Raw genomic sequence first — 57,671 nt, 5'->3', positions numbered from 1 at the left:
TTTCTATTTCTTTCAACTCTGCCGCTTTACCGGCTTCTGCCTTTGCCTCTTCAAGCAGCGCAGTTAATTTTTCTTCCATTTCCATCGTCATGCTCCTTTGCATTAAATATGAAACACTCACTTTTTCTTTTTAGACAAAATAAAAAACCCCATCCCAATAGAGGGACGAGGTCAACACGCGGTACCACCCTTGTTCAAAAGTTTCCTTTTGCACTTATTGCATAACGGCGCATACCGAGATCAAAGTCGATCTACATACATCTTTGCTCAAATGCTCCAAGCAGAGACATGATGAAAGTGAACTTCCGCAAATGATCCAGTCGATGCTTTCAGCCGGGGCACCGTTCTCTAAGCTTGTCTCATCCACGTACTCTTTTTCATCTCTTGTTTTAGTCTATTTCACAGATCCACTGATCTGCCCATTCCTGAATTTCAGTCATGACATTTTTAAGGGATTTTCCTTTTTCAGTTAAACAATAGCCTGATTTCATCTCACAGGAATCGTCCAAGTCTCTTGTTACAATATCTTCTTTTTCAAGCTCTTTCAAGCGTTCAACTAACACGCGGTCGCTGACGCCGGATATTGACTGAGATAAATCTTTAAAACGACGAGGTCCATCCAACAATACATCAATAATCAATCCTGTCCACTTTTTACCTAAGATGGCAAAAGTCTGTTCAAACTTCGGACAGATGACTTTATCTTGAACTGTATTTGCTGTAGCCATTTCTATCATATGCTGTCACCTCTACTTTCACACTAAACAGTATACCATTAACAGACTTAAATTGGTACGTCACATTTCGATTTTTCAAAATTTAGATTTTCGTTCACAATTATAAAAATTCGATCAGCATTGTGGCAATAGTAAAGTAAATCATTAATCCTAATGAGTCGTTGATTGTTGTGATGAATGGACCTGACGCTACAGCAGGATCTATCTTAAACTTAGTGATGATCGATGGTATAACTGTCCCGATGACTGTAGAGATACTAATCGTTATAAACATGGATACGCTGATAATTATTGCCAGGACTACGTTTCCATATATAACACTGATCATACCTACAAGCACAATACTTGCAACAATTCCCATGATCATTCCGGCACCAAGTTCATTTTTGACTGTCTGTAAAAAACCATCTTTATCTTTTTCATCATCGATGGTCAAGTTACGAACTGCAACCGCCAACGACTGGGTCCCTACATTACCGGCAGTGTCCATAATCATAGGTATAAACGCTGCAAGCAGTACTACAGATTCCAGAGTTTCTTCAAACACCCCAATGAGGCTCCCAGTAATCGTACCTAAAAATAGCAATATGATTATCCAAGGTATACGGGATTTCGCTGTTCTAAAAGCGGAAGTTTTCATATCATCATCTCCACGCTTGATAGCTGAGAACTCGTTAAAATCTTCTGTTACCTCTTCTTCCAGAATATCCATAACATCATCGACAGTTACGATCCCCAGGATTGTGCCATCGTGGCCTAAAACCGGCAAGGCCAACAAATCATAATCTTGAATAACACGAGCGACTTTTTCCTGGTCTTCATCAACGTTTACGGAAACAACCTGGTTGAACATAATATCTTCTACCACCTCTGATTCCGGCGACAGCAGTAAATCTCTAAGAGATAATACTCCAACCAATCTCCCTTTATCATCTATAACATACAGATAGTAAATTGTTTCAGCTTCTCGGCCTATCATTCTGAGCTGCTTGACCACTTCAGACGTCGTATCTTTAAAATTGATTTTAATAAATTCCTTGGTCATGATAGAGCCTGCAGTTTCAGGTTCATAGGCCATGATTTCCTGAACGCGCTGGCTCTCTTCTTCGTCCATCATATCCAGTAATGTCTGGTTGTCTGTTTCATCGCTTTCTGTCAAGAAACGCGCCACGTCATCCGCAGCCATCGTATTAAAGACCTCCGCCATATAGGCATCAGGCAAGTATTGGACTGCAGCTTCCTGATCCTCCGTCTCCATCCACTCAAAAATCTCCGCAAACTCTTCAGGTGTCAAGAATTCAGATATCTTACGTTTTTTATCGGGATAAAGCAGATGAAACACTTCATGCTGATCCCGGTCATGCAGTCTCAGGAAAAGTTCTCTGAAAGCCTGTTTATCGTTTTCTTTGGCTGCAGCAAAAATCTGTTCGTATGTTTTCTGTTTGTTACTTTTTACTAGTTTCATAGTCAAAACACCCTTCTTTTCTGGTTTGGCGATGGAGCATGTTTAATCATCGACTGGCTTGCTGATACAATATTAGACAAGGGAACCGGGTCCATCGGCCTCACCTCCGTTTTCTGAGTATTTTGAAACAAGAAGTTCTATTAAAAATCACCATTGTCTATTGTTTATAATAAAAAAATGGTTAAAAAAACACGCTTTATAAGAGCGTGTCAAGAACATGAACGTGATATCATCTTCCAAAACACCTCTGTCGTTGAGCTTCAGCTTCATATGGCATAGAGATCGATTTCTCAGCTACGTTAAGAATCCCCTTCATCCGAAAATTCCTGCTGACCCGTTGGCGTCTTTAGACATTTCCGGGCAGTAGCGTGTCTCCATATGGTAGCCTCACCTAACAAGGTTACAGTTATCTTTCGTTCTAATCATAACGAATCTGACTTACTCAATCAAGCAATAATTATCATATAATCTGTATTCGGCAGGAGGCAAGTGATAATCACAATATGAAGCGTTATCTTTGTGGCATAATCTTAGATTACTTATACTTAATGAGTAAGAACCTACGTATAAGAAAGATTATTCAAGGAGGGATACAATGAAAAAAGGAAAACTGATTCTTTTGTTTATGGCAGCAGCAACACTTGGTGCCTGCACGACAGAGGAGGATCCCGGTGAAACAGAGGCACTGGATCCGATCGAGGAAGAAGCCGCCATAGAAGAGGAACCCAACGAAGGAATGGTTACAGAAGAAGAATTGGCTCCAGTCAGTGAAAGTGAAATGGATGAGGCAGAATTGATCGACAATATTGATCAATATGAAGAATTCGAAGAACAGGATGTTTTTGATCCTACTGGTTACGATGCATATTTAATTACCGATAACGGCAGTACGCGAGTCATCTTGTTTACTGACGGGGACGAACAGGTTTTTAAATCCATTTTCATTGAAGAAGATAATCGTCTGAAGATCATAGACCTTCAGAATAACGAATTGCTGCTTAATTCTCCGCTGTAATCCGTCTACATTAAGGAAGGATGTAATTGATGAACAAAGAAAATAACCTTAAATCACAAAAACCAAAAAAGCATTACTTAATGGATGATGACCGCCAGAAGCTGGATCCGGTCCCTGAAGTGGAAAGCGATACGTACAAGCCTGCAGACAAAATGAAAGGTTTCAATACCATCGTGACTGGTGCAGACAGCGGTATCGGCCGTGCGGTGGCCATCGCTTTTGCCAAGGAAGGTGCTAATGTCGCCTTAGTTGATTTAGAGGATAATGACGATCTTAAATCAGCCAAGACACGCATAGAAGAATTAGGCGTGAAGTGCCTGACTTTTGCTGGCGATGTGGGTGACGAGGATTTCGTTAAAGAAACAGTCAAAACTGTTGCTGATGAATGGCAAACGATACATGTTCTCGTCAATAATGCTGCCGAACAGCACAAACAGGAGAGCCTCATGGACATCAGTGCAGAGCAACTGGACCGCACATTCCGTACAAACATTTATTCGACCATCTTCTGGTCCCGGGAAGTGTTCCCCTATTTAGCTGAAAATGGAGCGGTGATCAATTCCTCTTCTGTCACGGCGTATCAAGGATCTCCTGGATTAATGGACTATGCATCGACAAAAGGTGCGATCATTGCATTCACCCGTTCGCTTGCACAAAACAAGGAGTTCATTGAGAAGAAAGTCCGCGTGAATGCTGTAGCGCCAGGACCTATCTGGACACCGCTCATCCCGGCTACTTTGGGCAGTTCTTATGAAGAACATGCTGGTGTGCCTATGGGTCGCCCCGGTGAACCTTATGAACTGGCACCTGCGTATGTCTATCTCGCAACAAGTGATTCAAGTTATGTCAGTGGTCAGACGATACACGTCAATGGTGGGACCGTCGTCAATGGCTGATTTTTATCTATCATGTATAAAGAAACCCGATGGATCTCCTGATCCATCGGGTTTTCTCGTTATTTGAATGATCATACTGATTAAATCGAATGATCATTCAAATAACTTTCCTGATAAGTCATCGTTCAGCTGAATACTGACTTCATTCTCGTCCGACGATCCCGGCAGCAGTACATTTAACAATAAAATGTGTGCGGATCAAAGTCAGTATCGTCTTCCGCGTTTTTCCATGCTAAAGAAAGATCAACAGTGCCACGAACACACCTGTGAGGACATAAATATGAGTATCTCTTACGCATTCTGATACCAATGACCAAGTCAACAGGCTGTTATCAGTGAGCTTGCCATTTTGTTGTTGAAATGACAGGCTCGCTCGTTATTCACATCAGACCTTGTCATTTTATTCAAAAAATGACAAGGTCATTCATTTTTTATTTTTGAGTGTGTCACTTTATCTCTAAAGTGACAGGCTCTGGTTCCTGTTAAGTCTGACCTTGTCATTTTAAACCAGAAATGACAAAGTCAGAATCATCTATAATTTGAGTGTGTCACTTCACTTATATAATGACACACTCAGTTCCTTGTGTATCTCGAGTCTGTCATCTTGTTCCTGCAGAGTCACAAGTATCCACCTTTCCCCCCAAAATCTCGTCCGTTCTTTACTAGACGGCCAATAAAGTAAAAAATACAAAAAAGCTGTTTCCATTTATGTTCAAACTATCTAAACATAAATAGAAACAGCTTCTAAATCAGAACTTCATACTAATAGGTATCTAAGACTAAGCATGGACCACTCTTAGTTTCAAGCTCCATTCCGAAAGTTTCTGCTTGACTTTAGATCTGACAGGTGTTGAGACTTCATTGATGGCGCAGTATTTATCCACACATGTCACAACAAAACTTTCTTTATACCGAGGGATTCCCACGCCAGTCGTTGTTAAAAACATATGCTTCAGTATAATATCTTTTTCAAGTTCACTTAATTCAGTCAGGCGTTGAGCATTTTTAACTGCGATTTTTGGGTGAACACAGTTGTGAGAACCTTCATTCATTAATGCGATCTCTTCTCTGCCTTCGTGAAAGAAATCATGCAGCAAGCCTGCTCTGGCAACTGCTCTCACATTAAGGTTCAGGCGTTTAGCGATCTTATAACTTACATAGGATACAAATAATGAATGGATCAGGCGTGTTGTATAGTGGTGATGTGTAATATCATCTAATTTAAGTAAATCTTCATCTTCAAGTAAATCTTCGACTAATGTCATATAATCTGTATCATTTTCCCAAATCGAACGAACAAATTCCATCAAATGTCTCCTTTTCAAACGAGTCAGTGATTGTCTGCAGTCGTGCATTATGCGACTGTCCATAAATTATCTTACTCCTTTAAGTGAAAAAAGAAAAGGAAACAATCTAATTTAGAAACGTTTTCATGACGTTTGTGACAAAATTGTCAAAAAACGCTGATCACTGATAAAGACTGAACATCAATATGCTTGCAGCGATGGCGACGTTCAACGATTCTGCCTGGCCTTTGATTGGAATATACAGATTTTCTGAGGTCTGTTCCAGAATCTTTGGATTCACCCCATTCCCTTCATTCCCTACGATCAACGCAAACCTATCTTGCGGTTCTATCGAACGGAAAGATACCGCTCTTTCATCTAAAGCTGTTCCATAGACAGGAATACCTCTGTCTTTAAACATTCCGATCCAAGTTTCGATATCGTCATGAATGATAGTCAAATGAAAGTGGCTGCCTTGGGCTGACCGCAGTGCTTTCGGATTGAACAAGTCAACAGAGCCTTTTCCTATAATGACACCTTCAAACCCAGCAGCATCAGCGGTGCGTATCAAGGTACCAAGATTACCCGGGTCCTGGACTTCATCCAGAATCAGCACAGGCTTATTTCCTCTGATATCTTCAGGAGATTCCTGACTTTTAACGACGGCCAGGATCCCCTGTTCGGTCACAGCATCGCTCAGCATACTGGTAATTTCTTCCGTTACTTCCACAGCATCTATCTCACTTTTTTCATATAGATAAGCATAATCCATAACTTTATCTTCTCTGATGACCAGTACATCGATCTCAGTATCCGATTTTATTGCTTCTTCTACTAAATGAAGGCCTTCTACGAGGTATCTGTTCTGTTTCTTTCTGCCTTTACGTGTCAGCAGTTTTCTCCATTCTTTTACTTGCTTGTTCTGTGTCGATTCGATTCTTTCCATAATAGTCATTCCTCCAGCTCTTATCTTCATAATTCAGTATACACGACATGAAAAAAGAGAGAAAGCTCTTCAGCCTTCTCTCTTTGCGGTTTAGTACTCTTGATTATCTGATGTAGTTCATAGCATTAACTGGTGTACCGTTTTTATAAACGATGAAGTGCAAGTGAACGCCTGTTGAACGTCCTGTCGTACCCATGATTCCCAGTTGCTGTCCTTGAGAAACTCTCTGTCCCGGCGCAACACTTAAGTTAGGCTGCATGTGAGCATATAAGGTTTCATAGCCATCACCATGATCTATGATCACACGGTAACCGTATGTTCCAGAATATGATGCTGATTTGACTGTACCTGCACGAGTGGCTCTGATCGGTCCTCCACCGGCAATATCTGTTCCATTGTGGAATGAACGTCTGCCTGTTACAGGATGTACACGGTAGCCAAAGGGTGACGTGTATCGGCCATTTGCTGGACGTAACCAGCCGCTGTTAGTTTGAGCACTGCTTGACGAAGCGTTGTTTGAGCTGTTTGAGCTGCTTGAGCTGTTTGAGCTGTTTGAAGATGTTGAAGCCTGTTCCTTTTTGCTGGCTTTTGCTGCTGCTTCGGCTTCTGCTTTGGCTCTTGCTGCCGCTTCTGCTTTAGCTTTCGCTTCGGCTTCTCTCTGTGCTTTTTCCTGAGCGATACGGATTGCTTCTTGTCTGGCACGTTCTTCTTCAATGATACGCTGTTTCTCAGCTTTCATCTCTTCATTTAAAGTACTTGTACGTTCTGCAATGATCGCTTGTTCATTAACGAAAGATTTTCTTTCTTCATCAGTCATTTCATATTTTTCAGCGATCTGAACGATTTTGTCATCTAATTCCAGACGTTGATTCACTAAATTATTACGGCTGACTTCCAGTTGAGCTTTTACTTTTTCCATCTCTTCCTGTTCAGCTTTAACTTGTTTTTCGTTTTCTTCTAAAGCATTCTGGTCAGCGATCTGCTCTTCCATAATTTCCTGGTTTGCAGTAACAAGTTTGTTGACGACATTGATGCGTCCAACTAAATCAGACAAACTTTCAGCAGACATCAGCAAGTCGACGATGTCTGAAGCGCTGGCGTTAGTCTGTACAGAACGTGCTTGTGATTCCAGTTGTTCATTACGGTCATCGATCTGCTGCTGCAGTTGAGCGATTTCGTCCTGCAGACGTTCGATTTCTTCTTTGATGCGTTGGATTTCTTTTTCCTGTTCGTTGATTTCCAAAACCAAAGCGTCGATATCTGCTTGAAGCGCCGTTACTTCTTTTTCAAGTTGAGCTTTTTCATTTTCAAGTGCTTCCATTTTTTCTTCACGACTCTGAATTTCGCCGCTCACTTTTTGTGCTTCTTTTTCCAGCTGCTGTTCCTGCTGCTGAAGTTCATTTAATTTTTGAGAAGCATCGACTTCCATCGGACGCAAGAATGGTGCTGCAAGTAATACTGAAGCCATTGCTGTAACGATACGTTTCTTATTCAATCTGAAAAACTCCTAATCCACAATTTATTGATCGACCCTTACCGGTGATCTTTCTATTTTTATACGTTTAAATGTTGGTTTATACCTTTAATGTATGCTCATTTGTTTCAAGCACTAAAAACATCATAGCATAGGAAGGGACAGTCTAAGATTTAAATCCAATGACAAAATCTATGCCCTTTTGTTACATAACTGTATTATTTGAAGAAACCATGGCAAAACGTAACCTTTACAAACGTTGGTATAAAGGTTTTTTCAATTAAATCCGTCCTGCTTCAGCCTCTAATTCTGACAAAAAATGGTGAACAAAAGGTGACAAATCTCATTTTAATTTGACACTTTTTTTCTATCCAGTATAAATTGTATCCGATTTCAGTCGCATTCCAACCTCGATCACTAACTCAAAACTGTATTAAAATCAGATTTTAAACGTTTCTGAGCAGCATATTTCTATTTATCTCGGATCACTTGTCACTTTAGGCTTAACGTTTACCTTTGAATTTGCTATTCTATAGTAAGTATAGAAAGGAAGACACGTATGGTCACATTTAATGCCATTGCCACACACAGCACACTGATTGATGAAAACGAGTTTTTTGCACAGTACTATGATCCGGATGCCTTATTCAGATATGATTCAAATTTCTTTCAGCTGAAATATTCCCCGACGAAAGAAGAGTTCGAACTGATCGAATCGATGCAAATAGTTTTCTCAAAAGGGAACGGGCTGAGTCATGTCAAATTCTACTGGCCTGAAAATCAGGGCATCATGCCGGATACTTTAGACTACTTAAATGGTGAAGAGTATGGACTGGAAAAGCTGGAACTCTATTCACTTGACCCGGCACATTATGTATTTAAAGCGGAAGTTCCGGATATCAACGTATCCGTCGTTCAAGCTGACCAGCTGGATGCATTCAAGCAACTGAATTATATAGAAGATAAAACGGTATCTGACTCTTTTGCCGAATCTAAACAACCGTATTACGACCGCCTCTTCAAAGATGAAGCAGTCACCTTTCTGCTCGCATACTTCCAGGGAGAGCCGGCCGGTTCCTGCATTATGATCGATAGCGATGAGGGGCTGGAACTGGATGACTTGTTCACACTGGAAAAGCACCGGCTAAAAGGCATTGCCTCGGCATTACAGTCATTCATTATAAAAGAAGCACTGGCCAGGCAGACCCTTGTCTTCCTCGTGGCTGATGCGGAAGATTCTCCTAAAGATATGTATAAAAAAGCGGGATTCCACTATGAAGGTTTTCGTATCGGTGCACAAAAAGTTATCAAAGGAGAAGGTTAAATGAGCGAAGAGATAAGACGGTTAACAAAAGAAGATATTTCTTATTATAAAAAGATGCAGACAGGCTTGGACGATGACTATATGCTGTGGGCCTTTCACCGTATTATCGGAGGGCCTAATCATCTTTTTGGTTTGTTTGTATCTGATGAACTCGTTGCCTTATCGGGTTTCACAATATTCAAGGATCACTATGCCATGCTTGGACGTTTACGGACTGACCAGCGGCATAGAAAAAACGGCTACGGGACCCAAATAGTCAGGTACAGTTTGGAACAGGCCCTTTCACATCCGGATGTAAAATGGATCGGTGCCAATACCGAACAGTACAATAAAGCCTCTCAGGCGGTCCTGAAAAAAGTCGGTCTTCCACCAGTGACACTGCTTTATGCCGCTCAAACAGACTCTCTCGACAGTCTGATCATAGACGAATCAACACGGTGGAAAGAAGTCACTGAAAAAGCCAAAAAGACTGACTGGATCAGACGAACGTATCTGGATCCGTCTTTTAATAAAAAAGTCTTTCCGCTTGAAGCCTATTACCCCTTCCCTGTCAGTGAAGAACTTTTCGAAGGTTCACTTGACGACTGGCACTTTTACGAGAATGCAGACAAATCTCGCTACATCATCTTATGGGAAGAATTTAAAGGCACGAATTATTTACATGTCGTTTATCCGTGGTCAGACTTTATGGAACAGTCCGGTTTGTTCAGAACCATTCAGGAAAAGCTGAAGATGGCCCAACAGAAAGATCGTGAGACAGTGATCTGGTGGGATCTATCTGAAGCCGAAGCTGCCCTTCTTCCGACAGATCATCCTTTCGATCTGCCTTCCCCCTGGATCCTGCATGGCTTATCGAAAGAGGCACTTTTATCTGATGACATTTCTGAATCATTCGAACGGGCCAATACACTTATCCAGAATGTTGAGAAAGAGCTGCAGGATCTGGAGAAAATCCTTGAAAAAGAGACAGAAACGCTCGAGGCTCTTGAAGATCAGCTTAATGAGCACACATCTAAAGAGTAGAACATACAAAAAGATAACCACCTGGCATATGCTAAATGCTATATGCTCAGCGGTTATCTTTTTTTGTCTTATCTTATAACGCTTTGTCGTCCACAGCTTCCAGGGCATCATCGATCGTTTTCACGACTCGCTCCAGCGAACCTTCTTCAAAAGGTGAACGCAGATTAGCTGTATCTACTGTTTCGAGGAAGCTTTTTGTGCCGCCTGCTTCACAGATGGCCATGTAGTCTCCCCAGGCTTTGTCATCCTCATCCACGATAGCACGTTTCCAGAACTGCAGGGCACAGACCTGAGCCAGCGTGTAATCGATATAGTAGAACGGCGAAGCAAAAATATGGCCCTGTCTGAACCAGTACGTCCCCTTATCCAAAAAGTCACTCTCAGAGTAATCGCGCTGCGGCAGGTACTGTTTCTCCAGCTTTCTCCAGCAGACTTTGCGCTCTTCTGGTGACCACTCAGGATTTTCATACACTTCATGCTGGAAGTGATCCACCAGCACCCCATAAGGAAGGAAACGGATCGCGCCACTCAGATGGTCGAACTTGTATTTATCCGTCTGCTCTTTGAAGAACAGTTCCATCCACGGGTATGTGAAGAATTCCATGCTCATGGAGTGGATCTCACATGTTTCAAACGTCGGGAACACGATCTCCGGTTGCTTGATCCAGCGTGACTGGTAGACCTGGAAGGCATGACCCGCTTCGTGTGTGAGGACATCGATATCGCCAGAGGTCCCGTTAAAGTTGGCAAAAATGAATGGAGACTTGTAGTCGGGAATATACGTACAGTAGCCGCCACTCGCTTTCCCTTCTTTAGACAGGAGATCGACCAGTTCTTTATCGAACATAAAGTCGATGAATTCTGCTGTTTCATCACTTAATTCATGATACATCTTGCGCCCATTTTCGATGATGTAATCCGGATCTCCCTGAGGCGTCGGATTCCCGTCCAGAAACTGCAAGGCTTCGTCATAATGTTTCAGATCCTTGATCCCGATACGCTCTGCCTGGCGCTCAGCCAGTTTTTTCGTGACAGGAACCACATAGTCCAGGACCTGCTTTCGGTATACTTCGACCATGTCACGGTCGTAGTCAAAGCGTTTCATTCGGACATAACCCAACTCGACGAAATCTTTATAGCCCAGTTTTTTAGCGATCTGATCTCTGACGGTGACCAGTTCGTTGTAAATCGTATCCAGTTTTTCTTCATTTTCTTCAAAGTAGCTCAGTTGGGCTTCGCTTGCCTCTTTCCTGACGGCACGGTCCGTCGACTGTAGATAGGGACCAAACTGAGACAAGGTCAGAATTTTCCTGTCGAATTCGATTTCTGCAGCGGCAATCAGCTTCTGATAATCACTGCTCAGCTGGTTTTCCTTCTGAAGCAGCTCGATGACACTGGCATCAAAGGAGTCCAGTTCGAACTGCATATTCTGGATAAACGTCCTTGGATAACTGTCTTTCAACTCTTCTAAGTAAGGCGACTCCATTATGGCCTTGTAGTATCGGGTATTTAATTCCTGGTACAATGGGCCATATTCATTCCAATAGTTGTCTTCCTGTTCATAGAAATCGTCCTTTGTATCGATCGAGTAGCGAATGGATGCCAGGGTCGCCATGGTATCCAGCGAAGAGGTCAATGCGGAGACGTCATCGATTGCTTCTTTGACTTCTTCTACTGATCCGGCGCTTTTCAGCTGATCGATCAGATGGACGAAATCTTTTTTGAATAGATCAAAATCCGGTCTTTCATAAGTGTAGTCATTAAATTTCATTGTCTTCCTCCAGTAGTTATAAGTTAATAACAGTATAGCACAGGGATTATAATTTCAATATAATTAAATGAATAAACTCTTAGTATTACACTGGATAAAAGCATTGATCTAGTTCTATAGTCAGTGAACACTTAATGCGAACAGCGCATTGGCACTGCTCAAACTATTTTTCTGGTGAGCACGTCTAATGTGGGGTTCATTGGCACTGCTCAAACTATTTCCTTCCTGAGCACGTCCAATGTGGAGCTCATTGGCACTGCTCAAGCTGTTTTCCTGGTGAGTACGTCTAATGTGGGACTCATTAGCACTGCTCAAGCTGTTTCGTTCCTGACTACGTCTAATGTGGAGCTCATTGGCAGTACTCAAACTATTTTTCTTGTCAGTACGTCCAATGTGGGGCTCATTGGCAGTGCTCAAACCATTTTTCTGATGAGTACGTCTAATGCGGGGTTCATTAGCACTGCTCAAGCTGTTTTCCTGGTGAGTACGTCTAATGTGGGACTCATTAGCACTGCTCAAGCTATTTTTCTGATGAGTACGTCCAATGTGGAGCTCATTGGCACTACTCAAACTATTTTTCTTGTCAGTACGTCTAATGTGGAGCTCATTGGCACTGCTCAAGCTGTTTTCCTGGTGAGTACGTCAAATAAAAGACACATTAGCAGTGCTCAAACTGTTTTCCTTCCTGAGCACGTCCAATGTGGAGCTCATTGGCACTACTCAAACTGTTTCCTTCCTGAGCGCGTCCAATACGAGGCTCATTGGCACTGCTCAAGCTATTTTTCTGATGAGTACGTCCAATACGAGGCTCATTGGCACTACTCAAACTATTATTCTTGTCAGTACGTCTAATGTGGAGCTCATTGGCACTGCTCAAGCTGTTTTCCTGGTGAGTACGTCAAATAAAAGACACATTAGCAGTGCTCAAACTATTTGTCTTTACGAGTGCGTCAATTAAGAGACTGATCAGCCCTCCTGAGAATGTATTTCTATGTTTCAATTGACTCCCCCTAATAGGTAACTCTATAAGAACATAATAATAATGATGCTGTTTATGGTAAAATAGAATAGAAAGGAAAGATGATATGGAATTTAGACATCAACCACAGCAGCTGCAGAAACAGAAGCAGTCCTACATCCCGAATCTCATGCAGGGCGTCCACCTGCTCCAGCTAAATCGTATAGAGCTTTCCACTTACTTGAGTAATCAGATCCTGGAGAATCCTTTTGTGGATATGCCAGAACAGGAAAGCCGCCTGATTCAATCGGCTATAAACGAAACCGCTTCAGCCATTGAACAAACGACTGCCAGTCAGCCTTCGCTCTTTGACTTTTTAAAAGAACAGATCGAGTTGTTTTACAGAAAAACATATTTGCGTGAACTGCTCTTCTGGTGGGTCAATCAGCTGGATCATAGAGGCTATGTGACCAAAACGATCGAAGAAGCAATGGATGAGACCGGAGCGGCTTCTGTCGAACTTTTGGATGCCCTGACTCTTCTTCAACAGCTTGATCCCCCGGGTGTCGGTGCCCGAGATCTTAAAGAATGCCTGCTTCTTCAGACAGAGCGGCTGGACTTTGCCCCATCGATAGCCTATATTGTGATCGAAGAAAATCTTGAATCACTGACCAACAAGAAATGGTCATCACTTGCACAGACTTACGATGTGACTGAAGCAGACATTAAAGAGGTTTATCAGTTTATTAAGAAACTGACCCCTTCACCCGGTGAAGCGTACCAGGCATCCTATACGCCTTTTGTTCTTCCTGAACTTAGTGTCAGTATCGATAAGGATGAACTCGTCATCAGTGAAACGAAATATAAAACGCCTCTAGTCAGTTTTAACCGATCTTACTTTAAAGAATTGAGCAGTTCTGATGATCCGCAGCTAAAATCCTACATCAAAGAGAAGAAAAAGGAATACGATATCCTTCAGACAAGTCTTGAAAAACGTAAAGAGACGATTTTACGCGTAGGAACTGCCATCGTCATGCACCAGCATACCTATTTTAAAGATGCCGATGCACCCCTTGTGCCTCTTCAGCTGACTGATTTAGCCGAAGAACTGCATCTGAATCAGTCAACGATCAGTCGGGCCGTCAGGGAGACCTATATCGAAACGCCTTATGGATCCAAGGAATTAAAAACCTTCCTGTCTCGTCGCTCAAGTCAGTCGGAGCTGTCTAAAGATCACATTCTCCAAGCTCTTCAAAATCTGATTCAGTCAGAAGATAAAGCTAAGCCTCTATCGGATCAAGCCATTTCTGATGCACTTAAGGCAGAGAACATGACACTATCCCGAAGAGGTGTAACGAAATACCGCAAGCAGTTGGATATCCCTTCATCTAAACAGAGAAAAGAATAAAAAAACACTTCCTGATGAACGACGCGTCGATTGACGCATCACTCTCAGGAAGTGTTTTTTTAAAATTGTTTTCAGTTAGATCTGTCAGATTATCCTAAGATACCTAAAACGTAACCGATAACGCCGACTACGAAGATACCGCCGATAATTGTAATTGGGCTGACTTTCTTACGTAATAACCACACACAGAAGAGAGTTAGTAGTAAGGGAGCCACACCAGGCAGCAGCTGATCTAATGTGTTTTGCAATGTTGTTACTTCTTCAGGCTGGATAGCCATGCCTGCTTGAATATCCGCAACAACGTTTCTCAGCATATCACCAGATAAGACACCTTCATTTGCCGCTTCTGAAATCGCAGCAAAGTCGATCATGTCTGCTTCTGCATTTTCAACTCGACTGATGACCATCGGGAAGTTCATCGCTGTCCAACGCGGTACCAGTACACCCATGATGAACATACCTAAAACAGATGCCCCTTGAGTCAGCTTCTGCATCAATCCACCGGCTAAGTTCTGAGTAATGTTACCCCCTTGAACGTAACCAAGTTCCTGTGAGTACCATAGGAATGCCATACGGATAATGTTCCAGGCCAGGAAGAAGATGATCGGACCCATCCAGCTTTCACTTAATGCAAGTGAAGCGGCGAAGGCACCTAATACAGGACGCAGAGTACCCCAGAAGATCGGGTCACCCACACCGGCAAGAGGTCCCATCATACCGATTTTGACCCCTTGAATCGCTGCATTGTCGATATCTTCTCCGGCAGCTTTTTCTTCTTCAAGTGTCAATGTCACACCAAGTACAGGTGCAGCCAGGTAAGGATGTGTATTAAAGAATTCCAAGTGACGCTTTAAAGCAAGTGCACGGTCTTCTTTTGTTGTATATAATTTTTTAAGCGCTGGAATCATGGAATATGCCCATCCAACGTTCTGCATACGTTCAAAGTTCCATGAAGCTTGCAGGAATTGACTTCTCCAAAAAACTTTTAAACGGTCGCTTTTTGTTAATCTTACTTTATTTTTTTCATCCATAGTTTTTCAACGCTCCTTTTTAGTAATCGTTTAGAATATCATCGAGTGGGTCTCCGCCAGAGGAATTTCCTCCATTGCCGCCGCCACCTTGATTGAATTCAGGTGCAAACTGCAGGTAAAGCAAGGCTAAGACAACGCCGATAATACCCATTGCGATAAGGTTCAGTTCGCCAATAGCTGATAGTGCAAAACCTAGAGCGAAGAATACCCATAATTTTGGTGTAGCCATCATGTTGATAACCATTGCATAACCAACGGCAACGATCATGCCACCGGCAACAGCAAGTCCGCCAGTCAACCAGGCTGGGATAGCATTCAATCCGTCTGTTACAAGTTCAGCCGGTACAGCTAAAATGATACCTGCTGGGATCGCAATACGCAGACCTTGCAGCATCAATGCACCAATGTGGAGCCATTCAACAGCTCTGAATGAGCCTTCTTTTGCTTTTCCGTCGGCAGCGTGAGCAATACCAACTGTCAGTGTACGAACGAAGATCGTCAGTACTTGACCGGCAATAGCTAGTGGGATAGCCAAAGCGATACCTTCTGATACGCCGGCACCACGTAAAGTAACTAAAATAGCGGAAGCGACAGATGCAAGCGCGGCATCAGGTGCTACGGCAGCTCCGATGTTCATCCACCCCAAGGCGATCAGTTGCAAGGTACCACCTAGAAGTAAACCATCGATAGGGTTACCCGTTACAAGCCCGATCAATGTACAAGCGATAATAGGCTGGTGGAACTGGAACTGGTCCAAAATCCCTTCCATCCCCGCCAGAAAGGCGACGAGTAATACTAATATAACAACAAATATATTCATAATTTATTTTCCCTCCTTAAAATATTCCTTAATCAACGTATTTTGTTTTCTTAAGCATTGGCCAGATATCTTTACTTTGATCTGAAGGTACTTTACGTACATCAAAGGTCACGCCGTGGTCTTTCATTTTCTTGAATGACTCAACGTCTTTTTCATCTACAGAAAGCACGTTATTGATCATGACTTTACCTTCTGAGTGAGCCATGGATCCAACGTTTACTTCTTCGATCTCTACGCCGCCTTCAATGACACGCAAGGCATCCTGCGGGTTTTCAAATAGAAGCAGCGCACTTGTTTTACCAAAGCGCGGATCTTTCGCTACTTCGATCATTTTGTCTACAGGTACAACGTTAGCTTTGATCCCTGGTGGTGAAGCTTGTGTGATCAGGCTCTTACGCAGATCATCCTGAGCCACATCATCGGAAACAACAATGATACGTGTAGGCTGAACATCTTTTGACCAGGCAGTGGCTACTTGTCCGTGTAACAGACGTGAGTCGATTCGAGCAAGACGGATATCGATTTTCCCGGTACCCACCACTGTTCCTTCAGGTAATGGCTGGTTCGGTTCTTCGCTCTTCGTTTCCACAGCTGCTTCTGCAGGCTGAAGACTTTCCGGTCTTACTTTTACACTGTCTTTACCAGGTTCGATGATCGCTTTAGCGATATCCTGTGCTTTGTCCATTCCAAAACGACCTGTGAACGCCTCGATCAGCATCCCCAAGTTCAGACCTGCAACGATTGCCCATTTATCTTTGTGATCCTCGAACAATGTGTTGGCCTGATTAAATGGCGTACCTCCCCATAAATCAACAAGGAACAGCACTTCATCTGAATCAAAAGAAGCGATCGCTTCCTCCATCTTGCGTCTGATATCGTCAGGGCCTTCACTTGGCATCAACGTAACAGCTTTAACATTTTCCTGTTCTCCTACAATCATTTGTCCTGACTGTAAAATTCCTTCGGCAAACTCGCCATGGCTTGCCAATATAATTCCTACCATTTATTTCCCTCCTACTACTAGCATATTATGCTAACTATTTTTTCTTCTGTGACATTTACAGAAAGTCCCCTTTTCTCAATACATCCATCATCTTCTGGCTGCGGTCGCCGGGAACTTTTCTGATCTCCAGATCGATACCTTTATCGTCTAAATACTTAAAGGCTTCGATATCGGACTGGTCAACGGATACAAAGTGTGTCACCATCTGTTTTCCTTCCGTATACTTCATACCACCGATATTAACGCTGTCAAACGCCAGGCCGCACTGATGTACGCGCATGACGTCTTTAGGATTAGTAAATAATAGCATGACTTTGACACCATCCATCAATGAATGCTGCGCAATATCTTTTAGTCTGGTAACGGATACAACATGAGACTTCACTTCAGGTGGCGCAGCCTGCGTCAGTAATACCTTCTGCAAAGGATTACGTGCGACTTCATCACTCACCACGATGATTCGACTAATACCTGTAGATTTAGACCAAGTCGTTGCGACCTGACCATGAATAAGCCGATCATCTATACGAATCAATCGAATATCCATCGTTCCATAACCCCTCCTGCTATAAACAACACTCCCTCCACTTAATCTCGGGAATCTCATAAAAATGCCTATTTATTCCCTTCACTTATATATAAGCAAGAAGTGTGCCAACACACTATGATGAAATAATGCCTTGTGTCGCGTTTCCAGACAAAACACAAAAGCGACACACTATAATAGTGTGTCGCTTTTGTGTTTAAGTGTGTTATTCAGTTAACAGTGTGTCGATATCTTCCATTTTTCCTTCTTCTTTTGTGATGAAGTAAAGAATATAGCCATATTCTTCCAACGGAACCGTCAACTGTATGCTTTTTTCAAAACCTCTGATCACTTTCTGTAATTCAGAATACAGGGGGTGACTCAAAGTTTCCCTCTTCTCCTCACGGTCTAGCCGTACCTTATCCTTTTGCAGCAGTCTTTCTATTAATCCAGCCATATGAAACGCTAGATTGATATGGAAAGCATACTGATTTGTTGTTTCTGTACGGAGTTCTTCGCACTGACTGACAAATGACCAGATGATCGGGACCACTTTTTGAGGATTGATAAAAGCAAAATTCTCTTCGATATATGAATAGATGATCGCTTTCGCCTGCTCATCATCGGCTAGTGCGTCTTCAGGTTCTACTGTCGTCAAACTGACAAACTTCTTCAATAGGTGCTCAGGTTTATCTTCAATAAACCGTTCAAGGGGAATGAAGGGTGCCTGGATTTTAGGATTGACGATACCGGTCGAAGCAATGATCGTATAATCTTTCTGCCACTCACTTATCCTGGTATCCAGTTCCGCCACTGAACAGGTTTTCACTTGTATCCCGGATTCATTCGATTTTCTCAGGGCTTTTTCAATGATTTCTTTGATCTTCTGAGCTGTCCCTTCTCCACTTGCGCACACTGCCATCACGATAGGTGGTTTACGTTTTGAAGGCTGACGCTGGTCATCGTGTCTAGGTAATTCTTTCGTATAACCACTAAACTTTGTCAGTGATTCATACAGCAATTCAATATCTGCATCCACTAAAGAGGCTTTTCGCACAGCTTCAAGAACGATGGCTGTCGACACCATGTCGATCGAACGGATATGAATACCTGTTTCTTTCTGCAGCGTCGTTTCAAAGGTGGCCAGAGAACCCATGTCGACAAGCAGCAAGACCCCACTTCCTTCATTAACATCCAGAACAGCTTTTTTTATCCGTTCGTAGACGACCGTCGGTGACATATCAAGCGGCATATCGATCGCTGCAACGCCAGAAGTATCTAATAGCTGTTCTGCCACTCGCGCCATACTGCTTGCAGTCGAATTCCCATGAGTAGCAATAACGATGCCGACGCGGCCAGAAGCCAACTCTTCTTTAAGAGAGACTAGCAGAACCGTTAAGTAATAGACTTCATTATCAGGAATATCTACATCAAAATAAACAGCGATTTTAGTCTTTACGCGTTCTGCTACAGCATACTCATTCGCATAAGTCATGGCCATTTCCCGGATACGGTTATTGATGATACGCTCTTGTCCACTGCTGATCTTACTTAACAATGAACTGATGTGCAGACTCATGGCATAAATAAAATTCTGTTTAAATGAGCCGCCCAAGGCCAGTTCGACTTCCCCGACGATCTGATGAGCAAACTGTATCACTTCCTTACTGACCACTTCTGCCAGCTTCGACTCTGTCTGGAAGGAGAATCCATGATTACGGTAGAAGGATTTCAGATGAACATTTATATCTGTGGAGATATACTGATTGATCGAGTCCTGATCCAAGCCTTCTGCTTCCAGCAAAGCTGCTTTATCTCCGATAATATCATATATATTATAGGGCAGCTCATATGAATCCATCGCCATTTTATAAAACGGTTCGTTAGGATCGATCATCATTTTAGCTTCCACGTACTTGGAAAGATCAGCCTGTTCCAGTCGATTAGACGATAAGCCGACTAAATGATCCTTGATAGTTTCCGGCAGATCTTTGACCGTCAAGGAGATCTCATCTTTATTCAACTGATTCATGAACCCTCTGGCACAAACCAGCTGGATAGACGACTTCAGTTGCCCGACATTCCCATATCCTACACTGGCTATAAGTCCTTTCACCACTTCTTCGTTTAAAATGATTTTACGCTGGATACGATTGGCTTCCAGCCCCGTCAGGAGTTTGACCAGATCAAGCTGCTCGCTGACCGGTCTCTCTTTAAATGAGGGCAAGTGGATATTGATGGGGATCCGGCGCATGAAGGTGTCTAAAAAAGTCGATTTAGGGTCTTCAGTCGTCGCACAAACGATACGGACATTGGCATGTCTATTTTTTCCCGTCTCGCCTAATCGGCTGTACATCCCAGTATCCATGAAGTAAAACACCATTTCCTGCCCTTCCGGCGGCAGTCGGTGCACTTCGTCGAGAAAGAGCATTCCGCCGTCAGCCTGCTGAATCAGGCCTTCTTTAGAACTGGCTGCACCTGTAAAGGCTCCCTGGGCATAACCAAATAAGTAGCTCATCAAGAGCTGAGGGTTCGACGCATAGTCAGCACAGTTGAAGACGACCAGTTCTTTTTCGCTATCGATCAGCTCCTGCGACTGAGCGAAACGGAACATCGCATGAGCAAAGAATGATTTCCCCGAACCTGTTGGACCGGTAATGAGTGTATTCAGCCCTTTCGGCGGATACAGAACGGCCGCTTTTGCTTGTTCGACGGCATTTTTAATGCTCCCGTTTGCACCGATGATCGATTTGAAGATGTCACGGGTCTGATTATATGAATAGTCCAGAACTTCCTGTGTCACCCCAACAGACGGCAGACTTTTTTCTTTATAACTGGAAACATGCCTGGTCAGCGGCTTGTGGCGGGCTTTTTCGATCGGTATAAACCGCACAGGTCTCCCATCGATTTTTTTCAGTTGACCTTCTCGGGCAAGCTGGTTCAAGTCTTTGGAAATATTGCTTCGTATGCTTTCCAGTGCATCCGCCACTTCTTTTGTAGTGATCCCCATGCCTTTTTCTATATCCTGGTGTGTGAAGGACGCACAGGCCTCATTGACATAGTTTAAAACGCGTTGTTTACGGTTCACATTGATCCTCCTCTTTGATTTCGAACAGCACTGATTCATGTAGTTACAGTATACACTTTTTTCAATATAATAACACACTGACACACAAAAAAACACACTATACTATTCACCCTGATCATAGAGCAGTCCTCTAGTCAGCTCCTGCCAGACAAAAAACAGTTCTTCAGATACACCGACCTGAAGAACTGCTTTATTTGTGTGTTTAAATTATCTGCTGATCATTCTTCTCTCCTGGGTCCGATAGGGTGAATATCAGCATGTTAGCGTACTGTTGCACAGATACATGATCTGAAGCAACGATGCAGCAATTATTCTTCTACAGTTACTTCGCCTTCTACAGTGCCTTCATCCATCATAGCAGCGTCCTGTAATTCTTGAGAAGCGAAAGTGACGTCACCTGTAACAGTCGAGCCGGCTAATTCGAATCCTTCTGCATCAACATATACGTCACCATCAACTGTACCATTCTGGATACGGAAATTTGGAGATTCAACAGTCATCATTGGCACTGTCAAAGTATATTCATCTGTTACATTACGGTCTTCATCTTGAGCATATAGTGCTAATTTACGGTATTCAGCTTCAGCTTCATCTCCGCCGTCGTGGAATGTTCCAGCAACAGTGATGTCTTCCTCAACAGTTACATCAGCTGTGATGGCAGTGATCCAGTTACCGTCTTCACTTAATGAAGCGACAACTTCATCGGCTTGATCTGTAATAGAAGCAGCCGTTACAGCATCGCCAGTTTCTTCTGTTGTTTCTTCTGTCGTTTCTTCTGGTGTATCTTCAGAAGAATCACATGCTCCTAAAAATCCGCCTAAAGCGACAACGGCAGCACCTGCTGCTAATTTCTTTTTCAATAAACTCATAATTATCCCTTACCTTTCCTAATGGAAGTTTAATTGTAGAACGCGTAGAATGAACAGAATAGAAGGAGAGATCTAATGGTATTCGGACATTCTGATTCGTTCATTACTAAAACCTACTATATAATAGATATGTGAAGTCGTCAACAAAAGAGAGTTGTTATAAATATAAAAATCCTTTCATTTTTTTCGCATTCACATACTTTTTACGTTTGCGCTAAAGCTGTTTCCATTTTTCTCACAAGTCAATTAAATTTCTTAATATTACTTACTAATCCCTCATCTGTCTGTTCATTCTCTTGCACAGGATAGTTGTTACAAAAAAGACTGCAGCTCAGCTGCAGTCTTTTTCATTTTATATAGGGGGGTTAACTTGATTATTCTTCGACGCGAGTTTCGCCTGTTACTTCGCCTTCATCTAATGTAGCTGAATCCTGATACTCTTGACTCATGAAGATCAGGTCCCCATCGATCGTTCCGCCAGGCAGTTGGAAACCGTTGGCATCAACGTAAACATCTCCGGCAAATGTACCGTTTTGGATACGTGAATTTTCACTTTCAATGGTCAATTTTGGAGCTGTCAGTGTATAACTTGCGGTAACGTTACGGTCTTCATCTTGTGTATATAAAGCCAGTTTACGTGCAAGTTCGCCGTCATTCATTGGGCCTTCTTCAAGAACGAGTTCCTGATCTGCTTCGACGTCACCTTCAAAGATAACGATCCATCCGCCGTTGGCTGACATTGCTTCTTCTAAATCTTCTGACGCTGTTACAACAGATTGTGTTGCGCCTGTTGTTGCATCAGCAGATTCTTCTTCTCCGCCTTCGACACGTACTTCACCCGTTACTTCTCCTTCTTCAAGATCAGCTGAATCCTGATACTCTTGACTCATGAAGATCAGGTCCCCATCGATCGTTCCGCCAGGCAGTTGGAAACCGTTGGCATCAACGTAAACATCTCCGGCAAATGTACCGTTTTGGATACGTGAATTTTCACTTTCAATGGTCAATTTTGGAGCTGTCAGTGTATAACTTGCGGTAACGTTACGGTCTTCATCTTGTGTATATAAAGCCAGTTTACGTGCAAGTTCGCCGTCATTCATTGGGCCTTCTTCAAGAACGAGTTCCTGATCCGTTTCGACGTCACCTTCAAAGATAACGATCCATCCGCCGTTGGCTGACATAGCTTCTTCCAGATCTTCTGAAGCCGTTACAACAGATTGTGTTGCGCCCGTTGTAGCATCTGACTCTTCGGTTGTCTCTTCTGTTTCTTCACCTGTATCTTCAGTAACCTCTTCTGTATCATCCGTTACCTCTTCATCTGTCTCGCCATTGCCACACGCAGCAAGTAACCCCATGCTTGCTGTAATAAGTAATAATTTGTTCCACTTCATCATTATTGTTCCTCCTACCTTTTTATGTTGTGATTAACTGCACATTTATAATACCATGTTTCTTTTTTATTTCAAAGTTTTTTTGAACAAAAAGTACAAAATTTTATATTTTTATTTAAAAACAGCTTAAGTAAAGGATATTATAATTAAAAATTATTGTGAAACGAATCACTTTTCTAATTTATTTAACAAATATTACAAAAATAAACACTGAACAAACTTAAAGTATTAGACTTGACTTCAAAAAAAGAAGCTGGAAAATTCCCGTCCTTTTTTGCTTTTTTAAAACTGTTTGAGAATGAGGACATTCAGATGAGTGATTTCGCTGCATGACAACTACTTCCTAGTGAAATCCTGTATCAACTTGTCACTAAACAGCTATTGAGACCACTTCCTGTTAAATCACTGCCTAAACTGGTCACTAAACAGCTTTTGCGACCACTTCCTGAAGAATCACAGTCTAAACTTGTCACTAAACAGCTTTTGCGACTACTTCCTGAGAAACTGTGGCACCAACTGGTCATAATACCGCTGGAAGAATGCTTTAACTTGATTAAACGCAGGAAAAGAGGCTGGAACAAATGAGTCCCAGCCTCTTTAGCGCTACCGAATTATTTATTATAAACGTGATCCAAAAAGCAGCCCCGCCGTCCACGTTGTCATATCTGTTATGGCTTTAGCCATTTACAGATATGATACACTTGGGCGCAATCCAGAGTGCATTGCTCGATAATCTACGATTATCTTGCGCTTATTCGCTCCAGTTGCCTTAGCCGTTACTGCTTGAGCAGTTATTCGGATACAGTTTGCGTTAGAAGAAACGGGACTAAACGCTTTTTGTCCCATTCTCTTCTATATTTTCACGATGTCGTCAGTGTCACTCGTATGCCGTTCGGATCTTTTACTGTAAAGAACGTATCACCGGCATCCTCCACTGAAATACCCTGAGAGATGATATGTTCCTTTGCTTTTTCTAATTCTTCTGCCTGGCTTACACTTAAAGTGAATCGTCTAAGTCCAGTATCGTAGGTGTCTCGTTTAGGTATTCCAGATCCCAACCATGTATTTAGTCCAATATGATGATGATAATCAGCTGCAGCAATAAACCGGGCTTGACTGCCGAATTCATATTTCAGCTGCATACCTATGACGTCAATGTAGAATGCCTGAGATTCTTCCAAATCACGTACAGATAAATGAACGTGGCCGATTTTAGTTCCAGTAGGCATTTTATCAACCAAGACTTCAGACCGACTGGCTAGGACGCCGTCTGCATCCATCTGTTCTGTCACGCCTCTGATCGTCCCGTCTTCCCCTATGTCCCATTCCGTCCGCGGCTTGTCCCTGTAAATCTCGATGCCGTTCCCTTCAGGGTCAGTCAGATAAATCGCTTCACTATAACCGTGATCCGACGCCCCTTCGACAGGTACTTCATTTTTTAGAAGGGCATACAGGACATTACCGAGGTCTTTGCGTGCTGGAACGAGAAAGGCTGTATGGAAAAGACCTGCTTTTTTTGCTTGTGAGTCCTGTTTTTCCGTTTTAATTAGATTAATTAAAACCTGGTCATCAGCCTTGATCCCGAGGGATGCGTAATTATTGGATTCATCCAGGACGTCCAGACCGATATTCTCTGTATAATAGTCAGTCATTACTTTTAAATCACTGACATTCAAATCAACTGAATGAATATTTAAATCGTGATCTATTTTGAATGTTGTCATTTGATCCGCTCCTTATTCTAGTTACTCTTTCAGTGTAACACTTCACTTACTTTTTGTCAGTATAAGTCTGTTTTCTCTTCTTTATACGGTTCAGTCGGATTCGGTTATAGCGCTGGATCATGATAAACGGAATATTGACGAGCAGCGCATAAGTGATCAATACCCAGCCGGCCCATACCGGATTCCACAAAAAGAAAAACGGTGCCGGAACCATCAGCAGCCAGTGCGTCAGCTCTGCCCGCTTCGTTTCCTTGATGAATATCATGATCGTATCCACATCATTATTCTGCAGTTCCTTTTTCTTATAACCTGCATGGAACAGCGAGGCACCGTCAGGCAGCTTGTCTTTCCATTTATGGACCTTGACTTTATCCTTCCAGAACCTTCCTTTTTTCTCGAAAGTTCGTTCTTTAAACAGTTCATTTAATGGGTGATCACTCGCAAAGAACCGGTCAGGCAGTTTTATCAGCCCAAGTGAGATAGTTAAATGAAAAAACAACCACACACTGAAATCCAATAAGAATAACCTCATCTGGCAAGCTCCTTCATGTTTTGTATTCGCGTCCCCGCCATTTTACTTTTTTTAAAAAATAAACTTGAATCACTGCCCATAGATAGAGCAGCAGAAAGGCACTTATGTAAATCAATGAGAACGCCATCGTCCACCAGGGGAACCGGCCAACTTTCTTCATCAGCCATCTGAACTGCAGAGAATGCAGAACATAAGCAATAAAAATAACGGATAGATAAGTCAGATCCATACGCATGACCCCATCCACGAATCCAATGAGGATCAGGTACGTGCTCATGACCCATAACATGATCGATAGCATCACCACTGGATGGGTTACTTTGGCGCCATAAGTAAAGCTCTTTGTCCATCCCTGGATCAACTGGTAAATGCCTTCCGGATACATCCTGAAATGGATACTTTCTTTGCCCCCATAAACGGTGACAGGATAGTTTTCTTTCTGATAGAGGCCAGCCATTGCGATGCCATCCATATGAGTATACAAGGTAGCCTCATGACCACCAAGATCGAAATACTCCTCTGCCTTAACAAAGAGAAAGGGGCCGAATGCGCCTCTTTTGGGGATCGATTTGTCAAGAAAAGTATAGCGATTCAGTCCTGCCAGTACGATGATGTTGGGTACAATAGACAAGGTTTCATAAAGAGAACGGATGACATGGTAGGGCTGAATGGACAACAGGCCTGTGTCCCCATTTCTTTTAAACTGCGCCACGATATTCCTGAACGCGTGCTTCTGTGCACATTGAGTGTCCGAATCCATAAATATCAGATAATCACCTTTGGCATGCTGTGCTCCCAGCCAGCACGCCGCGGACTTCCCAGTCCGTGTGCTTCCGGATTCTTTAGTCGATAAAACTGTTGCACCGTATTCTTCAGCTATTTTCACTGTTCTGTCTTCTGATTCATCATCCACAACGATGATTTCTTCGATAACAAGGGACTGTTCATGTAAAGAAGCGAGCAGTTTCGGCAAGGATGTTTCTTCATCTCTTGCTGGAACAATCACAGATATAGAAGCTTCCTCTTCTTTATCTTTACTGGGATTGATGACCGGCAGTTTCCACAAAAAGAAAAAGCCGCTCAAAAAAGCAATCAGAAGAAGAAATAACAGTATCACTTGTGCCATCTGACATCCCTCCTCTCACTTTATTGAACGTGCTTTTTTTATTGACTGCTTTTCATATCTTCTTTTTCGATAATATCACTCACCTGCTGACCGCTGAGCGTCACCATCGGCATGCCCCCACCCGGGTTGACCGAGCCACCAACAAAATATAAATGATTGAATAACTGACTCTTTTTGGGGAACTTGAACCCTTTATTCTTCTTACGGTCTGAAACGACCCCATAAATAGCTCCGCGATTGGAGTAGTAGTGCTGCTCGATATCGTGGGGTGTCCACTGGTCTTCAAACACGATATGCTTCCTGAGATCTGTTAGACCCATATGCTCCAGCTTGATCAGAACCCGTTCTCTCAACCGGGCATAGTCTTCTTCAGTGAACGGCTTATCCTGAATATAAGGAACGTGCGGCAAAATCTTGATATTTTCATGACCGGGAAGAGCCTGGCTTGGGTCTGTTTTGTTGCTGTTTACAAGGTAGATAGTCGGGTCTTTCGGTAAATCATGTTTGTCAAACACCGTTTCGTAGTTCTTTTCTGAATCAGCCGAAAAGAAAAAGTTGTGGTGGGCAAGCTGCGGATATTCTCTGTCTACTCCCAAATGCAGCACGATACCTGAAGCAGCCGGCTCAAACTTCTCCTCAAGTTTTTCTGTCTTTTCTTTATCCACATGAAGCAACCGGTCATAGGCAGGAATCACTTCCATGTTGGAAACCACACGGTCAGCTTGCACCGTTTTGCCTGTCGAAAGTTTAATGCCGTAGACATTCTCATCGGCATCCGTTAAGATTTCAGTTACTTCTGTTTCGACATGAAACTCAACCCCGATTTCTTCAGCTAGTCTGACCAGCCCTTCTCCCAGCTTATGCATGCCTCCGTCAACATACCAGAGGCCAAAATCATATTGAACGTAGGGCAGGACATTCAGGATCGCCGGTGCATTATCTGCTGAAGAACCGACGTATTTGATAAAGTATTTGAGCATGTCACTTAAGTAAGGATTAGAAATGCGTTTGTCGATACCCTGGGACATCGTATGAAAATAATCAAAATCTTTCAATGCACTAATATATCCGTGATGATCGAGTACTTCTTTCATCGTATCCAGACCCATACCGAAATAGCCTTCTTCAGTCTTCTCATATAAATTTTTCGTGTACTCAAGGTAATCCTTTAATTCTTCAACATCTTTTGCAGAAAGTTCTTCATTTTTTTGAAGCATGTCTTCTGTTGAATTGTAAAGATCAAGGACAGTCCCATCCATAAAGAAGGATCGCCATTCGTGGTCCAGCTGTCTGATCGACACGTAATCATCCATGAGCTTGCCGCTCTGTTCAAACAATTTTCTAAAAATATGCGGCATCGTCAAAATAGACGGTCCAAGGTCGAATCCGAACCCTTCAGCTTCCAGACGGTTCAATTTCCCTCCGAGATGGCTGTTCTTCTCGTACAATGCAACACTGTATCCTTTTTGAGCTAAAGAAATGGCAGCGGACAATCCACCTAATCCGCCACCAATCACTACAACATCCTTTGATTCAGTCATCACTAACCACTCCACTTCGGATAACGATTTATCCCAATTTTTTATTGGTACTCATTCCATTAGGCTGGTTCATAAACTATTTTTTACTTCATTATAGAAAACGACTTTCTTTGCGGACGATGTTTTATTTTTCAAGGTAAAGCAGTCGTAGTCATTCTCTCTCACGGCATCCAGAATCCCGCCGTATACTTTTGCAGAAAGAGCAACTTGAAGCTGGCTGTCTTTGTCAAAGTCTTTCAGACACTGAGTAAACTTATCGTAAAGCTGTTCCGCTCGATACGCGATCGTTTCCCAAATGGCGATAAACGACTCGTTGATCAACTGATCAGAAAGATCATCTTCACTGTAATCTTCCCGTTCCATCAACTCTTTTGGCAAGTAGATCCGATTGATTTTCTGATAGTCTTCTCCGACATCTCTTAAAATATTGGTCAGCTGCATCGCTACACCTAATGCTATGGCCTCTTCTTCCAGTTCCATATGAATTTTTGTCGCAATCACTGGCAGAAGCATCAATCCGACCGATCCGGCAACATAATAACTATATGCCTCCAGATCTTCCATGGTCTGGGGCTGTCGGAAGTGATAATCCATCGCTTGTCCGTCAAGCTGGTCATAAAAAGGCTGAATAGACATCTCATACCTATCAAAAACGTCTCTCAAGGCCTGCCAAACAGGATGGTCCGGTTCGCGCCCCTGCTCAAATCGATTCAGTTCATTAGTTAAGAAAGTCAAGGCATCCCCTTGGGCTTCTTTTGTTTCTGCTTCGTCGATGCTGTCATCAGCCAGTCTACAAAAAGCATATATCGCATAGACCGCATTTGCTTTTTCTTTTGGGAGTTTTGAAAAGGCAAAGTAAAAGCTCTTCGAATGTCGTTTTATGATGTCCTCACAATATGCATAGGCTTTCGCTATATCAGAGGCTGTTTTATTTTTTTTCACGGGGGTTCCTCCTCTATTTTTTGAGGGGGTTATGAGACATCTTAACTTGTTCTTCATAACAACTGTCATTTTATCTTTATAATATCATACCATATAAATATTACTAATTAGAAATAATAAAGTCCTCTTCACAGTATCTTCAACTTTTTGAGTAAGCTATCTTTCTCCTTCTCCTCAATAGGGATTATCGGCTCTGATTTATCTTTTTCCTTTGATAATTCATCTACATCCCTTAATAGATTAAAAAAGGAGTCCTTTCAATGATGCTAAACTCTCTTCATTAGACGTACTCAGCTGCTTTTTAGGGTTCGCTACTGCCAATGTTGCCTTCATTGAACGTACTCACCGTCCTTTTGGATTTCACTACTGCCAATGTAGCCTTCATTGAACGTACTCAGCTGCCTTTGGGATTTCACCACTCCCAATGCAGTCTTCATTGGACGTACTCACCGACTTTTGGGATTTCACTACTGCTAATGTAGCCTTCATTGGACGTACTCAGCTGCCTTTAGGATTTCACCACTGCTAATTCAACCTTCATTGGACGTACTCACCGGGCTTTGCGATTTAACTACTCCCAATGTAGCCTTCATTGAACGTACTCAGCTGCCTTTTGGGGTTCGCTACTGCCAATGTAGCCTTCATTGAACGTACTCAGCTGCCTTTGGGATTTCACCACTCCTAATACGCCATTATTAGAAAGGAAAAAGCTACTCTAAAAGAAGAGTAGCTTTCAATTTAGTCTTTATAAAAGAGTCGCGTCAAGATAACCCATTTTACGCGCTTCTATAATACGTTTCTGATCTTCTTCTGAAATATCAAGTAAGGATGGCTCATCTAGAACGTTCTGATAACCGTGTTCATTTACACCTTCCATTATAACCTTTTTATCGATACCGGTCACGATCGCCAGTATCTCTGCCGGATGCTTGTCTTTTGCATGCTCATCCGAAACTTCTGTGAATAACATGACGCATTCTCCTTTCTCTTCCTTCCACCTATTTTCATTTTCAGTATAGCATAAATGAAAGCGCTTGAACAGAATAACCCGTCTCCTCTTTTACATGTTTAGTACATAAAAAGACTGGATATCCAGTCTTTTCTCACTATAATACATGATTATCGATAAAACATTCATATTCTTAATAAGCCGTTTTGGGTGGTCTGACGAAAAGCGTCAGTACTAATCCAACCAGCGAAAGAATACTTGCGATCAGAAAGGCTTGGGTATCCTGACTTGTCAGACCAAGTAAAAACGGTCCTGCCAGAGAAGCTACACCATACGCCTGGTAGATCAATCCGTAGTTCGACCCAAAATAATATGAGCCAAAGTAATCGCTGGTGATCGCCGGAAAGGTTGCAAGAAAGCCGCCAAAACTACTGACGATCAGAACCAGTATGATGAAATACAAGTAAGCCTGATTGGTCCACAAACTTAAAGTCAGCATGGATAAGGTCGTAATGACGAACAGCAGGCTGAATACCCGGAGACGTCCAAAAATATCCGACAATGCGCCCCATCCTATTCGTCCGAGCGCGTTCGCGACTGCGGCAACAGCGATCGAATAGCCGGCTATTTGAGGTGAAAGCCCCACGACTTCCCGGGCTATATCCTGCGCTAAACCGATAACGACTAGTCCACTTAGACTTCCGATAAAGTAAATGACCCATAAGAGATAAAAAGTTTTCGTTTTCATCATCTGTTTCGGCTGAAAATCATTTTCGTTCACCAGAACGTGCTGGGTGCTATCTGATTTTTTGGGTACCTTCAGCATCTGTGCACCCGTCAGACCAACGACCGCATAAACCAGTCCCTGTACTAGAAAAGTTTGAGAGACACCTATTTCCTGGATCAAATAACTGAGCACAAAATTAAATACAAATCCGCCAAGACCAAAGGCCCCAACGATGATTCCCGTGACCATCCCTTTTTTCTTTGGATACCATTTCAATGATGTCGACAACGGACAGACGTAAACCATCCCGACACCGATCCCGCCCAGTACACTATATCCCAAATAAAGGACCGGAAGTGTTCGAGCCATCGAAGCCACGATCAAACCTATACTGAAAAATATGATACCGATAGTACCTACTTTTCTCGGTCCGATCTTATCCTGAAGACGCCCGGAGTAAATGGTCACTAGTGCAAAAATAAACACGATCAGCGAGTAGGCTGTATAGACTTCAGTCCTGGCCCAGCCATATGTATCGACGAGCGGCTGATTGAATAGGCTCCATGTATAGATACCGCCAATACAGAGCTGCATCAGTACTCCGCCCAGCAGCACCTGCCACCTTTTTGTTTCTCTCGAATCTTTTGTTTTTTCTTTCATTTTCATCTCCCCTTTTTTAAAAGTATAATGAAGCAGTCCCGAAAAATAAATAGAAAATCCTCTTTTAAAATGGTATTTTAATGTCACCGTTTGATGCATTTAAATATTATATTTATTATTTTGTTTATTGCATCATAAAAAACCACTATACCATAACCTGATCATTCTTTAAAAACTTCTCTGTTTCAAATTGAAACATGTTATACTATATTATGTTTAGAGAGGTGTGAAAATTGTGTTAATTGTCCTTCTTCAATCCCTGCAGTTTCTGCTTATCATTATGGTTGCGTATTTATTTAAAAAAATAAAACTATTAAAAGCCACTGATGGAATCGTCTTGCAGAAAATCATTTTAAACTTGACCCTGCCTGCAACGATCGTGGTCGGCTTTAATGCGGTAACTGTGGAACCCATCTTATTTATCATGATATCTCTTGGTTTACTTTCCAATATCGGCCTGGTCATGATCGGTGGTTTTATATGGCGGAAAAAAGATGCACCAGATCAATCGCTCATGATGTTCAGTCAGGCCGGATATAACATCGGGAATTTTACCATTCCATTCGTTCAGGGCTTTTTCCCCGCCGCGATTCCTTATATCGGAAGTTTCGATATGGGTAACGCATTAATGATATTCGGCGGTACCCCTCTGATCGTAGATAAACTGACCCATCAACAAAGATCGAACAACAATTTATTCAGAACCTTCATTGGGTTATTCCGATCCCCTTCATTCACCACCTACATAATCATGTTCTCACTGGCACTCGCAGGTGTGGTCTTACCCGAAAACGTTCTTTCAGTCTTCCAGTTGTTCTCCAGTGGTAATGCCTTTCTCGCGATGTTTATGGTGGGTCTGTACCTAGATATACAAATCGATTTAGAGTCATTACAAAAAGTGGTGAAGCTGCTGCTTACGCGCTATACTTTAGGTATCGGCTTAGCGCTTGTGTTCTACTTCTTCCTGCCTTTACCCGATATCGTACGCCTGTCCCTTGTACTTTTGGCTCTGGCACCGATCGGAACAGTAGCAACGATAAATATCATCACGTACGGAACGGAACGTTCATTATCTAGTTTTCTTGCTTCAGTCAGTATCATTATTTCACTGATTCTTATGACCCTTGCGCTGGTCTTTATTTTATAAAAGTGTCCCTAGTTCAATGGAATTGTTCCCGTTTACATTTTAAGGTAAACTGAATGTATTATAAGGGAAAGAAGGTAAATCATGACGAATACCATACCAACCTATACATTAAGTGACGGCTTGACTGTACCGGTCGTCGGTTTCGGGACCGATAAACTGAAAGGTGCTAAAGGTGTTTCATCTATCAAACAGGCTCTGCAAAATGGTTACCGTTTTATCGATACAGCTTACAGTTATGAAAATGAAGCAACGGTAGGTAAAGCTGTGAAAGAAAGTGGACTGAACCGTTCGGAGATCCTGATTTCTTCAAAACTGCCGGAAAAATATCATCAGTATGATCTAGCGATTCCTGCCATTCAGGAATCACTTTACCGTGCAGGCCTTGACTATTACGATCTCTACCTCATTCACTGGCCGGATCCTGAACAGGATAAGTACGTCGAAGCCTGGCAGGCCCTGATCGATGCACAAAAATTCGGACTGATTCGTTCCATCGGTGTCTCAAACTTCCATCCTGAACATCTTGACCGATTAAAAGCAGAAACGGGTATCATCCCGGTCATCAATCAGATTCAGACGCACCCTTACTATATTCAGGACAAACTTATCGATGGAAACAATGCACACGCTATTCAGACTCAGTCCTGGAGTCCTCTGGGCAACCGAATGGCCGATGATCTTCTGGATAACCAGACGATCAAATCCATCGCTGAGAACTACAACAAATCGATCGGACAAACGATCCTGCGCTGGCAGGTCCAGTCAGGTTTCATGCCGATCCCATGTTCCAGTTCCTCCAGTCATCAAAAAGAGAACCTGCATCTCTTTGATTTTGAACTCTCAGACAATGAAATGCACACGATTAGCAATTTATCTAAACCTGATGGAGACATTTACGGCGGATAAACAAAGCAAGACGACAGCAAAAAACTCTTTAAGGACCGAGCATACGGTCTTTAAAGAGCTTTTTTACACTGTTATCCTTAACGCTACTCTTCCGGCATGATCACAGCAAGAATGATATAAAGCAGCAGATTGGACGGAAGAATGATGAACAGAATCCTAACCGCCAGAGATGAAATACCAAAGAATTCTGCGATCCCTCCACAGACACCTGCGATCACACGGTCAGTAGACGATTTTGTTAATTTTTTTCCATTCATTTTTATGCCTCCTTCATTCACTTGTTATTTACAGTTTAACTTAAATCCTTTATGTATTCTAATAGAATCCCTCCTCTGAACAAAACGCATACATTACCCAACCTGCTAGACTAAATTTCTTCTGACCAAGTCTATTTATTCCAGCGATCCATCTGAAGATATTTGTTCTTATTCAATCAATTTTAATGTGTCCATCTTCTTGCTCCATTGCTAATTAAACGCAATCAAAAGGCATGCTGATATTCCCAAGAATTCAACGTCTGTCTGATAAAAATAGACGCCCCCTGGGACAATCTTAAAAGCTATCATTTTTCTTTTATCCTTTAATGACGTACACTATTGATAAATCTATACTCTACAGAAAGGAGAGCAGTGTCCGGAATCGTGACACGAGATATATGACTTCCTCTTTTATGTTAATGTTAAGTTTTTCTTTGATTCATTTTTTCTCAAAGTATCTATCTTTACCAAAAAATCATCGGCAGCGTTTTCTTTCTCTTTCAGCAGGAATAGGTGTGGCTTACGTTTTTATTCATCTATGGCCACAAATTGCTGAATCTCAGCAATTATTTTCCAAGGAGGTTCAATGGCTGCAAGGTAGTTTGCTGCATCATGCTTTATATTTAACTGCATTAGGCGGGCTCATCATCTTTTTCTCCATTTATCGTCTAGTGTCGCATATCGATAGTGAACGAAAGGAATCTGTCGAATCAGGATTATTCTGGGCTCACCTCGGTTTTTTCTTTTTATATAACTTCATCATCGGTATTCTGGTCACTTATCAGTCGAGATGGGTTTCATCGATGTTTGTCTTTTTTATAGCATTTGGTTTACATTTTATTGCAAATGACTGGCATTTAAGACTTCACCATAAATATATATATGATAAATATGGGCGTTTTGTTTTATCCATCAGTATAGTGTTGGGTTATCTATTCGGGACATGGATCAGCTTTCCGGAGTATATTGTTGGTGTTTTGGAAGCATTCATTACCGGTTCGATGGTCTTAAATGTAATTAAAAGTGAACTCCCTTCTGAAAAAAGTGGAAGTTTAGGAGGCTTTCTGACAGGGGTCGCTGGTGGAGCTTCCCTGTTTATTCTACTATAATGGCCTGAAAACACTGCCTGTTCAATGCTCGACTATGTGTTCAACTTCAATACTATTACGCTTCATATTTTAATTGAACAAAAGAAAATCCGGTCGATAACAGGCTGTCGGCCTGAAAGTGATAATCATAACGGTTTTAATTAACCTTCTTTAATATCTCATGAGACGCAGAATGTGTTAAGGCGTAGAGTGAAAAAGGTAGTGACAGACTGAAACAGAGTCTGTCACTACCTTTTTATTATAAAATATTTTTCAGTTCGCTGATATCGTTTATGCTCATATCTGCCTTTTCCAGCTCTTCTTTCTGACCGAAGCCGTAAGTACAACCGATCGCATAGGTCTCATCCATTTCGCCTACTTCAAGATCCTGATGTCTGTCTCCAACAATCACATACTCAGACGGATAGTTGTGCTTGAAGTCCGCCACGATTTCCTTCTTCGACTTACTAAATCCATACATTTCAGTACAGTACATATCGGTAAAGTAGTTTCTCAAGTTGAACATATCCGCATGAGACTCCATATAATCGATTGAACAGTTACTCAGGAAAACCAATGTATATTTTTCTTTCAGATACGCCAGTGTTTCTAACGCAGCTGGATATAAATGGGCTTCTTTCCTGCTTATCTTATCGACCATCGTCTCTCCGATCAGACGCGAAGCCTCCGTTTTATGGGCATCCACTAAATCCGGCATAAACAGCTCCCACATTTCTGTTTTACTGTAACCCAGCCAGCGCGTGATCTCCTTATCCTGGAAAACTTTTTCAGGAGCTTGCTCATTTTCAACAAGATACGCATAGGCGCGTTTGAAGGCCGGAATGTATATCCGGCCGCTGTCGTGCAGCGTACCGTCATAATCGAAAATGATGGTCTTGACGTTGCTGAAGTCCTTCATTACGACAGCTTCTTCAGCAAGTTAGCCATTTCTATAGCGCCAACAGCCATATCTACTCCTTTGTTTCCTGCTTTCGTGCCGGCACGTTCAATGGCCTGTTCGATATTCTCAGTCGTCAGGACGCCAAACATCACAGGAACACCCGTTGCATCTGAAGCAGCAGAAACCCCTTTAGCCACTTCCGAACAGACATAATCATAATGTGTCGTTGCGCCTCTGATGACGGCTCCTAAAGTGATGATTGCATCGTATTTTCGGGATGCTGCCATTTTTTTAGCCACCAGCGGGATCTCGTAAGCCCCAGGGACCCATGCCACATCTATGTCAGACTCCTCAACGCCGTGTCTTACCAATGTACCCGTTGCGCCATCAAGCAGTCTGGAACCTATAAAGTCGTTAAATCGTCCAACAACGATCCCTATTTTCAAATCTGTCCCTACTAATTGTCCTTCGATCGTATTCATTTTTCATCCATTCCTTCCAGAATATAATTTTTATAAATCTAAATAGTGACCCATTTTATTTTTCTTTGTTGCAAGATAATCTCTGTCTTCATCGGTTATTTTCGTCTGGATCGGGATCCGGTTCTCGATTTTTAGTCCGTACTTATCAAGCGTGGAAATTTTGATCGGGTTGTTCGTCATCAGGTTCAAGCGACTGACACCCAGGTCGTCAAAAATCTGCTTGCATTCATAATATTCTCTTGCATCCACAGGCAGTCCAAGCAGCAGGTTGGCTTCGATCGTATCGTGTCCCTGATCCTGAAGGGCATACGCCTTGATTTTATTGACCAGACCGATACCGCGCCCTTCCTGACGCATATAAACGAGGACACCGCGACCTTCTTCAGCGATTTTTTCTAAAGCTGTTTCCAGCTGTTCTCCACAGTCACATTTTTTCGAACCAAAGACATCGCCCGTCAGGCATTCGGAATGTATACGGGTCAAGACTGGTTCGCCATCGGAAACATCCCCTTTGACCAAAGCAACATGATGCTCCCCTGTGAATTTATGTTCATAAGCATAAATGTCAAAGTCACCATATTTCGTTGGAAGCTTGGCCTTTGATTCTCGTACGATAAGCTCTTCGTTGGCTTTTCTGTATTCGATCAGATCTGTGATCGTCCCGATTTTCAGGTCGTGTTCTTCTGCAATCTTAAGCAGATCATCCCGTCTGGCCATCGATCCATCGTCATTCATGATCTCGCAGCACAAGCCAACGGGTTTAAGTCCAGACAAACGCATCAAGTCGACGGTGGCTTCTGTGTGACCGTTTCTTGCCAGCACGCCGCCTTCCACTGCTTCCAGCGGAAACATATGCCCCGGGCGCTTGAAATCGTTCGGTGTGGCACCTTCTTCGACCGTTTTCATGGCAGTAAGCGAACGTTCACCCGCTGAGATACCCGTCGTTGTGTCTGCATGATCGATCGAAATCGTGAAGGCTGTGGTATGTTCATCCGTGTTCAATGAACTCATCTGCGGCAGACCCAGTTTTTTTGTATACTCTTTAGTCATCGGCATACAGATCAGTCCGCGGGCGTATTTCGCCATAAAATTTACGTTTTCAGGTGTCGCAAATTCAGCGGCACACACAAAGTCTCCTTCGTTTTCTCTGTCTTCATCGTCAACGATGATGACGTTTTTCCCCTGCTTCAAATCTTCCAGCAGGTCTTCGATTTTATCAAACATCTCTTTGCTCCTATCTTTTATTAAAACCCGTTATTTTTTAAAAATGCTTCAGTCAGTGCTGATTTCTGGACCTCTTTTTGGGAAGACAGCCCCAGAAGTTTTTCCACATACTTTCCGATCAGATCGACTTCCAGATTCACCTTATCGCCAACAGCATGCTTAAGGAGTGTCGTTTCTTCAGCCGTGTGCGGAATGATGGAAACTTTGAAGTCGTTATCAGAGACAGCTGCGACAGTCAGGCTGATGCCGTCAATGGCTATCGATCCTTTTTCAATAATGTAGCGCAAAAGCTCCGGGCCTGCCTTGACCGTGACCCATACCGCATTGTCATCCTTTTTGAAATCAGTAATGATGCCTGTTCCGTCGATATGACCGCTGACCATATGTCCGCCCAAACGGGTCTGCAGATTAAGTGCCCGTTCCAGATTGATTTTACTGCCGCTGGACATATCACCCAAAGAAGTCCGGTCCAGCGTTTCCGACATCACGTCGACAGTAAACTCAGTGTCCGTCATGCTGGTGACCGTCAGACAGATTCCGCTGGTCATGATGCTGTCACCGATTTTAGTATCCTCAAGGACTTTATCAGCTTTGATCGTCAGTTCGCTTGATTTAGCACCTTTCTTAACTCTTTTCAATTCTCCGATCTCTTCTACGATTCCTGTAAACATTCAGTGTCCCTCCCGTAAATAGCCTTCTACAAATATATCTTCATTTAATTTTGTGACCTGCATATCTGACAGGCCATAGGCATCTTTCATCATTTCCACTCCACGTCCCATGACTGGTGATATGGCTTCTGCACCGCCGATGATTTTCGGTGCGATATAGATAGTGACTTTATCCACGATTCCCGCTTCTAATGCCGCTGCATTCAAGGTGCCGCCACCTTCAAGCAGGATACTATCAATTCCTTTTTTTCCAAGTTCAGAAAGTGCTGCTTTCAAATCTACTTTCTCATCCCGTTCAGGAACGGTCAGAACTTCCACACCCAGTTTTTCTATCTCCCGCCGCATGCTCAGCGGTGCATATTCTGTTGTGAGGATCAGCGTCTGGGCTTCATCTTGATTTTTCAAGATTTTGGAATCAAGCGGGACACGTAACTGACTATCCAGTAGGATGCGCACCGGATTCGGATAGCCCTGCACCCGGCAGGTGAGCTGTGGATCGTCTTTCAAGACCGTGCCGATGCCTACCATGATGCCTGATAAATAGCCTCTCATGTGATGCGCGTGTTCTCTGGACTCCTCGGATGAGATCCACTTCGAATCCCCTGTATGCGTTGCGATCTTGCCATCCAGGGACATCGCATACTTCATCAGGACAAAGGGAGTTTGGGTCGTGATAAATTTATTGAACACTTCGTTCAGCTTATTGCTCTCTGTTTCCAGCACACCTTCAACGACCTCGATGCCCGCTTTTCTCAGACGATCGAGCCCCCTGCCGGAAACAAGTGGATTCGGATCGGTTGCCGCGACCACGACTTTTTTCAGTTTCCTGTCGATGATCAGATCGGAACAGGGAGGCGTCTTTCCGTAATGAGAACACGGTTCAAGGGTGACATATATCGTTGCCCCTTCAACTGATTCTGTTGCTGAACTGATCGCGTTGACCTCAGCATGGGCCTCACCAAATCTTTCATGATAGCCTTCACCAATGATCTGACCATTTTTAACGATCACAGCACCGACCATGGGATTAGGCGAAGTGAACCCCCGCCCTTTTTCAGCCAGTTTTAGTGCACGTTTCATGTATTTACTATCCATTGATCTATCCTTTCCCTGCATTAAAAAAGCCCCGAATCACTGTAGATTCAGGGCAACGCAAATAGGTCTCTGACTTAAAAAACTATATCACAAAAGAGTCTGACCCTCTTGTCTGACCCTATAAAAAATGCCCTGGAATTTAAAATTCCAGGGCATTCAAAATACAACGTCAGTTTATCTGAACGCTCCTCCATGGACCATTCAGACTCATAGTTATGTCATTGATACTGTCTTCTTTCATCCAGACTATACTGTCGGCTTCGGAATCTGACCGAATCTGCCTTGCGGCTCGTGGGCTATACCACCGGTAGGGACTTGCACCCTGCCCTGAAGACTATTTAGTTTTGTCCATTCAATGATATAGCGGAACTGTTAGCTTGTCAATAATAACTTACTCGACGTCTGTATTTTTCACCAGAACAGCTACACCCATACCGCCGCCGATGCAAAGAGAAGCCAGACCGTATTTCAGTCCGCGCTTTTTCATGATGTGAATCAGTGTGACCAGGATACGGTTCCCGCTGGCTCCCACCGGATGGCCGAGAGCGATCGCACCACCGTTCAGATTGGTGCGTTCAAGCATATACTCTTTGCTGACGCCGAATGCATCGGATATCTCTTTAATGACGCCCAGACTTTGTGAAGCAAAGGCCTCATTCAGTTCAAACACATCGATATCCTCAAAAGTGATATCAGCTTTCTTCATTGCCTGCTTGATGGCCGGGGTCGGTCCCAGACCCATGACTGAAGGATCCACACCGCCTTGTCCGACGGCTACGATCTCGACCAGCGGTTTCAAGTCATTTGCTTCCATATATTCTTCACCGACGACCAAGGTCGCACTGGCCCCATCGTTGATGCCGGACGCATTGCCCGCTGTGACGGAGCCGTCTTTTTTAAAGGCCGGACGCAGACTATTCAGTTTGTCTTCAGATGTTTTACGGTTCGGGTATTCATCCGTATCCACGACCACCGTCTCTCGACGTACTTTTGTTTCAACAGGAACGATCTCGTCTTTGAATGAACCATTGTCCACCGCTTCGATCGCACGCTTTTGTGATGTGATGGCAAAACTGTCCTGTTCTTCACGCGTGATGCCGTAGCGTTCCACAATATTTTCAGCCGTTACACCCATGTGATACCCTTCAAAAGCATCCGTCAAGGCATCGTCCAGCATGTGATCGCCGACTTTATAGCCTGCCATCTTATGTCCGGATCGCGTGCTTCCCGGAATCAGGTAAGGTGCCTGACTCATGGATTCGGTCCCGCCGGCAATGATGGCTTGATACTCCCCGGCTTTTACACCAAGGTATGCGTTTATCACTGTTTTCAGTCCACTCCCGCAGACCATATTCAGAGAATAAGCCGGTACTTCCACTTGGATTCCTGCTTTGATCGAGGCTTGCCTGGCAACGCCCTGACCCTGGCCGGCCGGCAAAACGTTGCCTAAGACCACTTCATCGATGTCTTCATGACTGATGCCACTTTGTTCAAGGACACCTTTGATCGCATAACTTCCAAGTTCCGAAGCTGACACATCTTTCAGCGCGCCTAAAAAAGACCCGATCGGCGTGCGTTTAGCTCCTGCAATGTAAACTTTACTCATTTGATTATCTCCCCTTCTTTTCCTTTAAAAAAGTGATTTACTTATCTCTTATTTTAAAGAAGCTGAGAGGGAAGTAAAGCCAAGCGGCCAATCTTTGGGAATATTTAAGCTTTGATGACTTGCTTATTCATTTACCGGTACAACGGCTCCGTCCCAGGTTTCCAAAATAAATTCCTGTGTTTCTTCTGAACGCAAGACTTCGACCAGTTTGGCGATCCGTTCATCATCTTCATCTTCTGAACGGACAGCGATGATATTTGCATAAGGGGATGACGTGTTTTCAAGAGCGATCGAATCGTCTATCGGACTGATGTCGTGATCCACTGCAAAGTTCGAGTTGATGAAGAACACGTCTCCTTCATCTTCTGCATATAACGTTGGAAGCAGGGCTGCATCGTATTCATATTCAAACTCCAGGTTCAACTCGTTTTCAGTGATGTCGTCAAATGTTGCATCCACTAAATCGACTGACTCATCCACTTTGATCAGTCCAGCTTCTTGAAGGATACCCAGCACACGTCCATGGTCAGATACGCTGTTGCTCGTCAGGATCGTTGCGCCTTCCGGCAGTTCGCTTAAATCATCGTGACGGTTGGAATAAGCCCCCAGCGGTTCAAGGTGGATCCCCCCCGCATTGACAAAGTCATAGTCGTTTTCTTCGACTTGAGATTCAAAATAGGGAACGTGCTGGAAGTAGTTAGCATCCAGATCCCCATCAGAGAGTGCCAGGTTAGGGATCACATAGTCATTGTACGTTTCGATCTCCAGATCGATCCCTTCTTCTTCAAGCTGAGGTGCAATAAACTCCAGGATTTCTGCGTGCGGGACATTCGTTGCGCCGACCGTCAGCGTCTGTGACTCTTCAGCGCTGTCTTCTTCACCGTTTCCGCAAGCTGCAAGTAGTAAGGCACTGCCTAAAATTACCAATCCTTTAACTTTTTTCATTTTCATTCTCCCCTTAATTTCTTTTTTTATTTTTATCGTTTATTACCGTTTATCGATTTTGCTTACCCATGTATCTCCAATGAACTGAATCACGAATACGATAAGCAGGATGATGACTGTTGAGACCAGCGTGACGTTCGGTCGACTCCGCTGGAAACCTTCCAGATAAGCCAGGTTCCCTAGTCCGCCTGCGCCGATCACTCCCGCCATCGCTGTGTAGCCGACGAGTGAGATCGCTGTGACGGTGATTCCGGCCACGATATTCGGCAGGCTTTCAGGAATATAGACTTTTTTGATAACTTCCCATTTGGTCGCCCCCATGGCTTCTGCCGCTTCAATCACGCCTTTATCCACTTCTCTCAGCCCTGATTCGACGAGGCGCGCATAGAAGGGCGCTGCAGAGAAAATAAGTGCGGGCAGACCGGCGCTCGGTCCCGTTATACTGTCCAGGATCGCTTTCGTAAAAGGAATCAGCAGGACGATCAGGATAATAAAAGGGATCGAACGAAACACATTGACTAGAAATGCGACGACCTTATATAAAATCGAAGCCCAGACAGATTCGCTGTTTCGCGTCTCATATAAAAGCAGCCCCAGCAAAATCCCCAGGAAAAAGACGGCAACGACCGATACGACGGTCATATACAGCGTCTGTTCCGTAGCCTCCCACACCCTGTCCCATGAAATGGATGCAAAGTCGAAATACTCTAAAAATATATTAGCGATTAAAGGTAAATTATTCGTCATGACCCAAGACCTCCACTTCTATCGGATATGTTTTAAATAAGTCCAGGGCACTCCGGCGTTTTTCTTTAGTCCCCAGAAGCTGGACGACCAGCGTGCCCATCGGTACTTCGTGTGTCGACTGAATGCTGCCCTGAATGATATTGATGTCCACACCTGTTTCGCGACTGACCTGGGTGATGATCGGGACGTTCACGCTTCCGCCTTGAAAGAGGAGCTGAACGATATCACCGTCAGGATACAGAGACTGGAGTTCTTTCAGGGCTTCCTTTGTTTCTTTCGTATCCATTTCCCGGTCCTGCTTGACAAAACGCTGTGTCACGGGATGTTTAGGATGTTTGAAGACATCAAGGACCGAACCTTCTTCGACGATGACGCCGGAGTCCATGACGGCGACACGGTTACAGATTTTTCTAACGACTTCCATTTCATGCGTGATGAGTATGATCGTGACATTGAGTTCCCGATTAATTTTTTCTAGTAGCTCCAGGACCTCGTCCGTTGTCTGAGGATCCAAAGCACTGGTCGCTTCATCACTGAGCAGGACTTTCGGGTCGTTGGCCAACGCCCGTGCAATACCGACCCGTTGTTTTTCTCCTCCACTGAGCTGCGCGGGATAAGAATGCTCTTTGCCCGCCAGGCCAACCATCTGGATCAGTTCTTTTGCTTTTCTTAAACGTTCAGACTTAGTGACATTGGCGATTTCCAGCGGGAACATTACATTTTCCAGAACGGTCCGGCTCCAGAGTAGATTGAAGTGCTGGAATATCATGCCGATCGACTGGCGTTCTTTCCGTATAGCTTTTTTATCCAGTTCGGATAATACCTTATCCCCTAGCTCTACTGTCCCTTCAGATGGAAGCTCCAGTCCATTGATCAGCCGGAGCAGCGTACTTTTTCCGGCCCCGGAATAACCGACAAAACCGAAGATTTCTCCTTTGTCGATCGTCAGGTTCACTTCTTTGATCGCTTCAAAGCGACCCGCTTTATTTTCGTAAGTCTTTTTGATACCTTTTAATGTGATCATGCTTCTCACTCCTTCCACTTTCTGTTTTTATATAAAAAAAACGCCCTTTTCGAGTCCTGTGACTCAAAAAGGGCGACTAATTGGTTTAGTTAGCGCGGTTCCACCTATATTCGTTGTTTTATCACTAAAACAACCTCTCCCAGTACTTAAAAGGACTCAGACCTTTTGCATACTGTGGCACTGTACCGGGTGCGACCGGAAATAGCTCATGTCACCACTCACTATCTCTGCTCAAAGACCATTTTCCAAATCGATCATCATACTCCCTTTCACCAAACGGGAGCTCTCTGAGATAACGCTCTGATCTGTACTTATCTTGTCAACGCTCATTTTTTTCTCATTATTTTCGGTGTTCTTTAATGATTAGAAGTCTAACAGACCTAACAGCACTCTGTCAATACTTTTTTAAATAAAGTTAAAATCCGGGCAGTGGAACGATCTTGGTGCCGTGGAACTGATTCGCCGGAATCTCTACTCTTGTCTGTTCCAGGTTCTCATGCGTCAAGCCTCCACCAGGCAGGATCTCTATCTGTCCCTCCGATTTTTCTATCAGGTCGATGATCGCTGCTTTGTTTTCTAAAGCAGATCCGGACGCTGCCCCTCTTGTCAGGATACGGGTACAGCCTTGTTCGATCAGCCAGTTCAGCGACTCTAACTGCTTTTCTTCAGGGATAGCATCAAAGGCCATATGAAAGACGGTTTGCTTGAAATCTGCAATACGGATCAGCTCTGAAACGATCGGCTTGTCGATATCTCCGTCTTCCGTTAAACAGCCGAAAACGATGCCGTCAGCCTTCAAGTCGATGGCCTGCCTGGCTTCTTTTTTCATGTGTTCTTTTTCTGCTTCACTGTAGATGAATGAGCCCCCGCGCGGTCTGATCATGACAACGACTTCGACACCGCGCTGACGGGCATAGGCCACCGTCTCTTCGATCACTTCTATAGAAGGCGTTATGCCTCCGACATCCAGTCGGTCGCAGAGTTCGATACGGTCAGCTCCCAGTTCGATTGCTTCAGGGACACGGGTGAAATTTTCTGCACAAAATTCTTTTTTGATCATCGTTCCACTTCCTCGCTGGTATTCCCTCTGACGCCATAAAGATAACCGAGCACACAGATGCTTCCCGAGAACAGCAGGAATAATGGACTGTATACGGGATTGGCAACAATACCGCCAAGCAGGATGACCAGCGATCCAGTCACACCTAAAATGGGGGCTACGGTACCAAGAAACGGACTTTTGATGATGCCGGATTTTTTCAGGCCCATCACTTTTACATACAACAGGATATAAGCCACATAACTGAAGACGATCGCGATCTCACTGATGTCGCCCCCAGCCAGCACATCATATCGCTGTGTCAGATAATGGACAGCCAGCCAGAAGACGGTGATCAGATACGCTGTCAAAGCCGCATAAGGAGACAGACCTTTTTTATCACTGATCTGTGTGATCTTGTCACTGAACGGCACCATGTTTTTGGACGCCAGTGTCTGCGGCAGGCGGATGTAACCAAGAGATACCCCGTTCACCACACCTAATATAGCAATGAGTACGAATGCCAGCAGGATTTTTTCTCCGCTTGCACCGAAGATCGAGTTGCCGACCTGGCTGATGGCCTGATCGCCGGCAGAAAGAATATATTCTGTACCAACAATAGCGATCATGCCTAAGAAAAAGGCCAGATAGACACTTAATACGATCAGAGGTCCGATGGTCAAGGCTATCGGCATCGTTTTACGGTGGTCCTTCACTTCCTGCGTAATAGACGTTGAAACGATCCAGCCGTCAAAAGAAAAGGCAATGGGTGCCAGCGCCGCTAAAAAGCCCCAGCCGACCACACTTGATTCGACCGCTACGATATCCTGCGGCAGTGCCGGTGCCTCCTGTGTCCAGAACAAACCGATCAGCGCCACACCGATCAGGGGGATCATTTTGACTATTGTCGTAACGTTCTGGAAACGTCCGCCCATTTTATAGGACAGGTAATTCATTAAAAAGAAAAAGCTTAAATAGCCGAATCCAAGCAGTGTCTGCAGTTCCAGTGTCATAGTCAGGTTCAATAAAGAAATCGTATAGATACCCGAAACCCAGCTGACTACTGCGGTAATCGTGGGAAAATAAACAAGCATCTGAAACCACCCGAAGGCACTTGCAAAACGGGGAGAAACGAATTCTTCATAATAGGAAATGACACCGCCTCTTTTTGTCGAACGGCTAGCCAACTGGGACAAGGTGATGCTTCCGAAAATAACACAAAAGGCTCCGATCGCAAAAACCAGTACACCCAGCCAGACACTTCCACCTGTAGCCTGTAATATATCATCCGATTTAAAAAATATGCCGGATCCGATGCTGATTCCAACGATCATCGAAACCGCTGTACTTAATCCATAATGTTCTCTTTCTTTCATCTGGATTCCCTCCTTCATTCAAATTATTCACTAATTTTTATTTCATCAATTCACTATAGCAAAAATAAAGGGCAATAAAAAGCGTGAATTCTCCTCCATGACCGATTGTTTACTAATTTTAAAAATAATGCCCCCTTGAAGCTGTCGATTTCAATCAGTCTTCAAGAGGGCATCTTCAATTATTGGGTTTAGTGTTTCTAATTTCAGCTAGTGTCCTTGTGTAGGCCTGGCCTTACTCCCAGCTACTGTTCTGTCTGAATAAATAAGTATTCTGATTTATCAGCTTTTTTGCTGTCCGGTGTGACCGAAGGGACTCTTCAGTGAATTGGTCCGCAATGGCATTGCTCAGCAGTTCTGCGACTTCGGGTATTTCACTGTCTGATATTTTTTTACAGATCATGTAACTCTTCTTTCTGAGTTTTTTCATGGGTCTCGTGTTCATCCATTTGTTCTTCTCTGAACGCTGCACGCTCTTCCCGCGATTTCTTGGTACGCTGTTTTTTGCGCATAGCCAAATACTCCACTACGCCCTGCGGTTTACGGGTATCGAACGCTTCGATCGGCTCCGGCCCTCTCATCGTTTCCCGCTTGATGTACAACAGGCCTGTATCATTGACATATGTTTTCCAGCGAACGAGACGAATACATCCTTCAGTCAGCTCGATGGCTGTGATACTGGCCGGATAGATTCCGCAGCCTGTATTAAAATAGGGGACACTTTTGTCTTTCGGAAATTTGAATCGATGTGTGTGTCCACATATCAAGGGACGCTGATGTTTAACGATCCACTTGCTGTAGTTCTTTTCGATTTTGTGTCGTCTGTTGATGTTTTTTGATGGACTGGCCGGATTTTTGATCCCGAACCGGTGGAAAAACCGCCAGAAGAACTTGATCGACAGCATGGTAAAGAACCAGAACTGGTCATTGGGTGCGTCTCCCTGATGTCCATGAATCACAAAGAGTTCCTGACTGGTATAGCGATGTTTCAAGATGATCGCTTCCTGCGGTTCCATTCCTTTCAGAAAATCGAAATATTCTTCTGTAAATTCATCATAGTTGATCCCGAAATTCTTTTCGACGAACCTTGGATTCTGAAGATAGATGTCATGGTTGCCAAAGATCCGTATGTAACGGTCCTTGTCAAAGTACTTCTTGATCAGAGCATAGACATTGGTATGGGCATTTTTGATGTGTTCGAAATTGGAATACTCCAGGAATTCTTCTCCGTCACCCACTTCGACGAAAGTGTAGCCATTTTCATAATACTCATTCAAGGCATGTACAAATATATTACGGCTTTTTAAAAATTCATCGGACAGACTGCCATCCCCCCGATGCGCATCACTCATGAATACGATGCGTGACTGATCATCGAAATATACCTTTTTAGCCTTTTCATATGCTTCTGTCAAGCGCTGATCAGTGAACATGCTGAATCCTCCTTCGCAACGTTATTCATACCTTAAGTATACGTTATTTCCTGTCATGAATAAAAAAGTATGCATTATCCTGCTGATTTTGAAGAGAAGGCGACGGAATTTTGGGGCTCAATCCTCATTATTCTCGATGCCGATCGTTATCAGTGGATACTTCATCGGTAAATCGGAAAGGGGGTTTCTTTCGAAGAATGGCATGTGATTTGGGAAGAGAAACTCAATGGCGAATAACTAAACAAGAGAGCTGATGCACCAGTCCCTCCTGGCAGATCAGCTCTCCTTATTTAACAAGCGATTTGAAAAAATGACACTGTTCCTTGTTTGCTTCTTTGGCTTCCTCCAGATTCATATTGCATTGGAAAATGTGCCCATATTGTTCTTCTCCAGGGTCACCAAATTTCTTGTACGTGACTTTAACTCCCCGCTTTATCAGGGCTTCGTACATCGGGAGGGCTTCGTCTCTCAATAAATCGTATTGAGCAGTCATGAGATATGTTGGAGGAAACTTATCTGTGACAAAGTCTTTTATCGTAAACTGTTCCTCATACTGCTGCCAGTTCTTTCCTAAGTAATCTTTAAGTAAGATAACCAGTTCCAGATCAGCGTTTTTGCCTTCTTCATCTAAAGAGGCCATTTTCTTGTAAATCTCATACATACCGCAGTTCAATGCGATCCCTTGTATATCTAAAGTCTGGGGCAGTTCAAAATCGAACAGCTTGCTATACTCTGGATTGGTATACATCGTGCTGTATTGAAAGGCGAGCTGAGCGCCTGCAGAGTCCCCAATGATAAAAACGTTCGATGTATCTATATAATACTTTTCATGATTAGCCACTATCCAGTGCATGACCTGATTCAGTTCTTCAAGTGGTGTCGGATACTTCTTCTTTGAGGCAAGATGGTAGCTGGGATTAACAAAAACGAAGCCTTGTTTAGCTAGGAACCTTCCATAGTGAATATAATTTTTTTTCAACCCATGAACATAACCGCCACCGTGAAAATTGACGATCACCGGTAACTTTTCATTCGTACCTTTCGGGTAGTAGATATCCAGACTATTGTATTTTTTTGACTTTCCATACTGAATATCAGAGTGGGCACGTATCGTCTGATCGACTTCCAGTCCCCAGTCCCGTTTTGTGTCATGAATGGTCGCGGCAATTCTAAAACTCAGGGATGCTAATGACATCCGTCTTCACCTCCTCGATACACGTTTATTTGTTCGCGACAACTTTTGGAAGGTCCCAGGGTGTGATGATCCCTATCAAGTCGCTTTTCTTTTGGATCGTGTCTCCTTTGGCAATGAGTAGAACATAAGCCGTCCGCCCTTCTCTGATGCGTTCTGAGAATATTTCCTCGATATCAAAGACTGATGTTTCAGCTGAAATGACTTCATAGAACTCCTGCTCATCTTCCACTTGTAGAATCTGTCTCACCGTCGCTTTTTTTATCGCATGGATATCTTTATCCATCGCTTTCGCCAGATACTTCGTGACTCCGATGGATGACAAAATCCCGACCAGTTTATCCCCATCAAACACCGGGAACTGTGTATAGCGGACGTGGTTGATAACATCCAGGACTTTTCCGAGTGGATCGTTGACATCAAAGGTGCGCACGCGTTTTAAAAATAGATCTTTTGCCTGTTTACTGTATCTGATTTTATCCGTGACCTTCTCGATTTCGTTTATCAGCGAATCACTGGGTTCTGCTGCTGCTTCGTCACCGTTTATGGTGTTATGTGTAAGCAGGTTTCGGAGTTCCCGGTAAAAGTCGATTTCATCCACATATTTCTCGATGACCTTATCCCGTTTTTTGGCAGCTGCTCCCATCAGTTCTCCGAAGTTCGTATCCGGATCCCGGTTCACTTTCTTTGCGATCACATTATGTAATTCATTGAACGCGTGCATAAAACGCTGGTAATTGCTCCCCATTATTCATCATCCTTTTCTGAAATCGTTAGTACTAGTTGTTCCGTCATTTTATCCTTTAACATGAACACCTTCATTATACCATTCATGAGATGATTTCCGTAAAAATGAGGGCCAGCGCAAGAAAAAGAACTCCAGGAAGGATTCCAACCCGGAGCTCTGTCGCAAATTATTTATCGTTCAGTTTTTTTATCGGACGGCCTTCTGAATCAAAGGTGTACTGTCTCAGTTTTTTGCTGTCATTCATTGCCATCATCAGTCTGTCGCGATACGGCTCCGCCAGTTCTTCAAATAAGAAAGCTTCGTCATGCAGTCCGTGCTTTTGTCTGATGGATGCCACTTCATTTTTATTTCTCAGTTTTGCTTTTGACTTAGGTAGCGGCTGGTTCGTTTTCCGTTTTTCCACACGATAAAAATGATCATCATCGTTATATATGATTTCCAGAGCGCCAGAATTGGTTCGTTTGTATTCAGCATGCGGGTAATCTTCTTTATGAAGTTCCCACCAGGCCTTGATCCCATTAACTGCCTCTTCTTCACTTGTGTAACTGCCATGTTCTTTCTTCACGCCAGTCAGTCGGTTCTGCCAATAATTCGTGTACACGGTTTGTTCCATTCACTACACTCCTTTATTTTAGCTTATCTCCAGTGTATAGCATTTAGAAACGTTTTCAACTGAAATACTTAAATAAATAACATTTGTTAGATAGTTGTAATTTACTTCCGGATAGTACGAGCTAGTACCAAAAGTCTTCTTAAAACTCTGCGAAACCACAAAAACACTAAAGACATCTGTCCCTAGTGTTTGTTCGGCGTTATGGTTTTATTTTTGCCATGAATTTTTCTTTGTCCACGATTGCCCGTTTGTGGGTAGCTTTACCGATCAGTTCTTCATCGACATAGGCTTCAATCTCATAGGTAAAGACTTTTCCGCTTTTATCCACCTGTTTGGCCTGGACGGAAACTGTCTTATTTAAAGCTGTTGGGGCAAGATGCTGGACATGGATCTCCATCCCTACTGACGTGTCGTTCTCGTTCAGCTCAGATGACATTAACGTCATTGCCGTATTTTCCATGTAGGCGATCATATGCGGTGTGGACAAAACGGGCAGGCCGCCTGATCCAACTGCTTCTGCCGTTTCAGATTCTTTGACTGTAAATATCTTTTCAAATGCATTGAACATGTGTTATCCCTCCGATTTAAAATCATCGATTTCATCTTCATACTATAATAATAACGAATAACGGTCACTTTGCAAAACAGGACACCCTACTGTTTTTTCTTAATGAAAGCCAGCAGCTTCCTCACGACGAGAGCGAGTAGCGTGGAAGAAAACCCGACAAATCCAAGGTTCAAAAGTAGACTGCCTAAAGGATAATTGATAGCCCGTTCTTTTTGAACATCTCTCAGTTCCTGTGGAGAATAGCTGCTTATGTTATCGATCGGCATCAGATTCGTCCACAGGAAGTAGCCGACGATCATCATTACTACGCTCACTATTATTCCAATAATCAGCCAATTTGTTATTTTATCTCTCATACGGATCTCCTTTATCGAACACCAATTGATGTTTAAGATTAGTTCTTTGCATCTGGTACCTCACTGTAACTAGTATAGGACCAAACCTGTTTATTCTTTGCACTTGTTAATATGCACTGATGGGTGATGCTGTTTTAAAATAATCCAGGAAGCATTTCTTTTCTTTTAATTATCTGAATATAAATAGATATCTGCCTTATGCTCTTGCTTTGTGTGTCTGTATCCGTGAGTATTCAGGCCCCCTATTTCAAACCCCTGACTCAAATAAAACAGGCAGGCGATGAGATTGTTATCCTGGGCAATCGTGTAAAGACCTTTATACTGTCTTTTTTCAGCTTCTATTCTGCCTAATTTTATCAATTCTGCAGCTATACCCTGTTTACGGTACTCTCGGTTGACTTTCAAGTCAGATAAATACATGAATTTAGCCCAGTCGTTTTGATAAACCGCAAGCCCCACACATTCACCTTGACTATATGCTCCGATCGCAAAGCCTACCGCAGTGACTTCCTTAAAGTCATAGTTCTCATCGGGAAAAGTCATGGCTGTTTTCTCCGGAAACCATTCGCTGGAATGCATCCATTCGTCATTCGATCTGGAGACATGTAAACGACCAAGGATATCAAAAGGTTCATTACGCAAACGCAAGTCCTCAGCACGTTCTTCTGTGATTATTCTATAGGAAATCATCATTATTCCCGTCTCCTCTCCCAATTTTCAATTACCAGAATCTCTCATTAAAAGTATAGCATACTGAATGTTCGTTTACTTTCGTTTTATGATGAAGAAAGCAATCGCTGACGATTGCTAACATAATAAGAGTTCTTTTACTGTTTATATGTATAACATGATTTCTTTTGTGCCCTTCAGCTCTCCTTATCTTTCACGAAGGGCACATATCCACTCATTTTGTGACCTTCAGCCCGCTTTATCTTTCACGAAGGGCACATATCCACTCGTTTTGTGCCCTTCAGCTCGCTTTATCTTTCACGAAGGGCACATATCCACTCGTTTTGTGACCTTCAGCCCGCTTTATCTTTCACGAGGGGCACATATCCGCTCGTTTTGTGCCCTTCAGCTCTCCTTATCTTTCATGAAGGGCACATATCCGCTCGTTTTGTGCCCTTCAGCCCGCTTTATCTTTCACGAAGGGCACATATCCGCTCGTTTTGTGCCCTTCGTCTCAACTTTTCTTGCCTGAAAGGCGCAAAAAAAGACCGAACAGGACGATCCTGTTCGATCCACTTAGATTATATATTAAGCACGTGTACCTTTTAATCCTTTACTCCATGCAGCTGTTGTTTCAAGAACCGCTTGGATCGTTGCGTTGTGCACTTCTGACGGACGGAATGTCGCCATTTCTTCAAAGTCTGTGAACAAGCTGAAGGCACCAGCCGGTCCGACAGTCGCAACGTTAGCGTTGGATAAGATGTGACGCAGGCTCAACTGAGCAGCCACACCTAAAGTCGATCCGTATGCTACGATACCAGCTGCTTTATTTCCCCATTCAGGACCTAAATAGTCAATCGCATTTTTTAATGAAGGTGTGATCGCATTGTTGTATTCAGGTGTGACAAAAACGAATCCATCCAATGAATCGATTTTTTCAGACCAGCGATTGTTTTCTTCTTTCTCGTAATTCTTGTTTGCCATTGCAGGCGGCATTGCTTCGTTGAATAATGGTAAGTCAAATTCTTTAATGTCAACAAGCTCAAATTCTGCTCCATCGACATGTTTTGCTTTCTCTAATACGTATTCTGCTACTTGCTTGTTTACACGTGCATCTCGCGAACTTCCTGTAACGACTCCTATTTTCACCATGTTATAATTCCTCCTATTTTCTATGCGTTTGTTAACTAACTTTAAGTAAGCTAACTACAGTACTTATTATAGGTCAGCTTGACTAAAAGTTAAACCAACAGTATAGTAGATGTGTTGCTTAAGTAACACTTTTTAATTATTGTTTATTAACCTATTCCTTTTGTAAGGGGGAAAATCCATATGATGGAAACAAAAACCGATCCGCGAGTGTTGCGTACTCGAAAGTTGATCACTGATGCTTTTATAAAGCTTTCTCAAACAAAGTCTTTCTCAGATATATCTGTCAAAGATATCACAGAAGAAGCCATGATCAACCGTGCAACGTTTTACAATCACTTTCTAGACAAGTACGATTTGCTGGAAAAAGTGGTGGAAGAAAAACTGCATTTGAATCTTGGCTGCGACAAGCAGAAGACCACGTTAACTATGGAAGAGACCATTAAAACCGTTTTTCTATCTTTGACTCGTTTTAAAACTTCTGTCAATTTGATCTCGGGTCAAGAGGAGAAAGAGACGATCGATGCAATCATAAAGCTAGAACTGGTCAATATCTTTTCCAGAAAACTGAGCGAGATCGATGTTTCATTAAATGCAAGTCTTAAACTGAAACTGGCCAGATGGCTGACTGCGACAGTTAGAAGTACGAGTCAGGACTGGGTGGAATCCGATAACGCTGAAGAACCTGAAGAGTATATCGCTTCGCTTATTCCATTTATTATGTGCGGCATCGAAACGTTATAATTAAAAACATCCTAAGACTTTTTTGTCTTAGGATTTTTTTATATTCATTAATTTAGACCTCGCTCTTCATCATCGCCAGCAAGCCGTTCAACTGATACTCCGGTCCTTCTCCTCTCGCCGAATGCAGCTCTGCACTCTTATAGGTCGATGTCCGCTCCACTTCCATATTCTCTGCTTTGATGCCTGCTTTAAGAAGGATAGATACGTTTGCATCGGTCATACTCATTTTGTACTTTTCTCCATGCAGTTTGAAAAAGTCGTCACGATTTTTTACAGCGCTGAATGCCTCATACACTTCCGGACCCACTTCATAATTCTCCTGGTCGATCGACGGTCCCACGTAGACAAGCAAGTTTTTTCTATTACAGCCAAACGCCTCTTCCATCTTCTCGATAGCTTTTACTGAAATGTGTTTCACCGTGCCACGCCACCCCGAATGAACTACAGCCTGAACACGTTTTTTAGGATCGAATAAGATGATCGGTGTGCAGTCCGCATACTTGATGAGCAGGGCTATATCCGGTTTGTTCGTGATCAGTCCATCTGTTTCTTTGAAGGTCCTGCCGTATACGAAGTCTTCACCGTTTTCTCCATCGACTACTTCAACATGATCGGTATGCATCTGCTGACCAGTGTAGATTTCTGAAGGTTCTATATTCATATCAGTTAAGAGTCGGTCAACGTCTTCGACGATTTTATTTCCGGCTTTCTGGTATCTGAAGTTATAGTCAGAACCGGCGATTTTATTTAACAAACCATGTTCTTCAAGTAATTTCGAGTGCATGCTTTTTCATCCTTTAAAATAAGATTTGTTTCATTATAGCATATCAGATATCACTATTAAAATTTATGAGAATAACAAAACAATTAATGTTTATCGATAATTTATTGTTGACTTATATAAACTTAAGTTATATACTCTAGATAAATAGAACAGAGGGGTGACGAGCATGAATGTCAAACGGTTTCGTAGTGTCAGTCGATTTACGTCGGTCATATTAAAAATTGCAGCAATATGGTTAGGTTCAACAATAGCAGTTCTTTTGTTTTCATACTTTTTTACCGATTCAGATATCTGGTTTAACTTTAACTCGCCAAGTTTTACTCTCATAAATGGGCAAAGAGGTGAACTTACTACTGCCGACCGTCAGTTAGCTGCCTTGTTCATCGTCCCTATAGCATCAATTATTAACTGTTATGTCTTATGGAAAGGAAGTCAAATATTCAACTATTTAGCTGAAGGAAATAATCCTTTTTCTAATGACTTCTCCAGAACAATTCAAAGAATAAGTATAATTCTGATACTTTCAGATATCTTATTTCCTCTAATTTATTCTCTGATGGTCACACTTATTATGGACGGAAGTTCTTATTACATTATTGGAGTGGGGGCTCCTTTTCTAATCGGTCTCATTCTCTACGCTGTCTCCGAGATATTTAAATACGCGATCAATTTACAACAACTTGCCGATGATACGGTTTAATTGAATTACTGACAGTTTTTAATTCAGTTCAGTCTAATTACATAAAATACGAGGAGTGAGTCACATGAATGTCAACCGATTCCGTCAAGTCAGTCGTTTATTATCTCTTCTACTAAAAGGATTTGGAGTCCTCTCGATCGCTGCTTTACTATTGATCGTAGTCTTTTCCTTTTTCCTGGAAACTGATTCAGCCACCGTCAATGTCGCTTTTTCCAACTCTCCCTTATTCCAATTTTCCGATTCCCGTGTGACTGAAGCGGATTTCAGACTCGGCGCTTTTATTATCGCCCCGGTCTTCTTGGCCTTAAGCAGTTACATCTTTTTTAAAGGCAGTTTTCTATTTGACAGACTGGTCCGCGGCGAAACCCCCTTTACTTTTGAGTTCGCTGAGTCTGTAAAAAGGATCAGCATTATCTTGATCGTCGCCGATATACTCCTGCCTCTCTTATACTCTTTGATCGTTAACTTGAGCGCTGATGAAGGCTTCTTCTTCATTATCGACTTGTCTTCAGCCTTCCTGATCGGTCTGATTCTCTATATCGTCAGTGGTGTCCTGAAATACGGTATCAGTCTGCAGGAGTTAGCTGATGATACGGTCTAAAAGGAGGAGACGTGTATGCCTATCGTAGTGAGACTGGACAGAGTGATGGCTGACAGAAAAATGCTGCTCAAAGACTTGGCTGAAGAAGTCGGCGTATCCAACGTCAACTTATCAAAATTAAAAACCGGGAAAGCAGTCGCCGTTCGCTTCTCGACTTTGGAGGCCATCTGCGAAGCGCTGGACTGTCAGCCGGGAGATATACTGGAGTACGAGAAAAAAGAGTAGATTTTCATACTGAGTGGAATGAATAAACGTCGCATGACGCTTATTCTTCATTATTCTGAAAGGAAACCCTTCGGCTGTTGAGCCGAAGGGTTCTTTACATCTATGATATCGAGTTCAGCATCAACTTGTACCATTAAACTACATTTAAAAAACATTATGTTTAAGTTCGCTCAGAGCTCTGAACTTCATAAAAACTCTTCTAAGTGTAGTTCAGTCTATTAATTTAGTGCCCAACTTGACTAAATAGTCATTATATCGAGTTCAAGCATCTTAAAACCTTGTGAACTAGACTTTACCACTCGGAAACAAACTTTAAAAGAAGACTAAAACAGTTAAAGCCCCATTCCTCTAATCGAGGAGCGAGGCTTTTCGTACCGCTTACCGGTTGATGATGGATTTACCGTTTTGTGTAAAGATGCTTCGCGTGTTTCTGATGGCTTTGATGCGTTCTTCAGCAAGAGCATCTGCAGCTTTATAGGTCGGAATACCGTCACGTTCAGCAATTTTAAACACTTTTTCGATCTGGTCATAGATACGGTCGACCGACATGCGCGCACGTGCTGCATTGTAACCGCCGTTGAATTCATCTGCAACCTGGATCAGCCCGCCCGCATTCAGGATATAGTCAGGGGCATAGACCAGTCCCATTTCTTCGAGTTTATCACCATGACGCGGTTCAGCCAGCTGGTTATTTGCGGCACCGGCGATCACTTTGATGCCCGCTTTTTTGATTTTCTCAAGGCTGTCATCATTGATCGAGGCACCTAACGCACAAGGGGCATAGATATCGGCCTGCATCTCGAACATTTCATCTGCATCAACGATATCGCAGCCAAGGTCTCTGGCTCGTTCTATTGGTCCATTAAAAATATCGGTTGCACAGACTTTCGCACCTTCTTCAAGAGCCGCTTCTGCCAGTAGATAGCCGACTTTACCCACACCTTCGATAATAATGGTTTTTCCTTCAAGGGAATCTGTTCCGAAAGCTTTTTTGGCTGCGGCCTTCATTCCAACATACACACCATGTGCGGTAGAAGGAGATGGATTTCCTGAAGTGCCCGGTTTAAGTCCTGTTCCTGCAACATAGTTTGTTTCCTGATAAATATAATCCATTTCAACAGTCGTTGTGCCTACATCGGCCGCTGTTATGTAACGGCCATTCAATCCCTCAACAAAGCGTCCGAAGGCTCTGAACAGTGCTTCCTGACTCACCTGGTTTGCAGGATCTTTTATGATCACTGTCTTGCCACCGCCAAGAGGCAATCCGCTGGCTGCCGCTTTATAGGTCATGCCACGCGCCAGTCTCATCGCATCTTCAATGGCATCTTCTTCTTTTTCATAGGTCCAGTAACGCGTCCCGCCCAAACTTGGGCCCAAGGTCGTATCGTGAATACAGGTGATGGCCTTTAAACCTGTCTCTTCATCCTGCATAAAGACCAGTTGTTCGTAATCGTATTCTCCTATACTTTTGAATATCTCCATCAAAATAACTTCCTTTCTCTCTAATCAATATATGTTTTAGTCAGTTGTTAAATGAGAAGTCACTTAATATTTCTGTTTATTTAACCGCTTACAAATTTTCTGTTGTATAATTGAAGAATGACTATATTAATTTGAAGGATGATTTGTTTGGATATCAAGCAGCTTAAATATTTTATAGAAATCGCCAACACCAGAAATCTGTCACAGGCGGCCCGAAATCTCTTCGTTACTCAGCCGACGCTGTCTTTTACCATTAAAAAGCTGGAAGCGGAACTCAATACCCGGCTCTTCGACCAGCATGACAAGAGTTATAATCTAACTCAGTCAGGCAAGCTCCTATATAATCGGGGCGAAAAGATCGTCAATGATTTCGATACGCTGGTCAACCGCATCCAGCATATGAAGTCTGACTCGAAAGAAGTGATTCGCTTAGGCCTCACGATTTTATTCGCTGTCCAATATATGCAGCAGATCTCCAGTTTTATTGCGACCCATCAGAATGTCGACTTGATCATCACTCAAAATGGGTCACGTAAAATCCAGGAGATGCTGGCCAACGACGAGCTGGATATCGGTCTGGTATCTTTTCCGAATACCCAGTCAAACGCCATTTCGATCGAGGCCCTCAATACATCGACCAAAGGTTATAACGTGCATGTCGTCGTACCGG

Annotated in this window: 58 protein-coding genes, 2 riboswitches and 1 other annotated feature (2 of these 61 cut by a window edge); of the genes, 14 read left to right on the top strand and 44 right to left on the bottom strand. The window is 43.1% G+C overall.

Annotation, left to right across the window (positions count from 1 at the left end; translation table 11 throughout):
- The 3 genes from pheS to mgtE form a co-directional block, all read right to left on the bottom strand.
- Positions 1-85: the beginning of a phenylalanine--tRNA ligase subunit alpha gene (gene pheS / locus AB4027_RS03775; protein WP_368646031.1), read on the bottom strand. 962 nt of this gene lie to the left of the window's left edge; the window shows 85 of its 1,047 coding nt (coding positions 1-85); it begins with the start codon at positions 83-85; the stop codon falls past the left edge of the window.
- A gap of 304 nt (positions 86-389) precedes the next feature.
- Positions 390-737: a winged helix-turn-helix transcriptional regulator gene (locus AB4027_RS03770; protein ID WP_368646030.1), complete on the bottom strand. Its 348-nt coding sequence runs from the start codon at positions 735-737 to the stop codon at positions 390-392.
- 100 nt (positions 738-837) lie between these two features.
- Positions 838-2,202: a magnesium transporter gene (gene mgtE / locus AB4027_RS03765; protein WP_368646029.1), complete on the bottom strand. Its 1,365-nt coding sequence runs from the start codon at positions 2,200-2,202 to the stop codon at positions 838-840.
- A gap of 238 nt (positions 2,203-2,440) precedes the next feature.
- A riboswitch (M-box (ykoK) riboswitch) is annotated at positions 2,441-2,608 on the bottom strand.
- 189 nt (positions 2,609-2,797) lie between these two features.
- On the opposite strand from mgtE, the gene AB4027_RS03760 reads away from it, so the two are divergent.
- Positions 2,798-3,217, top strand: coding sequence for a hypothetical protein (locus AB4027_RS03760; protein ID WP_368646028.1), 420 nt, complete (start codon positions 2,798-2,800; stop codon positions 3,215-3,217).
- 29 nt (positions 3,218-3,246) lie between these two features.
- The gene (locus AB4027_RS03755) at positions 3,247-4,113 is read left to right on the top strand and encodes an SDR family oxidoreductase (protein ID WP_368646027.1); all 867 of its coding nucleotides are present in this window, start codon (positions 3,247-3,249) and stop codon (positions 4,111-4,113) included.
- A 779-nt stretch (positions 4,114-4,892) separates the two neighbouring features.
- On the opposite strand, the gene AB4027_RS03750 is transcribed toward AB4027_RS03755, so the two are convergent.
- The 3 genes from AB4027_RS03750 to AB4027_RS03740 form a co-directional block, all read right to left on the bottom strand.
- Positions 4,893-5,420: an HD domain-containing protein gene (locus AB4027_RS03750; protein ID WP_091487466.1), complete on the bottom strand. Its 528-nt coding sequence runs from the start codon at positions 5,418-5,420 to the stop codon at positions 4,893-4,895.
- A gap of 160 nt (positions 5,421-5,580) precedes the next feature.
- Positions 5,581-6,345: a TrmH family RNA methyltransferase gene (locus AB4027_RS03745; RefSeq protein WP_368646026.1), complete on the bottom strand. Its 765-nt coding sequence runs from the start codon at positions 6,343-6,345 to the stop codon at positions 5,581-5,583.
- Positions 6,346-6,448: 103 nt separating this feature from the next.
- Positions 6,449-7,840, bottom strand: a complete 1,392-nt coding sequence (locus AB4027_RS03740) for a peptidoglycan DD-metalloendopeptidase family protein (RefSeq protein ID WP_368646025.1) — start codon at positions 7,838-7,840, stop codon at positions 6,449-6,451.
- Positions 7,841-8,378: 538 nt separating this feature from the next.
- Here AB4027_RS03740 and AB4027_RS03735 point away from each other — a divergent pair.
- Positions 8,379-9,143 (top strand): GNAT family N-acetyltransferase, encoded by a 765-nt coding sequence (locus AB4027_RS03735; RefSeq protein ID WP_368646024.1) that lies wholly within the window; start codon positions 8,379-8,381, stop codon positions 9,141-9,143.
- A complete protein-coding gene (locus tag AB4027_RS03730; RefSeq protein ID WP_368646023.1) occupies positions 9,144-10,166 on the top strand; it encodes a GNAT family N-acetyltransferase in 1,023 nt (340 codons plus the stop codon). It abuts the gene before it with no gap.
- A gap of 73 nt (positions 10,167-10,239) precedes the next feature.
- Here the strand turns inward: AB4027_RS03730 and AB4027_RS03725 are convergent, their stop codons facing one another.
- Positions 10,240-11,937, bottom strand: coding sequence for a M3 family oligoendopeptidase (locus tag AB4027_RS03725; protein WP_368646022.1), 1,698 nt, complete (start codon positions 11,935-11,937; stop codon positions 10,240-10,242).
- A gap of 189 nt (positions 11,938-12,126) precedes the next feature.
- Here AB4027_RS03725 and AB4027_RS03720 point away from each other — a divergent pair, with 189 nt between their 5' ends.
- Complete coding sequence (locus tag AB4027_RS03720; protein ID WP_368646021.1) at positions 12,127-12,789, top strand: hypothetical protein; 663 nt, start codon at positions 12,127-12,129, stop codon at positions 12,787-12,789.
- Positions 12,790-13,022: 233 nt separating this feature from the next.
- On the top strand, positions 13,023-14,303 hold the full coding sequence (rpoN, locus tag AB4027_RS03715; protein WP_368646020.1) for an RNA polymerase factor sigma-54: 1,281 nt from the start codon (positions 13,023-13,025) through the stop codon (positions 14,301-14,303).
- Positions 14,304-14,392: 89 nt separating this feature from the next.
- On the opposite strand, the gene AB4027_RS03710 is transcribed toward rpoN, so the two are convergent.
- From AB4027_RS03710 to AB4027_RS03645, 14 genes are all read right to left on the bottom strand, one after another.
- Entirely contained in the window at positions 14,393-15,334 is a 942-nt protein-coding gene (locus AB4027_RS03710) for a PTS system mannose/fructose/sorbose family transporter subunit IID (protein ID WP_368646019.1), read from the bottom strand.
- 19 nt (positions 15,335-15,353) lie between these two features.
- Complete coding sequence (locus AB4027_RS03705) at positions 15,354-16,154, bottom strand: PTS mannose/fructose/sorbose transporter subunit IIC (RefSeq protein ID WP_091490138.1); 801 nt, start codon at positions 16,152-16,154, stop codon at positions 15,354-15,356.
- Between the two features lie 28 nt (positions 16,155-16,182).
- Positions 16,183-17,157 carry a mannose/fructose/sorbose PTS transporter subunit IIB gene (locus tag AB4027_RS03700; protein WP_091490141.1) on the bottom strand — a complete coding sequence of 325 codons (975 nt, stop codon included), beginning with the start codon at positions 17,155-17,157 and terminating at the stop codon, positions 16,183-16,185.
- A 55-nt stretch (positions 17,158-17,212) separates the two neighbouring features.
- Positions 17,213-17,704 carry a PTS sugar transporter subunit IIB gene (locus AB4027_RS03695; RefSeq protein ID WP_091490143.1) on the bottom strand — a complete coding sequence of 164 codons (492 nt, stop codon included), beginning with the start codon at positions 17,702-17,704 and terminating at the stop codon, positions 17,213-17,215.
- A gap of 205 nt (positions 17,705-17,909) precedes the next feature.
- The gene (locus AB4027_RS03690; protein ID WP_368646018.1) at positions 17,910-20,771 is read right to left on the bottom strand and encodes a sigma 54-interacting transcriptional regulator; all 2,862 of its coding nucleotides are present in this window, start codon (positions 20,769-20,771) and stop codon (positions 17,910-17,912) included.
- Between the two features lie 308 nt (positions 20,772-21,079).
- On the bottom strand, positions 21,080-21,640 hold the full coding sequence (locus AB4027_RS03685) for a polymer-forming cytoskeletal protein (RefSeq protein WP_368646017.1): 561 nt from the start codon (positions 21,638-21,640) through the stop codon (positions 21,080-21,082).
- A 374-nt stretch (positions 21,641-22,014) separates the two neighbouring features.
- Entirely contained in the window at positions 22,015-23,034 is a 1,020-nt protein-coding gene (locus AB4027_RS03680; protein ID WP_368646016.1) for a hypothetical protein, read from the bottom strand.
- Positions 23,035-23,891: 857 nt separating this feature from the next.
- The gene (locus AB4027_RS03675; protein ID WP_368646015.1) at positions 23,892-24,755 is read right to left on the bottom strand and encodes a VOC family protein; all 864 of its coding nucleotides are present in this window, start codon (positions 24,753-24,755) and stop codon (positions 23,892-23,894) included.
- Between the two features lie 46 nt (positions 24,756-24,801).
- Positions 24,802-25,287 (bottom strand): glycosyl-4,4'-diaponeurosporenoate acyltransferase, encoded by a 486-nt coding sequence (locus AB4027_RS03670; RefSeq protein ID WP_368646014.1) that lies wholly within the window; start codon positions 25,285-25,287, stop codon positions 24,802-24,804.
- Between the two features lie 13 nt (positions 25,288-25,300).
- A complete protein-coding gene (locus AB4027_RS03665; RefSeq protein ID WP_368646013.1) occupies positions 25,301-26,413 on the bottom strand; it encodes a glycosyltransferase family 2 protein in 1,113 nt (370 codons plus the stop codon).
- A 38-nt stretch (positions 26,414-26,451) separates the two neighbouring features.
- The gene (locus AB4027_RS03660) at positions 26,452-27,954 is read right to left on the bottom strand and encodes a phytoene desaturase family protein (RefSeq protein WP_368646012.1); all 1,503 of its coding nucleotides are present in this window, start codon (positions 27,952-27,954) and stop codon (positions 26,452-26,454) included.
- A gap of 69 nt (positions 27,955-28,023) precedes the next feature.
- Positions 28,024-28,896: a phytoene/squalene synthase family protein gene (locus tag AB4027_RS03655; RefSeq protein WP_368646011.1), complete on the bottom strand. Its 873-nt coding sequence runs from the start codon at positions 28,894-28,896 to the stop codon at positions 28,024-28,026.
- Between the two features lie 745 nt (positions 28,897-29,641).
- A complete protein-coding gene (locus AB4027_RS03650) occupies positions 29,642-29,866 on the bottom strand; it encodes a hypothetical protein (RefSeq protein WP_091489183.1) in 225 nt (74 codons plus the stop codon).
- A 172-nt stretch (positions 29,867-30,038) separates the two neighbouring features.
- On the bottom strand, positions 30,039-31,232 hold the full coding sequence (locus AB4027_RS03645) for an OFA family MFS transporter (RefSeq protein ID WP_368646010.1): 1,194 nt from the start codon (positions 31,230-31,232) through the stop codon (positions 30,039-30,041).
- 235 nt (positions 31,233-31,467) lie between these two features.
- On the opposite strand from AB4027_RS03645, the gene AB4027_RS03640 reads away from it, so the two are divergent.
- Together AB4027_RS03640 and AB4027_RS03635 are read left to right on the top strand one after the other, a co-directional pair.
- On the top strand, positions 31,468-32,379 hold the full coding sequence (locus tag AB4027_RS03640) for an AEC family transporter (protein ID WP_368646009.1): 912 nt from the start codon (positions 31,468-31,470) through the stop codon (positions 32,377-32,379).
- 93 nt (positions 32,380-32,472) lie between these two features.
- On the top strand, positions 32,473-33,285 hold the full coding sequence (locus AB4027_RS03635) for an aldo/keto reductase (RefSeq protein WP_368646398.1): 813 nt from the start codon (positions 32,473-32,475) through the stop codon (positions 33,283-33,285).
- 83 nt (positions 33,286-33,368) lie between these two features.
- On the opposite strand, the gene AB4027_RS03630 is transcribed toward AB4027_RS03635, so the two are convergent.
- On the bottom strand, positions 33,369-33,542 hold the full coding sequence (locus tag AB4027_RS03630; RefSeq protein ID WP_091489176.1) for a PspC domain-containing protein: 174 nt from the start codon (positions 33,540-33,542) through the stop codon (positions 33,369-33,371).
- 413 nt (positions 33,543-33,955) lie between these two features.
- Between AB4027_RS03630 and AB4027_RS03625 the strand changes: the two genes are divergently transcribed.
- Positions 33,956-34,651 (top strand): hypothetical protein, encoded by a 696-nt coding sequence (locus tag AB4027_RS03625; protein ID WP_368646008.1) that lies wholly within the window; start codon positions 33,956-33,958, stop codon positions 34,649-34,651.
- Positions 34,652-34,889: 238 nt separating this feature from the next.
- Here the strand turns inward: AB4027_RS03625 and AB4027_RS03620 are convergent, their stop codons facing one another.
- The 20 genes from AB4027_RS03620 to AB4027_RS03525 all read right to left on the bottom strand — a co-directional run bounded on the left by AB4027_RS03620 (position 34,890) and on the right by AB4027_RS03525 (position 52,468).
- On the bottom strand, positions 34,890-35,549 hold the full coding sequence (locus AB4027_RS03620; RefSeq protein ID WP_091489172.1) for an HAD family hydrolase: 660 nt from the start codon (positions 35,547-35,549) through the stop codon (positions 34,890-34,892).
- Positions 35,549-36,013, bottom strand: a complete 465-nt coding sequence (ribE, locus tag AB4027_RS03615; protein WP_368646007.1) for a 6,7-dimethyl-8-ribityllumazine synthase — start codon at positions 36,011-36,013, stop codon at positions 35,549-35,551. Before ribE ends, AB4027_RS03620 begins: the two co-directional genes overlap by 1 nt.
- A 30-nt stretch (positions 36,014-36,043) precedes the next feature.
- The gene (locus AB4027_RS03610; protein WP_368646006.1) at positions 36,044-37,237 is read right to left on the bottom strand and encodes a bifunctional 3,4-dihydroxy-2-butanone-4-phosphate synthase/GTP cyclohydrolase II; all 1,194 of its coding nucleotides are present in this window, start codon (positions 37,235-37,237) and stop codon (positions 36,044-36,046) included.
- A gap of 20 nt (positions 37,238-37,257) precedes the next feature.
- The gene (locus AB4027_RS03605) at positions 37,258-37,908 is read right to left on the bottom strand and encodes a riboflavin synthase (RefSeq protein ID WP_368646005.1); all 651 of its coding nucleotides are present in this window, start codon (positions 37,906-37,908) and stop codon (positions 37,258-37,260) included.
- Positions 37,909-39,003: a bifunctional diaminohydroxyphosphoribosylaminopyrimidine deaminase/5-amino-6-(5-phosphoribosylamino)uracil reductase RibD gene (gene ribD, locus AB4027_RS03600; RefSeq protein WP_368646004.1), complete on the bottom strand. Its 1,095-nt coding sequence runs from the start codon at positions 39,001-39,003 to the stop codon at positions 37,909-37,911. It abuts the gene before it with no gap.
- A 225-nt stretch (positions 39,004-39,228) separates the two neighbouring features.
- A riboswitch (FMN riboswitch) is annotated at positions 39,229-39,342 on the bottom strand.
- Between the two features lie 52 nt (positions 39,343-39,394).
- Positions 39,395-40,609: an acetyl-CoA C-acetyltransferase gene (locus AB4027_RS03595; RefSeq protein WP_368646003.1), complete on the bottom strand. Its 1,215-nt coding sequence runs from the start codon at positions 40,607-40,609 to the stop codon at positions 39,395-39,397.
- Positions 40,610-40,732: 123 nt separating this feature from the next.
- A complete protein-coding gene (locus AB4027_RS03590) occupies positions 40,733-41,560 on the bottom strand; it encodes a MetQ/NlpA family ABC transporter substrate-binding protein (RefSeq protein ID WP_368646002.1) in 828 nt (275 codons plus the stop codon).
- Positions 41,561-41,596: 36 nt separating this feature from the next.
- Positions 41,597-42,301 carry a methionine ABC transporter permease gene (locus AB4027_RS03585; RefSeq protein WP_368646001.1) on the bottom strand — a complete coding sequence of 235 codons (705 nt, stop codon included), beginning with the start codon at positions 42,299-42,301 and terminating at the stop codon, positions 41,597-41,599.
- Positions 42,291-43,325 (bottom strand): methionine ABC transporter ATP-binding protein, encoded by a 1,035-nt coding sequence (locus AB4027_RS03580; protein ID WP_368646000.1) that lies wholly within the window; start codon positions 43,323-43,325, stop codon positions 42,291-42,293. The genes AB4027_RS03585 and AB4027_RS03580 overlap by 11 nt, the downstream gene beginning before the upstream one ends.
- A 65-nt stretch (positions 43,326-43,390) precedes the next feature.
- Positions 43,391-43,657: a binding site (T-box leader), on the bottom strand.
- Between the two features lie 83 nt (positions 43,658-43,740).
- Entirely contained in the window at positions 43,741-44,385 is a 645-nt protein-coding gene (locus AB4027_RS03575) for a copper homeostasis protein CutC (protein WP_368645999.1), read from the bottom strand.
- Entirely contained in the window at positions 44,382-45,740 is a 1,359-nt protein-coding gene (locus AB4027_RS03570) for an APC family permease (RefSeq protein WP_177165526.1), read from the bottom strand. Before AB4027_RS03570 ends, AB4027_RS03575 begins: the two co-directional genes overlap by 4 nt.
- Positions 45,741-45,972: 232 nt before the next feature.
- The gene (locus AB4027_RS03565) at positions 45,973-46,140 is read right to left on the bottom strand and encodes a hypothetical protein (protein ID WP_177165525.1); all 168 of its coding nucleotides are present in this window, start codon (positions 46,138-46,140) and stop codon (positions 45,973-45,975) included.
- Positions 46,130-47,170, bottom strand: a complete 1,041-nt coding sequence (locus AB4027_RS03560) for a serine/threonine protein phosphatase (RefSeq protein ID WP_368645998.1) — start codon at positions 47,168-47,170, stop codon at positions 46,130-46,132. The genes AB4027_RS03565 and AB4027_RS03560 overlap by 11 nt, the downstream gene beginning before the upstream one ends.
- 286 nt (positions 47,171-47,456) lie before the next feature.
- Entirely contained in the window at positions 47,457-48,365 is a 909-nt protein-coding gene (locus AB4027_RS03555) for an alpha/beta hydrolase (protein ID WP_368645997.1), read from the bottom strand.
- 25 nt (positions 48,366-48,390) lie between these two features.
- Positions 48,391-49,110 carry a CBS domain-containing protein gene (locus tag AB4027_RS03550; RefSeq protein ID WP_368645996.1) on the bottom strand — a complete coding sequence of 240 codons (720 nt, stop codon included), beginning with the start codon at positions 49,108-49,110 and terminating at the stop codon, positions 48,391-48,393.
- A gap of 166 nt (positions 49,111-49,276) precedes the next feature.
- Complete coding sequence (locus AB4027_RS03545) at positions 49,277-49,723, bottom strand: hypothetical protein (protein WP_368645995.1); 447 nt, start codon at positions 49,721-49,723, stop codon at positions 49,277-49,279.
- Between the two features lie 199 nt (positions 49,724-49,922).
- A complete protein-coding gene (locus tag AB4027_RS03540; protein ID WP_091489127.1) occupies positions 49,923-50,291 on the bottom strand; it encodes a thioesterase family protein in 369 nt (122 codons plus the stop codon).
- Between the two features lie 86 nt (positions 50,292-50,377).
- Positions 50,378-50,647 carry a hypothetical protein gene (locus AB4027_RS03535; RefSeq protein WP_368645994.1) on the bottom strand — a complete coding sequence of 90 codons (270 nt, stop codon included), beginning with the start codon at positions 50,645-50,647 and terminating at the stop codon, positions 50,378-50,380.
- A gap of 165 nt (positions 50,648-50,812) precedes the next feature.
- Positions 50,813-51,340: a GNAT family N-acetyltransferase gene (locus tag AB4027_RS03530; RefSeq protein WP_368645993.1), complete on the bottom strand. Its 528-nt coding sequence runs from the start codon at positions 51,338-51,340 to the stop codon at positions 50,813-50,815.
- Between the two features lie 564 nt (positions 51,341-51,904).
- Positions 51,905-52,468, bottom strand: a complete 564-nt coding sequence (locus tag AB4027_RS03525) for an NADPH-dependent FMN reductase (RefSeq protein ID WP_368645992.1) — start codon at positions 52,466-52,468, stop codon at positions 51,905-51,907.
- Positions 52,469-52,648: 180 nt separating this feature from the next.
- Between AB4027_RS03525 and AB4027_RS03520 the strand changes: the two genes are divergently transcribed.
- Positions 52,649-53,209 carry a TetR family transcriptional regulator gene (locus AB4027_RS03520; protein WP_368645991.1) on the top strand — a complete coding sequence of 187 codons (561 nt, stop codon included), beginning with the start codon at positions 52,649-52,651 and terminating at the stop codon, positions 53,207-53,209.
- A 52-nt stretch (positions 53,210-53,261) separates the two neighbouring features.
- Here the strand turns inward: AB4027_RS03520 and pgeF are convergent, their stop codons facing one another.
- Positions 53,262-53,993 carry a peptidoglycan editing factor PgeF gene (pgeF, locus tag AB4027_RS03515; RefSeq protein WP_368645990.1) on the bottom strand — a complete coding sequence of 244 codons (732 nt, stop codon included), beginning with the start codon at positions 53,991-53,993 and terminating at the stop codon, positions 53,262-53,264.
- Positions 53,994-54,159: 166 nt separating this feature from the next.
- On the opposite strand from pgeF, the gene AB4027_RS03510 reads away from it, so the two are divergent.
- From AB4027_RS03510 to AB4027_RS03500, 3 genes are all read left to right on the top strand, one after another.
- Positions 54,160-54,693, top strand: a complete 534-nt coding sequence (locus AB4027_RS03510; protein WP_368645989.1) for a DUF2975 domain-containing protein — start codon at positions 54,160-54,162, stop codon at positions 54,691-54,693.
- 64 nt (positions 54,694-54,757) lie between these two features.
- Entirely contained in the window at positions 54,758-55,294 is a 537-nt protein-coding gene (locus AB4027_RS03505) for a DUF2975 domain-containing protein (protein ID WP_368645988.1), read from the top strand.
- Positions 55,295-55,309: 15 nt separating this feature from the next.
- A complete protein-coding gene (locus AB4027_RS03500) occupies positions 55,310-55,519 on the top strand; it encodes a helix-turn-helix transcriptional regulator (protein ID WP_091488938.1) in 210 nt (69 codons plus the stop codon).
- Positions 55,520-55,897: 378 nt separating this feature from the next.
- On the opposite strand, the gene AB4027_RS03495 is transcribed toward AB4027_RS03500, so the two are convergent.
- On the bottom strand, positions 55,898-57,001 hold the full coding sequence (locus AB4027_RS03495) for a Glu/Leu/Phe/Val dehydrogenase (protein ID WP_368645987.1): 1,104 nt from the start codon (positions 56,999-57,001) through the stop codon (positions 55,898-55,900).
- A gap of 147 nt (positions 57,002-57,148) precedes the next feature.
- Between AB4027_RS03495 and AB4027_RS03490 the strand changes: the two genes are divergently transcribed.
- On the top strand, positions 57,149-57,671 hold the 5' portion of the coding sequence (locus AB4027_RS03490; RefSeq protein WP_091488942.1) for a LysR family transcriptional regulator. Its footprint extends 365 nt past the window's final position; only the first 523 of its 888 coding nucleotides appear in the window; it begins with the start codon at positions 57,149-57,151; its stop codon lies beyond the right edge, outside the window.

This window comes from Alkalibacterium putridalgicola, from assembly GCF_040959045.1.
Classification (GTDB): domain Bacteria; phylum Bacillota; class Bacilli; order Lactobacillales; family Carnobacteriaceae_A; genus Alkalibacterium; species Alkalibacterium putridalgicola.
The sequence above is the reverse complement of the archived record's forward strand: the minus strand, read 5'-3'. Positions and strand labels throughout refer to the sequence as shown.

Excerpts from the sequence above, each read along its gene's own strand:
- AB4027_RS03770 (WP_368646030.1), bottom strand. The coding sequence starts at position 737 with ATGATAGAAATGGCTACAGCAAATACAGTTCAAGATAAAGTCATCTGT.
- mgtE (WP_368646029.1), bottom strand. The coding sequence starts at position 2,202 with ATGAAACTAGTAAAAAGTAACAAACAGAAAACATACGAACAGATTTTT.
- AB4027_RS03760 (WP_368646028.1), top strand. The coding sequence starts at position 2,798 with ATGAAAAAAGGAAAACTGATTCTTTTGTTTATGGCAGCAGCAACACTT.
- AB4027_RS03755 (WP_368646027.1), top strand. The coding sequence starts at position 3,247 with ATGAACAAAGAAAATAACCTTAAATCACAAAAACCAAAAAAGCATTAC.
- AB4027_RS03750 (WP_091487466.1), bottom strand. The coding sequence starts at position 5,420 with ATGGAATTTGTTCGTTCGATTTGGGAAAATGATACAGATTATATGACA.
- AB4027_RS03745 (WP_368646026.1), bottom strand. The coding sequence starts at position 6,345 with ATGGAAAGAATCGAATCGACACAGAACAAGCAAGTAAAAGAATGGAGA.
- AB4027_RS03735 (WP_368646024.1), top strand. The coding sequence starts at position 8,379 with ATGGTCACATTTAATGCCATTGCCACACACAGCACACTGATTGATGAA.
- AB4027_RS03730 (WP_368646023.1), top strand. The coding sequence starts at position 9,144 with ATGAGCGAAGAGATAAGACGGTTAACAAAAGAAGATATTTCTTATTAT.
- AB4027_RS03725 (WP_368646022.1), bottom strand. The coding sequence starts at position 11,937 with ATGAAATTTAATGACTACACTTATGAAAGACCGGATTTTGATCTATTC.
- rpoN (WP_368646020.1), top strand. The coding sequence starts at position 13,023 with ATGGAATTTAGACATCAACCACAGCAGCTGCAGAAACAGAAGCAGTCC.
- AB4027_RS03710 (WP_368646019.1), bottom strand. The coding sequence starts at position 15,334 with ATGGATGAAAAAAATAAAGTAAGATTAACAAAAAGCGACCGTTTAAAA.
- AB4027_RS03705 (WP_091490138.1), bottom strand. The coding sequence starts at position 16,154 with ATGAATATATTTGTTGTTATATTAGTATTACTCGTCGCCTTTCTGGCG.
- AB4027_RS03700 (WP_091490141.1), bottom strand. The coding sequence starts at position 17,157 with ATGGTAGGAATTATATTGGCAAGCCATGGCGAGTTTGCCGAAGGAATT.
- AB4027_RS03695 (WP_091490143.1), bottom strand. The coding sequence starts at position 17,704 with ATGGATATTCGATTGATTCGTATAGATGATCGGCTTATTCATGGTCAG.
- AB4027_RS03685 (WP_368646017.1), bottom strand. The coding sequence starts at position 21,640 with ATGAGTTTATTGAAAAAGAAATTAGCAGCAGGTGCTGCCGTTGTCGCT.
- AB4027_RS03680 (WP_368646016.1), bottom strand. The coding sequence starts at position 23,034 with ATGATGAAGTGGAACAAATTATTACTTATTACAGCAAGCATGGGGTTA.
- AB4027_RS03675 (WP_368646015.1), bottom strand. The coding sequence starts at position 24,755 with ATGACAACATTCAAAATAGATCACGATTTAAATATTCATTCAGTTGAT.
- AB4027_RS03670 (WP_368646014.1), bottom strand. The coding sequence starts at position 25,287 with ATGAGGTTATTCTTATTGGATTTCAGTGTGTGGTTGTTTTTTCATTTA.
- AB4027_RS03665 (WP_368646013.1), bottom strand. The coding sequence starts at position 26,413 with ATGGCACAAGTGATACTGTTATTTCTTCTTCTGATTGCTTTTTTGAGC.
- AB4027_RS03660 (WP_368646012.1), bottom strand. The coding sequence starts at position 27,954 with ATGACTGAATCAAAGGATGTTGTAGTGATTGGTGGCGGATTAGGTGGA.
- AB4027_RS03650 (WP_091489183.1), bottom strand. The coding sequence starts at position 29,866 with ATGTTATTCACAGAAGTTTCGGATGAGCATGCAAAAGACAAGCATCCG.
- AB4027_RS03645 (WP_368646010.1), bottom strand. The coding sequence starts at position 31,232 with ATGAAAGAAAAAACAAAAGATTCGAGAGAAACAAAAAGGTGGCAGGTG.
- AB4027_RS03630 (WP_091489176.1), bottom strand. The coding sequence starts at position 33,542 with ATGAATGGAAAAAAATTAACAAAATCGTCTACTGACCGTGTGATCGCA.
- AB4027_RS03625 (WP_368646008.1), top strand. The coding sequence starts at position 33,956 with ATGTTAATGTTAAGTTTTTCTTTGATTCATTTTTTCTCAAAGTATCTA.
- AB4027_RS03620 (WP_091489172.1), bottom strand. The coding sequence starts at position 35,549 with ATGAAGGACTTCAGCAACGTCAAGACCATCATTTTCGATTATGACGGT.
- ribE (WP_368646007.1), bottom strand. The coding sequence starts at position 36,013 with ATGAATACGATCGAAGGACAATTAGTAGGGACAGATTTGAAAATAGGG.
- AB4027_RS03610 (WP_368646006.1), bottom strand. The coding sequence starts at position 37,237 with ATGTTTGATAAAATCGAAGACCTGCTGGAAGATTTGAAGCAGGGGAAA.
- AB4027_RS03605 (WP_368646005.1), bottom strand. The coding sequence starts at position 37,908 with ATGTTTACAGGAATCGTAGAAGAGATCGGAGAATTGAAAAGAGTTAAG.
- ribD (WP_368646004.1), bottom strand. The coding sequence starts at position 39,003 with ATGGATAGTAAATACATGAAACGTGCACTAAAACTGGCTGAAAAAGGG.
- AB4027_RS03595 (WP_368646003.1), bottom strand. The coding sequence starts at position 40,609 with ATGAGTAAAGTTTACATTGCAGGAGCTAAACGCACGCCGATCGGGTCT.
- AB4027_RS03590 (WP_368646002.1), bottom strand. The coding sequence starts at position 41,560 with ATGAAAATGAAAAAAGTTAAAGGATTGGTAATTTTAGGCAGTGCCTTA.
- AB4027_RS03585 (WP_368646001.1), bottom strand. The coding sequence starts at position 42,301 with ATGACGAATAATTTACCTTTAATCGCTAATATATTTTTAGAGTATTTC.
- AB4027_RS03580 (WP_368646000.1), bottom strand. The coding sequence starts at position 43,325 with ATGATCACATTAAAAGGTATCAAAAAGACTTACGAAAATAAAGCGGGT.
- AB4027_RS03575 (WP_368645999.1), bottom strand. The coding sequence starts at position 44,385 with ATGATCAAAAAAGAATTTTGTGCAGAAAATTTCACCCGTGTCCCTGAA.
- AB4027_RS03570 (WP_177165526.1), bottom strand. The coding sequence starts at position 45,740 with ATGAAAGAAAGAGAACATTATGGATTAAGTACAGCGGTTTCGATGATC.
- AB4027_RS03565 (WP_177165525.1), bottom strand. The coding sequence starts at position 46,140 with ATGATCTGTAAAAAAATATCAGACAGTGAAATACCCGAAGTCGCAGAA.
- AB4027_RS03560 (WP_368645998.1), bottom strand. The coding sequence starts at position 47,170 with ATGTTCACTGATCAGCGCTTGACAGAAGCATATGAAAAGGCTAAAAAG.
- AB4027_RS03555 (WP_368645997.1), bottom strand. The coding sequence starts at position 48,365 with ATGTCATTAGCATCCCTGAGTTTTAGAATTGCCGCGACCATTCATGAC.
- AB4027_RS03550 (WP_368645996.1), bottom strand. The coding sequence starts at position 49,110 with ATGGGGAGCAATTACCAGCGTTTTATGCACGCGTTCAATGAATTACAT.
- AB4027_RS03545 (WP_368645995.1), bottom strand. The coding sequence starts at position 49,723 with ATGGAACAAACCGTGTACACGAATTATTGGCAGAACCGACTGACTGGC.
- AB4027_RS03540 (WP_091489127.1), bottom strand. The coding sequence starts at position 50,291 with ATGTTCAATGCATTTGAAAAGATATTTACAGTCAAAGAATCTGAAACG.
- AB4027_RS03535 (WP_368645994.1), bottom strand. The coding sequence starts at position 50,647 with ATGAGAGATAAAATAACAAATTGGCTGATTATTGGAATAATAGTGAGC.
- AB4027_RS03530 (WP_368645993.1), bottom strand. The coding sequence starts at position 51,340 with ATGATGATTTCCTATAGAATAATCACAGAAGAACGTGCTGAGGACTTG.
- AB4027_RS03525 (WP_368645992.1), bottom strand. The coding sequence starts at position 52,468 with ATGGTGAAAATAGGAGTCGTTACAGGAAGTTCGCGAGATGCACGTGTA.
- AB4027_RS03520 (WP_368645991.1), top strand. The coding sequence starts at position 52,649 with ATGATGGAAACAAAAACCGATCCGCGAGTGTTGCGTACTCGAAAGTTG.
- pgeF (WP_368645990.1), bottom strand. The coding sequence starts at position 53,993 with ATGCACTCGAAATTACTTGAAGAACATGGTTTGTTAAATAAAATCGCC.
- AB4027_RS03510 (WP_368645989.1), top strand. The coding sequence starts at position 54,160 with ATGAATGTCAAACGGTTTCGTAGTGTCAGTCGATTTACGTCGGTCATA.
- AB4027_RS03505 (WP_368645988.1), top strand. The coding sequence starts at position 54,758 with ATGAATGTCAACCGATTCCGTCAAGTCAGTCGTTTATTATCTCTTCTA.
- AB4027_RS03500 (WP_091488938.1), top strand. The coding sequence starts at position 55,310 with ATGCCTATCGTAGTGAGACTGGACAGAGTGATGGCTGACAGAAAAATG.
- AB4027_RS03495 (WP_368645987.1), bottom strand. The coding sequence starts at position 57,001 with ATGGAGATATTCAAAAGTATAGGAGAATACGATTACGAACAACTGGTC.